The sequence below is a fragment of the Neorhizobium sp. USDA 3394 genome, from assembly GCF_056280385.1.
Genome location: NZ_JBWCDU010000001.1, coordinates 345838 through 401928, shown reverse-complemented (window position 1 = coordinate 401928; position 56091 = coordinate 345838). Strand labels below are relative to the sequence as shown.

The 56091-nt window shown below is 62.6% G+C and carries 54 protein-coding genes (2 of these 54 cut by a window edge); 10 read left to right on the top strand and 44 right to left on the bottom strand.

Annotated features, from left to right (window positions below; translation table 11 throughout):
• Positions 1-513 carry the 3' portion of an ABC transporter permease gene (locus tag ACZ9EJ_RS01675; RefSeq protein WP_046628988.1) on the top strand. Its footprint begins 414 nt before the window's first position, so only the last 513 of its 927 coding nucleotides appear in the window; its start codon lies beyond the left edge, outside the window; it ends in the stop codon at positions 511-513.
• Positions 514-886: 373 nt separating this feature from the next.
• Here the strand turns inward: ACZ9EJ_RS01675 and ACZ9EJ_RS01670 are convergent, their stop codons facing one another.
• From ACZ9EJ_RS01670 to ACZ9EJ_RS01660, 3 genes are all read right to left on the bottom strand, one after another.
• A complete protein-coding gene (locus tag ACZ9EJ_RS01670) occupies positions 887-1828 on the bottom strand; it encodes a sensor histidine kinase (RefSeq protein WP_251089662.1) in 942 nt (313 codons plus the stop codon).
• A 163-nt stretch (positions 1829-1991) separates the two neighbouring features.
• Positions 1992-2156 carry a DUF1328 domain-containing protein gene (locus ACZ9EJ_RS01665; protein ID WP_046639481.1) on the bottom strand — a complete coding sequence of 55 codons (165 nt, stop codon included), beginning with the start codon at positions 2154-2156 and terminating at the stop codon, positions 1992-1994.
• A gap of 81 nt (positions 2157-2237) precedes the next feature.
• Positions 2238-3032, bottom strand: a complete 795-nt coding sequence (locus tag ACZ9EJ_RS01660) for a response regulator (RefSeq protein WP_046628982.1) — start codon at positions 3030-3032, stop codon at positions 2238-2240.
• Positions 3033-3200: 168 nt separating this feature from the next.
• Here ACZ9EJ_RS01660 and ACZ9EJ_RS01655 point away from each other — a divergent pair, with 168 nt between their 5' ends.
• A complete protein-coding gene (locus tag ACZ9EJ_RS01655) occupies positions 3201-3383 on the top strand; it encodes a NepR family anti-sigma factor (protein WP_046628980.1) in 183 nt (60 codons plus the stop codon).
• Entirely contained in the window at positions 3380-3946 is a 567-nt protein-coding gene (locus ACZ9EJ_RS01650) for an RNA polymerase sigma factor (RefSeq protein ID WP_037077490.1), read from the top strand. Before ACZ9EJ_RS01655 ends, ACZ9EJ_RS01650 begins: the two co-directional genes overlap by 4 nt.
• Positions 3947-3972: 26 nt before the next feature.
• Here the strand turns inward: ACZ9EJ_RS01650 and ACZ9EJ_RS01645 are convergent, their stop codons facing one another.
• The 22 genes from ACZ9EJ_RS01645 to ACZ9EJ_RS01540 all read right to left on the bottom strand — a co-directional run bounded on the left by ACZ9EJ_RS01645 (position 3973) and on the right by ACZ9EJ_RS01540 (position 26532).
• Entirely contained in the window at positions 3973-4317 is a 345-nt protein-coding gene (locus ACZ9EJ_RS01645) for a hypothetical protein (protein ID WP_251089661.1), read from the bottom strand.
• A 213-nt stretch (positions 4318-4530) separates the two neighbouring features.
• Positions 4531-4986 (bottom strand): hypothetical protein, encoded by a 456-nt coding sequence (locus ACZ9EJ_RS01640; protein WP_251089660.1) that lies wholly within the window; start codon positions 4984-4986, stop codon positions 4531-4533.
• A complete protein-coding gene (locus ACZ9EJ_RS01635) occupies positions 4986-5333 on the bottom strand; it encodes an ElaB/YgaM/YqjD family protein (protein WP_046639479.1) in 348 nt (115 codons plus the stop codon). The genes ACZ9EJ_RS01640 and ACZ9EJ_RS01635 overlap by 1 nt, the downstream gene beginning before the upstream one ends.
• A 220-nt stretch (positions 5334-5553) precedes the next feature.
• Positions 5554-6948, bottom strand: coding sequence for an amidase (locus ACZ9EJ_RS01630; RefSeq protein ID WP_046639478.1), 1395 nt, complete (start codon positions 6946-6948; stop codon positions 5554-5556).
• Between the two features lie 22 nt (positions 6949-6970).
• A complete protein-coding gene (locus ACZ9EJ_RS01625; protein WP_046628971.1) occupies positions 6971-7789 on the bottom strand; it encodes an ABC transporter permease in 819 nt (272 codons plus the stop codon).
• Positions 7786-8736 (bottom strand): ABC transporter permease, encoded by a 951-nt coding sequence (locus tag ACZ9EJ_RS01620; protein WP_046639477.1) that lies wholly within the window; start codon positions 8734-8736, stop codon positions 7786-7788. The genes ACZ9EJ_RS01625 and ACZ9EJ_RS01620 overlap by 4 nt, the downstream gene beginning before the upstream one ends.
• A 411-nt stretch (positions 8737-9147) precedes the next feature.
• On the bottom strand, positions 9148-10677 hold the full coding sequence (locus ACZ9EJ_RS01615) for an ABC transporter substrate-binding protein (RefSeq protein WP_476098587.1): 1530 nt from the start codon (positions 10675-10677) through the stop codon (positions 9148-9150).
• Positions 10678-10821: 144 nt separating this feature from the next.
• The gene (locus ACZ9EJ_RS01610) at positions 10822-11751 is read right to left on the bottom strand and encodes a LysR family transcriptional regulator (RefSeq protein WP_046628965.1); all 930 of its coding nucleotides are present in this window, start codon (positions 11749-11751) and stop codon (positions 10822-10824) included.
• An 80-nt stretch (positions 11752-11831) separates the two neighbouring features.
• Positions 11832-12581 (bottom strand): ABC transporter ATP-binding protein, encoded by a 750-nt coding sequence (locus tag ACZ9EJ_RS01605; RefSeq protein ID WP_046628963.1) that lies wholly within the window; start codon positions 12579-12581, stop codon positions 11832-11834.
• Entirely contained in the window at positions 12578-13411 is an 834-nt protein-coding gene (locus tag ACZ9EJ_RS01600; protein WP_046639475.1) for an ABC transporter ATP-binding protein, read from the bottom strand. The genes ACZ9EJ_RS01605 and ACZ9EJ_RS01600 overlap by 4 nt, the downstream gene beginning before the upstream one ends.
• A complete protein-coding gene (locus tag ACZ9EJ_RS01595) occupies positions 13408-14340 on the bottom strand; it encodes an ABC transporter permease (protein ID WP_046639474.1) in 933 nt (310 codons plus the stop codon). Before ACZ9EJ_RS01595 ends, ACZ9EJ_RS01600 begins: the two co-directional genes overlap by 4 nt.
• On the bottom strand, positions 14337-15383 hold the full coding sequence (locus ACZ9EJ_RS01590) for an ABC transporter permease (RefSeq protein WP_370649704.1): 1047 nt from the start codon (positions 15381-15383) through the stop codon (positions 14337-14339). The genes ACZ9EJ_RS01595 and ACZ9EJ_RS01590 overlap by 4 nt, the downstream gene beginning before the upstream one ends.
• A gap of 60 nt (positions 15384-15443) precedes the next feature.
• Positions 15444-17051: an ABC transporter substrate-binding protein gene (locus ACZ9EJ_RS01585; RefSeq protein WP_046628955.1), complete on the bottom strand. Its 1608-nt coding sequence runs from the start codon at positions 17049-17051 to the stop codon at positions 15444-15446.
• 47 nt (positions 17052-17098) lie between these two features.
• Positions 17099-18148, bottom strand: a complete 1050-nt coding sequence (locus tag ACZ9EJ_RS01580) for a dipeptidase (RefSeq protein WP_046639473.1) — start codon at positions 18146-18148, stop codon at positions 17099-17101.
• 92 nt (positions 18149-18240) lie between these two features.
• Entirely contained in the window at positions 18241-18918 is a 678-nt protein-coding gene (locus ACZ9EJ_RS01575) for a phosphoribosyltransferase (protein WP_046639472.1), read from the bottom strand.
• A 9-nt stretch (positions 18919-18927) separates the two neighbouring features.
• Positions 18928-20715 (bottom strand): adenine deaminase, encoded by a 1788-nt coding sequence (locus ACZ9EJ_RS01570; protein WP_046639471.1) that lies wholly within the window; start codon positions 20713-20715, stop codon positions 18928-18930.
• Positions 20712-21653, bottom strand: coding sequence for a nucleoside hydrolase (locus tag ACZ9EJ_RS01565; protein ID WP_046639470.1), 942 nt, complete (start codon positions 21651-21653; stop codon positions 20712-20714). Before ACZ9EJ_RS01565 ends, ACZ9EJ_RS01570 begins: the two co-directional genes overlap by 4 nt.
• 11 nt (positions 21654-21664) lie before the next feature.
• Entirely contained in the window at positions 21665-22690 is a 1026-nt protein-coding gene (locus ACZ9EJ_RS01560; RefSeq protein WP_046628945.1) for an ABC transporter ATP-binding protein, read from the bottom strand.
• The gene (locus tag ACZ9EJ_RS01555; protein ID WP_037077537.1) at positions 22683-23465 is read right to left on the bottom strand and encodes an ABC transporter permease; all 783 of its coding nucleotides are present in this window, start codon (positions 23463-23465) and stop codon (positions 22683-22685) included. The genes ACZ9EJ_RS01560 and ACZ9EJ_RS01555 overlap by 8 nt, the downstream gene beginning before the upstream one ends.
• Complete coding sequence (locus ACZ9EJ_RS01550) at positions 23462-24304, bottom strand: ABC transporter permease (protein WP_046639469.1); 843 nt, start codon at positions 24302-24304, stop codon at positions 23462-23464. The genes ACZ9EJ_RS01555 and ACZ9EJ_RS01550 overlap by 4 nt, the downstream gene beginning before the upstream one ends.
• Positions 24305-24403: 99 nt before the next feature.
• Complete coding sequence (locus ACZ9EJ_RS01545; protein WP_046639468.1) at positions 24404-25438, bottom strand: ABC transporter substrate-binding protein; 1035 nt, start codon at positions 25436-25438, stop codon at positions 24404-24406.
• Positions 25435-26532, bottom strand: coding sequence for a LacI family DNA-binding transcriptional regulator (locus tag ACZ9EJ_RS01540; RefSeq protein ID WP_046639467.1), 1098 nt, complete (start codon positions 26530-26532; stop codon positions 25435-25437). The genes ACZ9EJ_RS01545 and ACZ9EJ_RS01540 overlap by 4 nt, the downstream gene beginning before the upstream one ends.
• Before the next feature lie 152 nt (positions 26533-26684).
• Between ACZ9EJ_RS01540 and ACZ9EJ_RS01535 the strand changes: the two genes are divergently transcribed.
• A complete protein-coding gene (locus tag ACZ9EJ_RS01535) occupies positions 26685-28112 on the top strand; it encodes an amidase (RefSeq protein ID WP_046639466.1) in 1428 nt (475 codons plus the stop codon).
• A 130-nt stretch (positions 28113-28242) separates the two neighbouring features.
• On the opposite strand, the gene ACZ9EJ_RS01530 is transcribed toward ACZ9EJ_RS01535, so the two are convergent.
• Positions 28243-29160 carry a LysR family transcriptional regulator gene (locus tag ACZ9EJ_RS01530; RefSeq protein ID WP_046639465.1) on the bottom strand — a complete coding sequence of 306 codons (918 nt, stop codon included), beginning with the start codon at positions 29158-29160 and terminating at the stop codon, positions 28243-28245.
• A gap of 114 nt (positions 29161-29274) precedes the next feature.
• Between ACZ9EJ_RS01530 and ACZ9EJ_RS01525 the strand changes: the two genes are divergently transcribed.
• Positions 29275-30450, top strand: a complete 1176-nt coding sequence (locus tag ACZ9EJ_RS01525) for an acyl-CoA dehydrogenase (protein WP_046639464.1) — start codon at positions 29275-29277, stop codon at positions 30448-30450.
• Positions 30451-30544: 94 nt separating this feature from the next.
• Here the strand turns inward: ACZ9EJ_RS01525 and ACZ9EJ_RS01520 are convergent, their stop codons facing one another.
• Together ACZ9EJ_RS01520 and ACZ9EJ_RS01515 are read right to left on the bottom strand one after the other, a co-directional pair.
• A complete protein-coding gene (locus ACZ9EJ_RS01520; RefSeq protein WP_046639463.1) occupies positions 30545-31039 on the bottom strand; it encodes an SRPBCC family protein in 495 nt (164 codons plus the stop codon).
• Between the two features lie 11 nt (positions 31040-31050).
• Positions 31051-31524: a VOC family protein gene (locus ACZ9EJ_RS01515; RefSeq protein ID WP_046628929.1), complete on the bottom strand. Its 474-nt coding sequence runs from the start codon at positions 31522-31524 to the stop codon at positions 31051-31053.
• A 218-nt stretch (positions 31525-31742) separates the two neighbouring features.
• Here ACZ9EJ_RS01515 and ACZ9EJ_RS01510 point away from each other — a divergent pair, with 218 nt between their 5' ends.
• The 3 genes from ACZ9EJ_RS01510 (at position 31743) to ACZ9EJ_RS01500 (ending at position 35148) form a co-directional block, all read left to right on the top strand.
• Positions 31743-32324, top strand: coding sequence for a cupin domain-containing protein (locus ACZ9EJ_RS01510; RefSeq protein ID WP_046639462.1), 582 nt, complete (start codon positions 31743-31745; stop codon positions 32322-32324).
• A 159-nt stretch (positions 32325-32483) separates the two neighbouring features.
• Complete coding sequence (locus ACZ9EJ_RS01505) at positions 32484-33920, top strand: NAD-dependent succinate-semialdehyde dehydrogenase (protein ID WP_046639461.1); 1437 nt, start codon at positions 32484-32486, stop codon at positions 33918-33920.
• 127 nt (positions 33921-34047) lie between these two features.
• A complete protein-coding gene (locus ACZ9EJ_RS01500) occupies positions 34048-35148 on the top strand; it encodes a DNA alkylation repair protein (RefSeq protein WP_046639460.1) in 1101 nt (366 codons plus the stop codon).
• Positions 35149-35397: 249 nt separating this feature from the next.
• Here ACZ9EJ_RS01500 and ACZ9EJ_RS01495 read toward each other — a convergent pair whose 3' ends face one another.
• The 13 genes from ACZ9EJ_RS01495 to ACZ9EJ_RS01435 form a co-directional block, all read right to left on the bottom strand.
• Positions 35398-36420, bottom strand: coding sequence for a sulfate/molybdate ABC transporter ATP-binding protein (locus tag ACZ9EJ_RS01495; protein WP_046639459.1), 1023 nt, complete (start codon positions 36418-36420; stop codon positions 35398-35400).
• Complete coding sequence (gene cysW, locus ACZ9EJ_RS01490) at positions 36417-37304, bottom strand: sulfate ABC transporter permease subunit CysW (protein WP_046639458.1); 888 nt, start codon at positions 37302-37304, stop codon at positions 36417-36419. The genes ACZ9EJ_RS01495 and cysW overlap by 4 nt, the downstream gene beginning before the upstream one ends.
• 2 nt (positions 37305-37306) lie before the next feature.
• A complete protein-coding gene (cysT, locus tag ACZ9EJ_RS01485; RefSeq protein ID WP_046639457.1) occupies positions 37307-38128 on the bottom strand; it encodes a sulfate ABC transporter permease subunit CysT in 822 nt (273 codons plus the stop codon).
• Between the two features lie 80 nt (positions 38129-38208).
• On the bottom strand, positions 38209-39207 hold the full coding sequence (locus ACZ9EJ_RS01480; protein WP_046628910.1) for a sulfate ABC transporter substrate-binding protein: 999 nt from the start codon (positions 39205-39207) through the stop codon (positions 38209-38211).
• Positions 39208-39417: 210 nt separating this feature from the next.
• On the bottom strand, positions 39418-39621 hold the full coding sequence (locus tag ACZ9EJ_RS01475) for a DUF1059 domain-containing protein (protein WP_037077586.1): 204 nt from the start codon (positions 39619-39621) through the stop codon (positions 39418-39420).
• A gap of 98 nt (positions 39622-39719) precedes the next feature.
• On the bottom strand, positions 39720-40613 hold the full coding sequence (gene mmsB / locus ACZ9EJ_RS01470) for a 3-hydroxyisobutyrate dehydrogenase (protein ID WP_046639456.1): 894 nt from the start codon (positions 40611-40613) through the stop codon (positions 39720-39722).
• Positions 40614-40639: 26 nt separating this feature from the next.
• On the bottom strand, positions 40640-41719 hold the full coding sequence (locus tag ACZ9EJ_RS01465; protein WP_046639455.1) for an enoyl-CoA hydratase/isomerase family protein: 1080 nt from the start codon (positions 41717-41719) through the stop codon (positions 40640-40642).
• Positions 41720-41732: 13 nt separating this feature from the next.
• Complete coding sequence (locus tag ACZ9EJ_RS01460) at positions 41733-43328, bottom strand: GMC family oxidoreductase (RefSeq protein ID WP_046639587.1); 1596 nt, start codon at positions 43326-43328, stop codon at positions 41733-41735.
• A gap of 70 nt (positions 43329-43398) precedes the next feature.
• Positions 43399-44397 carry a branched-chain amino acid ABC transporter permease gene (locus ACZ9EJ_RS01455; protein ID WP_046639454.1) on the bottom strand — a complete coding sequence of 333 codons (999 nt, stop codon included), beginning with the start codon at positions 44395-44397 and terminating at the stop codon, positions 43399-43401.
• A gap of 1 nt (position 44398) precedes the next feature.
• Positions 44399-45286: a branched-chain amino acid ABC transporter permease gene (locus tag ACZ9EJ_RS01450; RefSeq protein WP_046628901.1), complete on the bottom strand. Its 888-nt coding sequence runs from the start codon at positions 45284-45286 to the stop codon at positions 44399-44401.
• A gap of 247 nt (positions 45287-45533) precedes the next feature.
• Positions 45534-46235 (bottom strand): ABC transporter ATP-binding protein, encoded by a 702-nt coding sequence (locus tag ACZ9EJ_RS01445; protein ID WP_046628899.1) that lies wholly within the window; start codon positions 46233-46235, stop codon positions 45534-45536.
• Entirely contained in the window at positions 46235-47017 is a 783-nt protein-coding gene (locus ACZ9EJ_RS01440; RefSeq protein ID WP_046628897.1) for an ABC transporter ATP-binding protein, read from the bottom strand. The genes ACZ9EJ_RS01445 and ACZ9EJ_RS01440 overlap by 1 nt, the downstream gene beginning before the upstream one ends.
• Entirely contained in the window at positions 47017-48216 is a 1200-nt protein-coding gene (locus tag ACZ9EJ_RS01435; RefSeq protein ID WP_370649703.1) for an ABC transporter substrate-binding protein, read from the bottom strand. Before ACZ9EJ_RS01435 ends, ACZ9EJ_RS01440 begins: the two co-directional genes overlap by 1 nt.
• A 196-nt stretch (positions 48217-48412) precedes the next feature.
• On the opposite strand from ACZ9EJ_RS01435, the gene ACZ9EJ_RS01430 reads away from it, so the two are divergent.
• Positions 48413-49399 carry a LysR family transcriptional regulator gene (locus ACZ9EJ_RS01430; protein ID WP_046639452.1) on the top strand — a complete coding sequence of 329 codons (987 nt, stop codon included), beginning with the start codon at positions 48413-48415 and terminating at the stop codon, positions 49397-49399.
• Here ACZ9EJ_RS01430 and ACZ9EJ_RS01425 read toward each other — a convergent pair.
• The 3 genes from ACZ9EJ_RS01425 to ACZ9EJ_RS01415 all read right to left on the bottom strand — a co-directional run bounded on the left by ACZ9EJ_RS01425 (position 49348) and on the right by ACZ9EJ_RS01415 (position 54361).
• A complete protein-coding gene (locus tag ACZ9EJ_RS01425; RefSeq protein WP_046628891.1) occupies positions 49348-52503 on the bottom strand; it encodes an efflux RND transporter permease subunit in 3156 nt (1051 codons plus the stop codon). The genes ACZ9EJ_RS01430 and ACZ9EJ_RS01425 overlap by 52 nt on opposite strands.
• Positions 52504-52530: 27 nt before the next feature.
• Positions 52531-53688: an efflux RND transporter periplasmic adaptor subunit gene (locus tag ACZ9EJ_RS01420; protein WP_046639451.1), complete on the bottom strand. Its 1158-nt coding sequence runs from the start codon at positions 53686-53688 to the stop codon at positions 52531-52533.
• 70 nt (positions 53689-53758) lie between these two features.
• Positions 53759-54361 (bottom strand): TetR/AcrR family transcriptional regulator, encoded by a 603-nt coding sequence (locus ACZ9EJ_RS01415; protein WP_046629293.1) that lies wholly within the window; start codon positions 54359-54361, stop codon positions 53759-53761.
• A 273-nt stretch (positions 54362-54634) separates the two neighbouring features.
• On the opposite strand from ACZ9EJ_RS01415, the gene ACZ9EJ_RS01410 reads away from it, so the two are divergent.
• Positions 54635-56091, top strand: the 5' portion of a protein-coding gene (locus ACZ9EJ_RS01410; protein WP_046639450.1) for a hybrid sensor histidine kinase/response regulator. Its footprint extends 487 nt past the window's final position; the window shows 1457 of its 1944 coding nt (coding positions 1-1457); it begins with the start codon at positions 54635-54637; the stop codon falls past the right edge of the window.

Sequence of the window (56091 nt, the reverse complement as noted above, 5' to 3'; positions counted from 1 at the left end):
GCCTTGCCGCTGCTGCCGTTGCTGCTCGTCATCCTGATGCTGTTCCGCGATACCCTGCGGGCTGCATTCGGACCCGAAACCGGCATCTTCATCCTGATCGTCTTCGTGATCGGGATCACCAGCTGGATGCACACCGCCCGCATCGTGCGCGGCGACGTGCTGGCGGTCAAAAGTCAGGAATTCATCCTGGCGGCCAAATCGAGCGGCATGCGGGAATATCGCATCATCCTCAAGCACATCCTCCCGAACGTGCTGAGCTCGATCATGGTTTCCGCGACATTGGGCATCGCCTCGGCGATCATCACTGAATCGGCGCTGAGCTTCCTCGGCCTCGGCTTTCCCTCGGATTTCCCGACCTGGGGAAGGCTTTTGTTCGACGGGGCCAACTTCCTGCAGCTCACGCCTTCGCGCGTTTTGTGGCCGGGACTGGCAATCTCCGCCACGGTGCTCAGCGTCAACTACATGGGGGACGCTATCCGCGACGCGCTCGATCCGAGGGCACTCAAGCATTGATCTTGCAACACGAATCGGAACCGAATGGCGGCTGCAAAGCCGCCATTTTTCATTCGGCCCAGCTCAAAAAACGCCCCTAAAGAAACTTTAAAAAAAGTTTCGAACCGCCGGAACCTATTTCCAGGGCGCTCGTTATATCAGTGTTCGAAGGCGACCCCCCGTCCCCCGCCCTACAAAGCCTTCGGACCTACTCTTCAATCCCCCTCGAAGAGACGAACTGGCTCGGCTCCGTCAACCGGAACCGAGCCAGCTCAGTTTTGTGGGATAGTGAGTAGTGCTGCGACGAGCGTTTCCGCTTTTGGCAGATGTTTTCGCCACGAGGCGTCGTGACTGGCTCGAACAAATCGCTGACGACTACACTACCGACCGTCTTTCAGTCTCCGCCGCTCTCAAGCGGAAACACCAGCCGATAGCTGATGCGGTCGTTGGAGATGACGTATTGCGCCTTGCCGTTGACGGAGGCCGGCACGACGCGTTCGAGCACCGTGCTGCCGAAATGCGCCTTCAGCGACTCCTCGTTATCTTCGGGGCTCCGGCTGGCGTCCAGCACCTCGTCCCAGATCATCTCGAGCGAGTCATGGCCGTTGAGATGCATGCGGGTGCAGGTGACGTTGATCACCCTGCCGCTGCGCAGGAGCGAGCCGTGGCTGACCGCATTGACGATCAGCTCATGCAGCGCCAGCCCGATATGCAGCGAAGCGTTCGGCGTCAGAAGAATATTGTCGCCGTGGACGCGCACCAGGTGCTTGTTCTCCGGCAGGTATTTTTCCGTCTGCTGCTGCACCAGTTCGAAGAAATAGGCGCCGCGCCAGCTGGAATCGGTGATCAGGTCCTGGCTCTGCGAAAGGGAATAGAGCCGCCCCCGGAACTTGTGCAGAAACAGTTCCAGCGAGCCCGAATAGCGGGCCGTCTGCAGCGCGATGCTCTGGATGATGGCGAGCAGGTTCTTGGAACGGTGGCTGACTTCCCGCAGCAGCGCGCGCAGCAGCCGCTCGCGGTGACGCTCCTCGGAACGGTCGATGATCGTGGTGACGAAATGCAGGCCGCCATTGGAGAATTCCACCGTCTGGACCCGGAACTCGTAGATCTGCTCGGTCCCGATGGTGATCTCGATGTGGCCCTTGCGGCCGGCTTCCGTCATGCCGTCCTTGAGGATCGCGAGCTTTGCTCCGACCTCCTCGCCGAACAGGATGACATCCGTGGGTGTCCTGACATGCTCGACAGCCCAGATCTCCGGAAGATGCGTGACGAAGAGGTAATTCCGGCCGGCGTCCTGGATCATGATACTGGCGCCGAGATCCACCAGCGCGGGCATGAAAAATTCACGTAACTTGTCATCACTCTGACCAGCCTGCTGCCATGTCAGGGGATGCATCAAATTCCTCACTCCGTCCGCGGGCTGGCTGGAAAAACCGGGCGCCTGCTGAACGCATAGATACCCGCATTTATGAGCATGATTATCCGCCTTTTATAGGACGTCAAACGCGCCGGAACAACCCGACGACCAGCGATATCAGCAGCAATGCGAGAAACAGGAAAAACAGGAGCTGGGCCAGACCGGTCGCCGTTCCCGCAATGCCGCTGAAGCCGAGCGCCCCGGTGAGAATCGCCACGAGCAGGCAGACAAGAGCATAATACAACATGGGTTTCCCTCTTCGGATGCGCCAGAACGCCCACCTGTCGTATATTGTTCCGGCCTGCCAGCCCGACTGCCGCCGATGGGATCAAGCGGCCGCCTTGACGGCTTCGTTGAAGAACAGCGCCTGGCTGATCAAGGCCTTCACCATGTCCGGATTGAACGGCTTGGTAACCAGGAAGGCCGGTTCCGGGCGTTCGCCGGTCAGAAGCCGTTCCGGAAAGGCGGTGATGAAGATCACCGGCACGCTCGAAGACTTCAGGATCTCGTTGACCGCGTCGATGCCGGAGCTGCCGTCGGCAAGCTGGATGTCGGCCAGCACCATTTTCGGGTGCGAGGACTGAAACAGCGATACCGCTTCCTTGTGGGTGCGGGCGATGCCGGTGACGCGGTGGCCGAGATCCTGCACCATCTGCTCGATGTCGAGCGCGATCAGCGGCTCGTCCTCGATGATCATGATGTCGGTCGCCACCTGCCGCGAGATCTCGCGGGTCGCGTCGTCGAGCAGGCGGTTCACCTCGGCGGTGCTGACTTCCAAGACTTCGGCGGCTTCCTCGATGCTGAAACCTTCGACCGAAACCAGCAGAAATGCATGCCGCGACTGGGACGGAAGCATCGACAGATTGGCGGCCGCACGTTGCTCCCAGGCAAACGGCGATTCGATGGGGCGAATCTCAATGTTCGTGGAACCAAAGATTGTAACAAAGAGTTTATAAAGCGAGACACGGTCCTTGGACGTTTCGGGGAATATCGAAACGTCTGCAATCAACGCTTCCAGGACCGCGGCGACATAAGCGTCTCCCGAGGTCTGTGATCCGGTGACGGCGCGAGCATACCGACGCAGATATGGAAGGTGAGACGCAACGCGTGTGGTGAGTGACATACAAAATCTCCCTCGGTGCCCAGCGGGCAATTGACCTGTTATGAACGTGGGCCTGGAAAAAAAGTTCCGCAAGAGTGGAACTTTTTTTGCCGCCAGGAATTCCTTTGCCCGACGATATCGCAACAGGCTGCCCGCGTGATGAGTGACGACAAGAGAAAAAAAGAAGAGATGACAGCAATCCAATCCAGTGAAGTCCGACCCGGAGCGGTGCCGCCGAATGCATCAATATCCCGCAAGTTACGGGACTTCTACGACGCCGTACAGGAGGAAGGGATTCCGGATCGTTTTCTCGATCTTCTTGAGCGTCTCGAGCAGGCGGAAAAGAATGCCAAGCCGGTGAATGCAAAATGAGCAAGGAAGACGAGATCGACGATCGCGGCTTCAAGCGCGACCTACTCGCGTCGCTGCCCAACCTGCGCGCATTCGCCGTATCCCTGACGGGCCGTCACGACAAGGCGGACGACCTTGTGCAGGATACGATCATGAAAGCCTGGGCCAACCAGACAAGCTTCACCGCCGGCACCAACATGCGGGCCTGGCTGTTCACCATCCTGCGCAACGAATTCTATAGCCAGATGCGCAAGCGCGGACGCGAGGTGCAGGATAGCGACGGCCTGTTCAGTGAACGGTTTTCGGTCCATCCGGAACAGTACGGCCGGCTTGATCTTCAGGATTTCCGAAAGGCACTCGACAAGCTGCCCGACGATCAGCGCGAAGCGATCATCCTCGTGGGTGCTGCCGGTTTCGCCTATGAGGAAGCGGCTGCGATCTGCGGATGCGCCGTCGGCACGATCAAGAGCCGCGTCAGCCGCGCCCGTACGCGCCTCCAGGAACTGCTTGGCGTATCCGGCGAGGGCGATTACGGCCCGGACGCAGGCGACGCGGCGATCACCTCCCGCGCATTCGGCAGCTGATCTTCCAAAACTCGAGAAAACGCCGCTCACACCCCGGCGGCGTTTTTGACGGCTTCGACCAGCTGGCGGTCGTCGAACGGTTTTTCGACGACTGTTATTCCGTCCCAACCCTCCAGACCATCCATATCCTCGACACTGAGCGTGGTAAAAACCAGTCCCGCCCCGCAGGCTCTCAACCGAAGCGCGGCATCCTCGCTCTCCGCACGGATGAGGGCGAAATCTATGACGACGACGTCGAACAGGCCCTGTTCCAGATCCATTGCATAGGTGCGCGGCGTCGCGATCTTAACCTCGCAGGCAAGCGCCTCGGTGAGAAGGGTCTCCACTTCCATGGCCACCAGGAACTCCCGATCGACAACGAGGATTCGCAACAATTAATTCCGCCTGAGATTCGACAACGAAATTCGGCTAGATCACCGAAAGAACGCCCGGTCATTTACAAATGACACAGGGAGGTCGCGGACTGCCTGCTATTTTGCTGGCCAAGTCCTTCATTCGTCGAGAGCAGGCTCCAGCGCAACGCAAAACACGGCCGCTTGCGCAAGGCAGGCGGCCGTTGATCGTTGCGGGGGCAGAAAAATCCGCTATTCGCCCGGCTCGGAATATCGGCGGTTCGAAGCGCCCATGGTTCTGGTCGCGAGGAAACCGAGACCGCCGACCACCGCAACAAGCAGCAGCGGGCGGGATTTGACGAGCAGCGGCAATGCGGTCAGAGCCGCCGTCATCATCAGCGCCTTGGAACTGTTGGAAGCGGCAGCCTCCCGTTTGCGGCGCTGTTCGGACGCGTTGGCGATCACGGCGCACAGATACACTATGAAGGCCAGCACAAGCGCGCCGCCGGCGACTGCCAGCAACGCCATTGGGGGGCCCCATATGCTGGCGAGATAGACTGCAAGCGCCGCCACCAGCAGCCCATAGGCGGTCAGCAGGAAAAGCAGCACCAGTGCGTAGAGAACAGCGTTTCTCTTGAGCCTGCGCGTGAACGCCGCGACATCCATCGCGGCGAGCGAAGCCAACAGGGGACCAAGTCCTGCCATCATCAGCGGCGCGTCAGCAGCGCGAACAGGAAGCCGACGCCGGCGGCGATGGCGACGGCCTGGATCGGGTTGGTGCGGATCTGACGCTCCAGATCCCTTTCCATCGACAGTGCCTGATCGCGCGCAGCTTCCACCATCTGCATCGAGGCATCGGCGGCGTCGCTGGCGACGCGACGAGCCTTGCCCTTGTATTCGCTGGCCTTCTCATTGCCTACGGCAGCAACGCTGCGGGTAAGCGCTGCGATATCGTCGCGGAGCTGCTGGATCTGGGCTTCGAGATCCTTGCTGGCTGGCGAATTCTGGCCTGTGCCGTTGCGGGCGAAGTCGGTCGTGGGGTTGGCTGCGGGCATATCGGATCTCCTGTTTTGCGGACCTTAAAGGATGCGCGCCGCGGAAGGCTTTGCGCGGAATCAAACGGCGTCGAAAACGTGTAACGGGATCGGTCCCCCGCGCGAGCGGCGCACGCCACTCGCTTCACACTTCCTGTCGCCGCCGTTGAACGCTGCAAAGGCGCGATTGTTCCCCGGCACTGTTGCGCAGAAGCGGAAATCGCCCGAAAGGTTGGAAAACTCAGGCGGCCGGCGGCTCGGGCCAGGTGGGAACGCCGCCAGCCCATTGTTCGAAGGCTCTGGAGAGCTTCAGCACGAGCAGGTCGTCGTAGCGCGGGCCGACGATCTGCAGGCCGATCGGCATGCCGGATTTCGAAAAACCGCAGTTGATCGACGAGGCCGGCTGTTCCGACATGTTCCACGGCACCGTGAAGCCGATATGCTCGAAAGGTTTCGAGGGATCATTGGTCGGCGAGGCCCATTCCGCCGGATAAGAGACGATCGGATTGGTCGGCGAGATCACCGCATCGACGGTCGTAAACAGCTTTCCGCAGGCCTTGCGCATCTCGATCGTCTGGTTGAAGCCCCGCACCGCCTCGACGCCGGAAATGTAGGTGCCGCCTTCCGCCCACTCGTAGATATAGGGGAGGATCAGCGCCCGGCGCTCTTCCGGCATTTTCTCGATATCGCCCCAGAAGCGCGAGCGCCAGAAACTGTCGAGCCCGTCGAGCATGATACGGCTCATGACCGGTTCGACCGGAATGATGATCGCCCCCGCCTCCTCGAAGCGTCTGGCGGCGGCCACGACCGCATCGCGAACCTCGTCCTCGACGGCAAGGCCGATGCCGGCGTCGAGCATCAGGCCGATCTTCAAACCCCTGACGTCGACGTCGAAATCCAGCCAGTCGAAATCGTTGGGCGGCAGCGAGGTACCGTCGCGCCAGTCGGGACGCGACAGCGTCGCCATGGAGAAGGCGGCATCTTCGACCGTGCGGGTCATTGGCCCCGCGCAGCGGCCGACATAATAGGGATCCAGCGGAATACGGCCCTGGCTCGGCTTGAAGCCGAACAGCCCTGTCCAGCCGGCCGGCAGGCGCACCGAGCCGCCGATATCCGTGCCGATATGCAACGGCCCGAAACCGGCCGCACCGGCGGCCGACGCGCCGGCGCTCGATCCGCCCGGGTTCTGGGTGAGGTCCCAAGGGTTGCGGCTGAGGTGATGGAAGCTCGACAGGCCGGAGGACAGCATTCCGTAATCCGGGCAGGTGGTCTTGGCAAAGATCACCGCGCCGTCCTCTCTCATGCGCGCGGCGATGGGCGCGTCTTCCGCGGCCGGCACCAGTTCGACTGCGGCGGTCCCGAGCGGCACCGGCTGGCCCCTAGTGGCGATCAGTTCCTTCAGCGTTACCGGAATGCCGTCCAGCACGCCGAGCGTCGCGCCCTTCATCCAGCGATCGGTCGAGGCTGCGGCCTGCGCCCGCGCGCTCTCCGGATCGTAGAGGTAGAGCGCCTGCACATGCGGTTCGAAGGCGGCGACACGATCCTCGACCGCCAGCCAGTATTCCGAGGGCGACAGCTTCTTGGTCGAATAGAGATCGAGCAATTCTCGGATCGTCAATTTCAGGAGGTCATTCATGGCAATATCTTCGTTTCGAAAATCAGGAATTGTCGCGGGGATCGAGGAGGTCGCGCAGGCCGTCGCCGAGCATGTTGAGGCCGAGCACGGCGAGAGCGATGGCAAGCCCCGGCATCAGCGCCAGCCACGGCGCCTGGCCGAGGAAAGTCTGCGCGTCGGCCAGCATCCGCCCCCAGGTGGGCGTGGGCGGCGGCATGCCGAGACCGAGGAAGGAGAGGCCGGCTTCCGTCAGGATCGCGAGGCCGAGCTGGATCGTCACCTGCACGATGATCTGGTTGGAAATGTTCGGCAACACATGCACGAGGGTGATCTTCAACCTTGGCCGGCCCATGCTGACGGCAGCGGTGACATAGTCCCGCGTCCAGATCTGCAGGGCCGCGCCGAGCGCGAGCCGCGCGAAGACCGGCACCATGAACACGCCGATGGCAATGATCGCCGTGAACCGGCCCGACCCGATGAAGGCGCCGAGCATCATCGCCGAGAGAATTGGCGGAACGGCGAAGACGATGTCGCAGCCACGCATGACGACGAGTTCCAGCCAGCCCCGCCGCATGGCGACGACGACGCCGATGGCCGTGCCGACGCTTGCGCCGAGAAGCACCGCGAGAATGGAGGTGGACAGCGAATTCCAGGCGCCGACCATCAGCATCGAGGCTACGTCGCGGCCGAACTGGTCGGTGCCGAGGAGGCCGAAATCGAGTGGAGCCTTGAGTTTGTGGACGATGTTCATTTTCGTCGGCGGGAACGGGGTCCAGACGAGCGACAGCAGCGCCACGGCAAACAGCGCCAGCGTGATGACGAGCCCGATGAGGAAGACAGGGCGGCGAAGGAGTTTCCTCATTGCGCACCAGCCCTGAGGCGCGGATCGACCACCAGATAGGCGAGATCGACCAGAAAGTTCATCAGGATCACCAGGGCCGAGAAGAACAGCACGACATCCTGCATGACGATGATATCGCGCTGGGAGAGCGCCTGGTAGGCGAGCCGGCCGAGGCCCGGCAGATTGAAGACGTTCTCGACCAGCACCGCGCCGGCGATCAGGAAGGTGAATTGCAGGCCGAGCATGGTGAACACTGGCACCAACGCATTCGGCACCGCGTGCCGCCACAGAGCGACGCTCTCGCTCAGGCCCTTGGCACGGGCGGTGCGGACGAAATCCTCGTTCATCACCTCCAGCACTGCGGCGCGGGCCACGCGGGTCAACACGCCGGCCTGCGGCAAGGCGAGCGCCACGGCGGGCAGGAGGAGCGCCTTGAAGCCCGCGACCAACCCGGCATCCCATCCTGGAAACCCGCCGGCCGGCATCCAGCCGAGCATGGTGGAGAACAGGATGATCAGCAGAAGCCCGACCCAGAAAGCCGGCACCGCGATGCTGATATAGGAGAACAGGCCGGCGACGAAATCAAAAGGCCCGTTGTGCTTGCGAGCGGCCTGAACGCCAAGTGGAATGGCGATCGCCACCGAGAGCAGGATGGCGATCAGCGCCAGCGGCAGGGTGACGGCAAGCCGCTCGCCAATCAACCCCGCGACCGGCACGCCATAGGTATAGGACTGCCCGAGATCGCCCCGCAAGACCCCGGCGAGCCAGGCGAGGTAACGCACGGGGAGCGGCTGGTCGAGACCCAACTGTTTCTGCAGTGCCGCGAGCGTTTCCGGGCTCGCCGAGGTGCCGAGCATGATCGCGGCCGGATCGCCGGGCAAAAGGTCCATGACGGTGAAGATCAGCAACGAGACGACGAGCAGCGTGACGGCGAGGCTGAGCATACGGCGGATGAGAAGGGCGATCATGGGCGAGTCACCATACCTGTACCGCAGGCTCCCTCTAATCTCCTCCCTTGTAGGCAGGACAATCGCATATGAGCATGCGAGGCGGTGCGTGGAGCCCCTCCCCCTTGTGGGGAGGGGTTGGGGAGGGGTCTTCGCTCCGAATAAAACCCCTCCCGCCTGCCGGCTACCCTCCCCACAAGGGGGAGGGTTAGGGGTACCGCAACGCCTCGCGTCCCATGTGCGATTGCCCCGCTTTGAGAGAGAGGCGTCACCAAAGGGTCCAAAGGAAAAAGGCGGCAGCAACGGCACGGCAAACGCAATGGCTCAGGAACATGCTGAGAGGTTACCCCCCTCTGCCCTGCCGGGCATCTCCCCCTCAAGGGGGGAGATTGGCATACCGCACCCACTTCACTCCAACTCATCGCGTGAACTTCACTCTACCCACTGTACATCCGTGAGCACGTTCGAAGGGATAGGTTCGTTTTCCCACAGGCCCTTCACCTTGCCGTCCCATACGCCGAGCTTCGGCATGACGAACAGGAAGAGCGCCGGCACGTCGTTGGCGAGAATGGTCTGCGCCTCGCCGTAGAGCTTTTCCTGTCCGGCGGCATCGGAGGTCATCTCGACCTTTTTCAGCACGTCGTTGAAGGCCGGGTTCTTGTAGTTGAAGTAGTAGGGATCGCGGGAATAGATATCGATGTCCATCGGCTCGGCATGGGCGACGATGGTCATGTCGTAATCCGCGGCCTTCAGCACGTCGGCCACCCATTTCGCCGGGAATTCGGTCGTCTCGATGTTCATCGTCACGCCGATTTCCGCAAACATCGCCTGCAGCACCTGCGAGGTGCGCTGCGCATAGGCCATCTGCGGAGCCTTGATGGTGAAGGTGAAGCCGTTCGGGAAGCCGGCCTCGGTAAGCAGCGCCTTCGCCTTGGCGGCATCATAGGGATAGACGCCAGTGAGGTCCTTGTAGCCGCGGTCGTTCGGCGTGTAGTGGCTGCCGATCGGTGTGCCGAAACCGGACCAGGCGCCTTCGACGACGGTGGCACGGTCGACGGCCATCATCAGGGCCTGACGAACCTTTTTGTCGCTGAACGGCTTGCGGGTGTTGTTCATGCCGGCGACGACCTTGAGCTCGGCATTGCCGATAACGGTCGTCAGCCGCTTGTCGCCCTCGAAGGACTTGATCAGTTCAGGCGCCCCGAATTCGGGGAACGCGTCGACGTCGCCGGCCTTCAGCGCTGCGGCCTGGGCCTGAGGATCGCTGATGAAACGGAATGCCGCGGTATCGAGCTTCAGGGAGACGGCCTTGTTCCAGTAGTCGGCATTCTTCGCGAGATCCACCTTGGAGCCCTTCGACCAGCTGACGAACTTGAACGGGCCGGTGCCGATCGGGGTCGTCTTGTTGTCGGCGGCCGATTTCGGTTCGACGATGGTCGAGGACGGCCAGCCCAGCCAGTAAAGCAGGCTGCCGGCCGGCTGCTTGAGTTTCAGCACCAGCGTCGCCGCATCCGGTGTTTCGACCGTGTCGATCGAGGCGAAATAACGCTTCTGCGGATTGACCGAATCCGCGCCGCGGGCGCGGTCGATCGAGAACTTGGCAACCGCACTGTCGAAGGCGACGCCGTTGTGGAACTTGACGCCCTGGCGGAGCTTGAACGTGTAGGTCAGGCCGTCCGGCGAGATCTGCCAACTTTCGGCAAGCTGCGGCTTGATCTTGCCGTCCTTGTCGATGGTGGTCAGGCCTTCAAAAATGTTCTGCCAGGTCACCTGGCCGATCGCGACCGGTGCGGCGACGGTCGGATCGAGCCCGGCCGGCTCGATTGCCATGCCGACCGTGATCGCGGTCTTCGCCGCCGCCTCGGCGCCCGTCTGGCCCGAAAGAAGGCCTGCGCTCATCGCAAGGCCAAAAGCTGCACTCTTCAATATGGTCGCAGAGCTCAAAAGCGTCATCCTGCCCATCCGTTATCCCCTTTTTTGGAACGAGACCCGCCTGATCGGCACCTGCGGGATCGTCGATTGCCAAAAGTGTGTCATTTCGCAGGTGCACACACAATGCAGAATTTTGTGTTCTCTGTGTAGCCGAAAACGCTACACGGAATGGAATTAGGCGCTTGCCCTTTTAGGCGCCGATTTGCGCGCATCGGCTCCGCGCATGAAGCGCTCGATAAAATCGACGAGCTTGCCCGCCGCGAATGATAACTGGCGATCCGGCGCGACACAGAGATCGATCGGCGTGCGCACCGCCTTGCCGGCGGCGATCGGTACCGCGGCAAGCTGGCCGGCATCGATTTCGCGCTGCACGGCGAGCGCCGGCAGTAGCGTCACCGCCGCACGGCGCAACACCAGTTCCTTCAGCATTTCCAGGGAACCGGTGACAAAGACCGGATCGAGCTCCAGCCCGTCCTTGGCGAACAGGTCCTCGAAGGCCTGCCGTGCGCCGAAACTCTTGTCCGGAAGAGCAAGCGGCATCCGGACGAGATCGCGCAATGTCAGTTCCCTGGCACCGGCGGACGGATGGTCGGCGGCCATGATGACGTCATAGGTGATTTCGGAGCGCAGCCGCACCTTCACGCCGGATATCTTTGGCGCAAACAACGTCACGACCAGGTCCGCCTCGGCGGCGGCGAGCGCCTCGACCGCCTCGCGGGCACTGGTGATCGCCACCTCGAACCGCAGCTTCGGATAACGCAGGCTGAATTCCGCAAGCACCGGGGCGATCAGGTTGGCGACCGTCGCGCCGTTGGCATAGATCACCACCTTGCCGCGCTGCAGGCCCTGCAGGTCGTCGATCAGCTGGTGGACATGTTCGAGTTCGCGCAGCGTCCGCCCTGCCCGCGCCGCCAGCAGTTCGCCGGCGGCGGTCAGCTTGATGCCGCGATTGCTGCGCTCGACGAGCGGCGTGCCGAAATAATGTTCGAGGTTCTCGATCTGTCGCGAGACGGCGGTGGCTGCAACATTGAGATTCTCCGCCGCCGCCCGCATCGAATTGGTGCGGACCAGTTCGTCGAAATACATAAGCGCCCGAAGCTGCATGCGATCCTGCCGGCTGAAACATGTCGCCCGAAAGCGGGGACCGGTTTCGGGAGGTGACATTGATAAAATCGAGACGCTCGTCAGCCGCGGCGGAAACCTTCGCTGGCGACGAGCAGCTGGCGGGTATACTCGGCTGAAAACTCGCGGTTTTCCAGCGCTTTCCGCGGCACCGTCTCGACCACCTTGCCGGTTTTCATCACCGCAAGCCGTTCGCACATGTGGCTGATGACGCCGAGATCGTGGCTGACCATCACGAATGTGAGGTTGCGGTCGCGGCGCGCCTGTTCGAGCAGGTTGAGGATTTCCGCCTGGATCGAGGCGTCGAGCGCCGAGGTCGGCTCGTCGAGCAGCAGGATCTTCGGCTCCAGGATCAGCGCCCGCGCGATCGCGATACGCTGCCGCTGGCCGCCGGAAAGCTGGTGCGAGTAACGGAAGCGGAAGCCCGACCCGAGACCGACCTCGTCCAGCGCACGGTTGATGCGGGTCTCGATATCGGTGAAGCCGTGGATGACGAGCGGTTCCAGCAGCAGCCGATCGACCGTCTGGCGCGGATGCAGCGAGCCATACGGATCCTGGAACACCATCTGGACCGTGCGGTAGAATTCCTTGTCGCGCTTGCGCCCGGAATAGGAGCGCCCGTTGACGCTGAGCGTGCCCTGGTCGAACGACGCGAGACCCGAGACGGCACGCAAAAGGGTCGATTTGCCGGAGCCGGATTCCCCGACGATGCCGAAGGATTCGCCGGTGCCGATATCGAAGTTCACATGATCGAGTGCCGCAAACTCATCGTATGTGACGACCATGTCGCGGATGGAGAGAGCCGATGTCATAGTGCCCACTCCGGCTTGCGGTCGAGGACGGGCAGCGGATGCCGGTCGGAACCGATGGTCGGCAGGCAGTTCAAGAGCCCGCGCGTATAAGGGTGCTGCGCATCGGCGAGATTGGCAGCCGGCAGTTCCTCGACGATCTGGCCCGCATACATGACGATGACCCGGTCGCAGAAGGAAGAGACGAGCCGGAGATCGTGGGAGATGAAGATCAGCCCCATGCCGCGGTCGGCCACCAACTTGTCGAGGATGTCCAGCACTTCGAGCTGCACGGTTACGTCGAGCGCCGATGTCGGCTCGTCGGCGATCAGCAGTTCCGGACCGCAGACCAGCATCATGGCAATCATCGCCCGCTGCCCCATGCCGCCGGAAACCTCATGCGGATAAAGCGAGAAGACCCGCTTCGGATCGCTGATCTGCACCGCCTCCAGCATGGCGAGCGCCCGCGCCCTGGCCGCCGAAGTCGAGATCTTCTCGTGCGTCTTCAGCGTCTCGACGATCTGCCGGCCGATGGTCATCACCGGGTTCAACGAATATTTCGGATCCTGCAGGATCATCGCCACCTGCTTGCCGCGCAGATCCCGCCGCTCGCGGGCCGGCATGGTGAGCAGGTTCCGATCACCGAAAGCGAGCTTTCGCGCGCTGATCTTCGCATGGGAGGGCGTCAGGCCCATGATCGCCCGGCCGGTCTGCGACTTTCCGGAGCCGGATTCGCCGACGATGCCGAGCCGTTCGCGACCGAGCGCGAAGGAGACGCCGCGCACCGCCTGCACGTCGCCGGTACGGGTCGGGAAGGTGACGCGCAGATCCTCGACCGTCAGAAGCGGTTTCATTGGCCGGCCTCCTTCGGATCAAGCGCATCGCGCAGGCCGTCGCCGAGCAGGTTGAAGCCGAGGCTGACGATCAGGATCGCAAAACCCGGCATGGCGGCGACCCACCACTGGTCGAGGATGAAGCGGCGGCCGGAGGCAATCATCGCGCCCCATTCGGGAAGCGGCGGCTGGGCGCCGAGGCCGAGGAAACCGAGGCCCGCGGCGGTCAGGATGATGCCGGCCATGTCGAGCGTGACGCGCACGATCAGCGACGAGATGCAGAGCGGCATGACGTGGCGCAGCACGATACGGAAGGGCGAAGCGCCCATCAGCTTGACCGCCGAAATGAATTCCGAATTGCGGAAGGTCATCGTTTCGGCACGGGCGATACGTGCATAGGGCGGCCAGGAGGTGACGGCGATCGCAAGAATGGCATTCTCGATGCCGGGCCCGAGGGCTGCGACCAGCGCCAGCGCCAGGACAAGCTTCGGGAAGGCGAGGAAAATGTCGGTGATCCGCATCAGCACCGCATCGAGCCAGCCGCCGGCATAACCGGAAACGGTGCCGACCAGGAGGCCGATCGGGGCTGCGATGATCGCCACCAGTACGACGACGAGCAGCGTCAGCCGCGAGCCGTAGATGAGGCGCGAGAGAATGTCGCGGCCCTGGTCGTCGGTGCCGAGCAGGTATCCCGGCGAGCCGAGTGGCAGCAGGCGGGAATTGCGCAGGTCCCCCTGCACTGGATTATGGGGAGCCAGAACATCCGCGAAGGCCGCAACGAAGAGCAGCAGGACGAGGATGGCAAGACCGATCAGCGCCAGCCGGTTTTCGGCGAACCGGCGCCAGACGATATAGGCCCGTCCGAAACGTGCTTGGCGGCGCGAGGTCGGGCGGTCGGAGAGCAGCCATTCGCGGCTATAGGGCTTGAGCGTGGTTTCCGCGATACTCATCGGCTGCGCGTCCTCGGATCGAGTGTCCGGTAGAGAAGATCGGAAAAGATGTTGATGGCGACGAAGACGGCCCCGATCACCAGCGTGCCGCCGAGCACCGCATTCATGTCGGCATTCTGCAGCGAATTGGTGATGTAGAGACCGAGCCCCGGCCAGGAGAAGATGGTCTCGGTCAGCACCGAGCCTTCGAGCAGGTTCGCATAGGAAAGCGCGATCACCGTCACCAGCGGCACGGCGGCGTTGCGCAGCGCGTGGAACCAGATGATCCGGGTCTCGGAAAGCCCCTTGGCCCGCGCCGCCACCACATATTCCTGGGAGAGCTCGTTCAGCATGAAGGAGCGGGTCATGCGGCTGATATAGGCAAGCGAGAAATAACCGAGCAGCCCGCCCGGCAGCGCGATGTGGCGGAACAGATCCCACATCACCTCCCACTGGCCCTGCATGGCGGCATCCAGAAGATAGAAGCCGGTCTGCGGCGTGAAACTGTATTCGTAGACGATGTCGACGCGGCCCGGGAAGGCGACCCACCGGAGCTGCGCGTAAAACAGCACCAGCGACAGCAGCCCGAGCCAGAAGATCGGCACCGAATAACCGATCAGGCCGATGACGCGGACGACCTGGTCCGCAATGCTGCCGCGCCGGACGGCCGCGAGAACGCCGAGCGGGACACCGACGATCGAGCCGATCAATGTACCGATCGTGGCAAGCTCCATGGTTGCCGGAAAGACGCGGCGGATATCCTCCAGAACGGGATTGCTGGTCAGCACCGACGTGCCGAAATCCCCGGAAAGCGCCTGCTTGGCATAGATAAAGAACTGCTGGTAGAGCGGCAGGTTCAGGCCGAGCTCGATCCGGGTTCGCTCATAGAGGTGCGCCGGCGCTCGGTCGCCGACGATCGCCAGCACCGGGTCGATGGGGATGACCCGGCCGATGAAGAAGGTGACGACCAGCAGGCCGAAGATGGTCGTGACCACCGTCACCGCAAAACGCAGGACGGAGGTCGCGAAGGACGATGCACGGCGCCGATTGCGCCGTGTCGCCACGGAGGTTTCAGGTAAGGTCAAGAAATTCGCCTTTCGGGCTCAGGGCCTGCAACCGGACCCCTATTCCTTGGAGACGTTGAACACGTAGTTCGTATCGAAGGTCGGGCCGAGCTTGTAGCTCTTCACGCCCTTGCCTACGCCTGCGACTTCCGTCTGCTGGAAGACCAGCACGAACGGTCCGCTCTGCAGCACCTTTTTCTGCAAACTTTCGTAGATTGCTGCGCGTTTGGCCGAATCCCGTTCCAGGAAACCGGTCTTGGTTTCCTTTGTCAGCTCCGGAACATCCCAGGCATTGCGCCAGGCGAGCGTCTTCGTGGTGCCGTCGTCGGCATTGTTCGGGTTCGACGTGAAGGTTTCCGCGTTGGAGTTCGGATCCCAGTAGTCGACGCCCCAGTAGCCGATATAGATGTCGTGGGTGCGGGCGCGGTATTTGGTCAGCGTCTGCTTGCCGTCGCCGGGGATGATTTCCATCTTGATGCCGGCCTGCGCGAAGGTCTGCTGGATCGACTGCGCGATGCCGGTGGTCGGCTCGTTGTTGCGCACGTCCATGGTCACCGAGAAGCCGTCCTTGAGGCCGGCCTTGGCAAGCAGTTCCTTGGCCTTGGCGACGTCGAGCTTGTAGGGCTTGTCATCGAGCGAACCGAGAATGCCCTTCGGCAGGAAGGTCTGGTGGATCTGGCCGACGCCCTTGATCAGGGTCGAGCCGATCGCGTCATAATCGACGAGGTATTTCATCGCCTCGACGACTTCCGGCTTCTTCAGGTTGGGGTTCTTCTGGTTCAGGCTGAAATAGAAGACCGAACCCTTCGGCGTGCTGGTGACCGCCGTGCCCTTCTTGGAAACCGCGTCGATATCGTTCGGCTCGAGGTTGCGGGCAACGTCGATGTCGTTGTTCTCCAGCGCCAGGCGCTGTGCCGCGCTTTCCTTCATATGGCGGTAAATGACGCGGTTGAGCGGCGGCTTCTCGCCCCAGTAATTGTCGTTGCGCTCCAGCACGACCACTTCGTTGGCGCGCCATTCGCGGATCTTGTACGGGCCGGAGCCGGCGAAATTGGTCTTCAGCCAGGCATTGCCGTAGTCGCCATTGGTGACGTGCTGCGAAACGACCTTCTTATCGACGACGGCAGCGACCGTGGCGGTCAGGCAGTTCAACACGAAGGACGGGGCGTAGGACTGGTCGACGGTCAGCACGAAGGTATTGGCGTCCTTGGCGACGGCCTTGCTCGTGATATTGTCCTTCTTCAGGCCGAACTGGTTGAGGATGAAGGCCGGCGGGCCGTCGATCTTGACCGAGCGCTCGAACGAATAGGCGACGTCTTCCGCCGTAATCGGATTGCCGGAGGCGAACTTCAGGCCCTGCTTGATCTTGAACGTGTAGGTCAGGCCGTCATCGGAGACAGTCCAGCTTTCTGCAAGGTCCGGCTTGACCTTGGACGTGTCGGCGATGTCCAGGCGCACCAGGCGGTCATAGCTGTTGCCATTGACTTCGCCGGCGGAGAATTCGAATGCCTGGCCAGGATCGAGCGTGATGATGTCGTCGAAGGCAAGCCCGATGACAAGAGTGTCCTTCGGCGTCACCGCGAAAGCCTGCGGTGCGGCAAGCAGCATGAGCGACAGCGCCGCGCTCGCGGACAGTAGACGGACTCGTCCCTGAAGTGCATGGATCATGGTCGTTTTTCCCCTTTTGGTTATTGGACCTCTGGGGAAAACCAGCCCTATTCGTGCCAGGCCTTCCCCAAAACTCTGAGCCAGTTTTCCCGGCATAGCTTTTTCAGCTCTGCGTCAGCGTAGCCCGCTCCCTTGAGCGCCGCAACCAGATTTTGATTTCCCGCAGCATCATGTATTTCTTCGGGAATCGAGGCGCCGTCGAAGTCCGAACCGAGCGCCACGTGATCGATGCCCATGCGTTGCACCAGGTGGTCGACATGGCGCACCATATCCGAAAGCGGCGTGGCGACATTGTCGCGCCCGTCGGGGCGCAGCATGGTTACGGCATAGTTGAGACCGACGAGGCCGCCGCTTTCCTTGATCGCATCGAGCTGTTTGTCGGTGAGGTTGCGGGCGACCGGCGTCAGCGCATGCGCGTTCGAATGGCTGGCGATCAGCGGCTGGTCGGAAGTCTTGGCGACATCCCAGAAACCTTTTTCGGTGATGTGGGCGAGATCGATCAGGATGCCGAGCGTGTTGCAGGCCCTGACCAGTTCGAACCCGTGGCCGGTGAGGCCGGGGCCGGTGTCGGGCGACATCGGATAGGCGAAGGGCACGCCGTGACCGAAGATGTTGTGTCGGCTCCAGACGGGCCCGAGCGAACGCAGGCCGGCGGCGTGGAAGACTTCGAGATTGTCGAGATCCGGATCGATCGCCTCGCAGCCCTCCATGTGCATGACGGCGGCAAAGATACCGTCTTCCATCGCCTTGCGGATGTCGGCGGTCGAACGGCAAAGCCGCCAGGCGCCGGCGCGGTCGAGGCGGAGCGCAATCGACGCCATTTCGAGCGCGGTCGTCAGCGACGGAAGATGATCGAGCGGGACGGACAGCGGCGTGACGTAATGGCCGTTCTGATCGGGTTCCTTGAGCACCAGTTCGCCGGATGGGATGTAGATGGCGCAGAGACCGCCTGCGAGCCCGCCGGCCTTGGCACGCGGCCCGTCGATATGGCCGTTCGGCGTGCCGTTTACAAATTCGGCAATCGGGTCGCCGCCTGCCTTCATGTTCCGCCAGAGCCGCAGGAGCACGTCGTTATGGCCGTCGAACACCAGTTCCATGAAGTTTATTCCCGATTTTCTTGTGAAAGTTCCAAGGTGAGCAATGCGGCGATCCTAGCCAGCCGCTCCTCTTTCGCAAGCCGGAAAACGCGTCAGGCCATCCAGCTCCCCTCGCCCGCCTTCTTCAGCATCGGGGTCCTGAAAACGCTTGTCACGCGCGGCCGCCATTCGGGGCCGAACGCATCGAGCTTGTCGTGCCAGCGCTCCGATTGCAGCATGGCCGCACCGATGACCACCGGCTCGATGCCGAGCGAGGCCATCAGCGTCAGCCCGGAGACGATCGAGGTGCCGCTGGAAATCACGTCGTCGACGAGCGCGACACGCTTGCCCTTTATCAGCGGCAGCATGCGCGGATCGACATAGAGGCGCTTCTGCTGTTCGGGCGTGGTGATCGAGGAAAGTGGTACGGAAAGGCTCTCGTCGTACCAGAATTTTCGCGAGGTCCCGAGCGGTACATAGCGCGTGTAGCCCAACGCGCGGGCGACGGCGGCGGCAAGCGTCAGGCCCAGCGTCGGCAGGCCGACGATGACTTCCGGGCGAAAGGCCGCGATCTTCGGCGCCAGGTCGGCGGCAAGCGCGTCCTGTACGTCGAAACTCGCCTGGTTGATGATCAGGGAGGCGAGCGCATGCTCTCCGTCGGCGAGCGGCCGGATCGGCAGCCTGATCTGGCTGCCGTCATCGAGCGTTGCCGGGAAGTAGCCGGAAAACGGCCCCGCCCGATCGAACGACCCTGCCGGATGGACGTCCTGCCAGAAATCATGCGGCTGCATTCGCTTTTCCTATTCGAGAATTTCGAGGATCGGCGATTCCAATAGCGTGCCGGTGGCGACGTCGGCAATGCCGCGATCCGTCTGGTGTGGGCCGGGATTGCAGGCAAGCGTCGCGCCGAAACAGGCCTTGAACACGAGATAGGGCGGCTGCCAATCGACGAGACCATCCATGGCAGCGCGGATTTGTCTGAAACCTTCGGCCACCTCTGCCATCGGCGCCTCCGAGACGAGGCCCGAAAGCGGCAGCGGCAACAGCACTTCGACCTTGCCGCCGGTTGCCACCGCCATACCGCCGCCGGCCTCGATCACCGCATTCGCGGCAGCCGCCATGTCGGCCGGGTCGGACCCGAAGACGGTGAGGTTGTGGCTGTCATGGGCAAGCGTGGTGGCGAAGGCGCCTCTCCACGTGCCCCAGCCGGTCAGGAACCCAAGACGGGTGCGGCTGTCGGCCCGGCCGTGGCGGTGGGTCACGGCGATCAGTGTCGTGCCTTCCGGGGGTACCACGTAACCATCGACGACATCCGCATCCGTCTGCCCCCAGTTCGTGAAGCGCGGACGATCGATCGTCGCCAGCCTGACTTTGCGGCCCTTTGCGGGCAGTTTGAAATCGTCCGCCTGAAGCGGCTTGAGCTTGACCGAATCTTGCAGAAGGCAGGGGTCGGTCCCATGGAGATCGACCGTCATGACGCCGTCGCGCGCGATCAGCGTGCCGCTGGCAAAGACATGGCGGGCGCGGAAATCCGCGAGATCCTCGAAGAGAACGATATCGGCCCGGCGACCTGCAGCAATCAGGCCGAGGTCGGGACGACCGAGGCGCGCCGAAGCGTTGAGTGTGGCCGCCTGCAGCGCCCATTCCGGTTTCATTCCATAACGCACCAGCCGGCGCACCACGTCATCGAGGCCTCCGCCCTCAACGAGATCGTCCGGAAAGACGTCGTCAGTGCAGAGCGTCACCGTCTGCGGCAGACGCCCGAGCGCGTTGAGCGCCTCGACGAATTCCGGCAGCAGGTGATCATGGGATCCACGCATCTCGATCGTCAGGCCCGCACGCAGCTTGGCCATCAGGTCGGCGCCGGAGACGAGTTCGTGGTCCGAAGTAATGCCGGACGCCATGAAGGCGGCAAGGTCCGGCCCGACGAGACTGCGGGCATGGCCGCAGACCAGCTTTTCCGACACTAGCGCCGCCTGGACGATGGCGCTCATGCGCGGATCGCGGTCTATGACGCCGCGCATGTTCATGACCTCGGCAAGCCCGCCGATCTTCGGCCAGAACAGCATTTCCTCGATCGTCGCGGCGTCGAAATCGGCGCCGGCCATTTCGAGGCCGGGCGCCGACGGTACGCAGGAGGGCGCCAGAACGACGGCACGCAGCGGCAGCGGCTTCACCGCCTCCAGTGCCCAGGCCACGCCTTCGGTCCCGTGCACATTGCCGAATTCATGCGGGTCCCAGACGACGGTCGTCACGCCGCGCGGCAGCACGGCGCCGGCATAGGTCGCCGGCGTCACCATCGAGCTTTCGATATGCATATGCGTGTCGATGAGACCGGGCGAGATGAACGCGCCCGTCGCGTCGACGATCTCCGCGGCATCGGAGCGGGAGCCGGTCTCGTGGACGCTGGCGATCACCGGTCCGACGAGGCCGATATCGGCCGGGCGCAGCTCGCCCGTCACCATGTCGACCAGCGTGCCACCCGATATCAGGATGTCGAACGGTGCATCGCCGCGCGCGGCGGTGACGGCGCGGTCCCGTAAGGCCGGTTCGGTAAATTCCTGTACGCTCGAGATGATACTCTTCACCAGCTTGCCTCTGCCCGCAGTGTTTCAAGAATGACGGCTTTCGCCTTCCCGACGTCGATATCGACACCATAGGCCGCATTGAATTCGCCCCGGCCGGTGCGCGTCTCGATGACGGTGCGGCCGCGTGTCAGCGTGCCGGAAAGCTCGACATCGATGCGCGCCTCGCGCCAGGTGACGTGTTCCGGGAAGGCGAAGGCGACGGCCGCGACCGCATCGTAGAGCGCCATGGCCGGTCGGCCGCGGCTGGTGGCGATCTCCACGAACCCGGCCAGCAGGTCGGCAACCAGTTCGGCATTACGCCCGCCGGCAGCCCGGATCGGCGCAACATCGTCCGGCGCACAGAGCACCTTGCGGCAAAGATCGAGATCGACCATCCGCAACGGGATCTTGTGGGCAATCACGATCGCCAGTGCTTCCGGATCGGCAAAGGCATTGAACTCCGCGGACGCGGTATGATTGCCGGCGGTAACGCCGCCGCCCATCCAGGTGAGATCTGTGATTCTGGCCGCGAGATCCGGCCGGGCGAGCGCCACTGCCGCGATATTGGTGAGCGGTCCAAGCGCCATGATGCGGCGTTCGCCCCCCTCTTCACCATCACCTTTGCCCTTTTCGAGCCAGGAACAGAGCGCCTCGAAGGCATCGGTATGAAACGCATCCGGCGCTTCGGGCAAGGCCCGGCCCGTGGTCGGGATACCGGTCTGGCCTAGTATGCCTGTCGCAGTCTCCATTTTAGCCAGCACGGGTGCAGCGCGTCCGGCATGGACCGCGAAGGGCCAGACGAAAGCGGAGGCCGCGCCGGCTGCATTGCGGCGGACATGTTCGATAGGCGCGTTACCGAAGACAAGTGAGACGCCGTCGACGCCAAGCCCCGCATGCGCTGCGACCATGATCGCAGCGATGTCGTCGAAACCCATGTCCGTGTCGATCCAGATACCCATGTCGGCGGATCCTACACGAATCGCGAGAGCGGCGCGGCCTTTTCGGCCGGAAGGTCGAAGGCAAGAGCATCGCCCAGCGCATGCGCCGGCTGGCTTGCCTCCACCTCGGCCTTGATCGGACCGAAGGAGCTGTCGAGCAGGTATTCGCGGCTGTCGCCGGCAAAGGATGTACCGCGCACGGTGCCCTGGAAAGGACCTGTTCCCAGGGTCACCATACGCGGCCGCCAGGCAAGACCCGCCGCTGAAGGGGGCTTGCCCGAGAGATCGATGAGACCTGCGCTGGTCTTCATCTTTCCGTTTTCGAGCGGGAAAATGTTTTCGAACCCGACGAAGTCCGCCACGAAGGACGATGTCGGACGGTTGTAGATGTCTTCCGGCGAACCGATCTGCTCTATCTTACCGCTCTTCATGACCACAATACGGTCGGCGAGCGCCAAAGCTTCGGCCTGGTCGTGGGTGACGAAGATCATCGTCACGCCGGTTTCCTTCTGCACCCGCTGCAGCTCGGTGCGCATTTCCAGGCGAAGGCGGGCGTCGAGATTGGACAGCGGCTCGTCGAGCAGCAGAACCTTCGGCTCCATCACCATCGAACGGGCGAGCGCGACGCGCTGCTGCTGGCCGCCGGAAAGCTCGGCCGGCTTGCGGTTGGCGAACGTCGAAAGGCCGACGGATTTCAGGCCGGACTCGACCTTGGTCTCGAGCTCCGGCCCACGCATTCCCTTCAGCTTCAGCCCGAATGCGACGTTTTCGTAGACCGAGAGATGCGGAAAGAGCGCATAGGACTGGAACATCAGGCCGACGGCGCGTTTGTTGGCGGGCACGCGGGTGATGTCGGCGCCGTCGAGGCGCACATGGCCGCTTTTCACCGCCAGCAGGCCGGCGATCGCCCGCATCGTCGTCGTCTTGCCGCAGCCCGACGGGCCGAGCAGTGCGATCAGCTCGCCCTTGCGGATGTTGAGATCGAGGTTGGCGACGGCGACGGAATCGCCATAGGCGAGCGTCAGCTTTTCGAGCGAGAGATAGGACGCGTCAGACATAGCGGGAGAACCCCAGGAAACGTTCGGCAATGAAGACGATGCCGATGGAGAGGAAGGCGAGCAGCGAGGAGAGCGCTGCGACGGAGGGATCGAAGACGATTTCCATATAGGCGATCATATCGACCGGCAGGGTGCGCACGCCGGGTCCCGAGAGGAACAGCGAGACCGGCACCTGGTTGAAGCTGGTGACGAAGCCGAGAATGAACGCCGACATGATGCCGCCGCGGATATTCGGCATCACCACCCGGAAGAAGGCCCCGAGCCGCGAGGAGCCGAGCAGCACGGCTGCTTCCTCGATATCGGAGCGCAGGTTGTCGAGGCTCGCCGAGACGACGCGCACCGCGTAGGGCAGCACCAGCGCCGTATGGGCGAGGAACAATGCCAGCGTGATGCCGACCTGGAAGGGCACGACGATGTAGCGCAAGAGCGCCAGGCCGACGATGATGCCCGGCACGATGATCGGCGCCGAAACGATGGTGCGCACGATCTCGGCACCCGGCAGCTTGTAGCGCGACAGGGCGTAGGAGGCCGGAATGCCGAGGACAAGCGCCGCCGCCGTGCCGCCGATCGCCAAAAACAGCGACATGCCGAACGAGGCGCGGAAACTTTCGACCGTGAAGACCTTTGCGATCCAGCGCAGCGAAAAGCCCTGCGGCGGGAAGGCAAGCGTCTCGCCGGCCGAGAAGGAGGCCGCGACGATGATCAGGAACGGCCCGATCAGGAAGGCGATCACCAGCAGGAGCGTGATCGGAATGAAGAGGCTGCGCGCGGTCATGCCTGGCTCCTCTGCTTGTTGCGTGCAGTCGCGACGCGCTTGAGGAGGATGTTCGCAGCAAAGCTCATGACGATCAGGATGAAGGCAATGACGCTCGCCGCGACGAAATTGTTGGAGACCGCAACCTGCTGGTAGAGCAGCGTTTCGAGCATCAGCACCTTGGAACCGCCGAGGATGGCGGGGGTGATGTATGCGGTCAGCGAGCCGGTGAAGACCAGCGTGCCGCCGATCACGAGGCCTTCCTTGGTGAGCGGCAGCACCACCTTCCAGAACACCTGGAACCAGTTGGCGCCGAGCACGCGGGCCGCCGGAATGGCGTCCTTCGGCATGTTCTCAAGCGCCGAGATCAGCGAGATGATCATCAGCGGCAGGAAGAGCTGCAGCAGGCCGATGAAAATAGCCGTCTCGGAGAAGAGGATGCGTAGCGGCGCCTCGGTGATGCCGAGCGCTAGGAAAGCCTGATTGACGATGCCGGTGCGACCGAGGATGACGATCCAGGCATAGGTGCGGGCGACCGGCGAGATCATCAGCGGCAGCACCACGAGACCCGTGACCTTGCCCTTGGCGCCGGGCTCCAGGCTGACGATCGCGAACGCCGCTGCATAACCGATCACCGCAGAGGCGACGGTAACGAGGGCCCCGAGCCTGAGCGTGCGCAGGAAGACCGTCTGGTTCAGCGAGTTTGAGAAGAAATCCGTATAGGCGGAAATCGTCCAGCCCCCGGCGGGACTGCGAAAGCCATCCGATAGCAGGATCACGACAGGCACGAGAAACACCGCCGCCGCGAAGATCGCGGCCGGCAGCGCAAGTGCCAGCGCTTCAGCCCTGTTCTGGAACATGGTGTTCGATCCTGTTCAATAAGTCGGGATGCGGTCAGGCATTCGCGCGCTGCCCGCATCCCTCAGCCTTGGGAGGCTATTCCGTGATTGCGTTGACCCTTACTGGCCGACCTTCTCGTTCCAGGTCTTGATCCAGCCGGCACGGTTGTCGAGTGCGACGGCGGACGGGATCAGCTTCAGGCTCTTTGCCGTTTCCTCGCCATAGGTGAGGTTGTTGGCGATCGCCTCCGAAAGCTTGACATCCTTGTTGGACGGGCTGTCGATCAGCTTTTCGGCGAGCTTGGTCTGGACTTCGGTCGAGAGCCAGAAATCCATGAACTGCAGCGCGAGGTCGCGGTTCTTGGAGCCCTTGGTGACGGTCATGACGTTCATGCCGCCCGTCTGGCCTTCCTTCGGCATGGCCCAGGCGATCGGGAAGCCGAGCTTGGTGAAGGGAGCCCAGGTGAAGCGGCCGATCGGCGCTGCCCAGATTTCTTCCTGCTGCATCAGCTGCACCAGCTGCGACGACTTTTCGTAGAAGGTGACGATCTCGCCCTTCTTGGCTCCAACCGCTTCGATCGGAGCCTTCAGGTCCGGGGTGTCCTTGGCAAGCGCCAGGCCCAGCATGTAGAGCGCCGGCGGGCCCTGGTTGGTGGTGACGTTCGGCCATGCGACATGGCTTGCATATTCCGGCTTCAGAAGATCGGCCCAGCTGTCGATCTTCATCTTGTCGGAGCGATAGGCGATCGAGGTGGCATAGAACGTGTAGCCGACGCTCATGCCGTCGCCGTTCGGATCCTTGGCAATGTCATAGAGCTTGCCGAAATTCGAAAGCTTCGAGGTGTCGACCTTGTCGATCAGGCCGGCGCGCGAGGCAGCGAGCGCATCCGCCATCGAGATGACGGCCATGTCGACGACCGGGTTGGCCTTGTTGGCTTCCATCTTGGCGAGGCGCTCGACGCTGTTGCCGGTCTCGACGACCAGCTTGCAGCCGCAGATCTTCTGGAAGGGATCGTAGACGATCTGCTTGTATTCGTCCTGGGCGAGCGCATAGACGGAAATCGTCAGCGTCTTTTCCTGGGCCTGGGCCGGGGTTTGCGCGGCACCCATGGCGAGCATCAGGGCGGTGCCCGACGCAAGAATGACCTTGTTCATGATGTGATTTCTCCTGCTGTCGGCTTGTTGGGGGTTGGGGCATGCAAATTCGGAATGCGACCGGCGTGCGGGGCGGCCGTCGACTGGCGCACGATGAGCTGCATCGGGACGCGGTCCGTCTCGGAGATAACGTTGCCGGTCGAAACCTCCTCGGCTCCGTTCTCGGCCTCTCCCTCCGGCTCGATCGCACGGATCAGCGCGGCAATCGCCAGATCGGCGATCGTGGCCATGTCCATGCGTACCGTGGTGAGCGCCGGCGTGACGACCGCCGACCAGATGAGGTCGTCGAAACCGGTGACGCTGACCGTTTCCGGCACGCCGATCCCGGCGCGCTGCAGCTCGGTCAACGCCCTAAGGGCCGAAAGATCGGAGACGGCCGCAAAGGCCGTAAAACCCGCCCGGGCCTTGTCCGCCAGACCGAGCGGGCAACCTTCGCCCGACACCGCCTCGACTTTCTCGATCCACATCGTATCGCATTCGACCTGCGCACCAAGGCCGGCCTTCAGCCCTCCGATACGGTCGTTCTGCACGTTCGAGGAGGCACTGGTGCCGATCAGCAGCACCTTGCGGTGGCCAAGCTCGGCAAGATGGCGGCCCATCTGGCTGCCGCCGTCCCAATGGTCGGCCGAAACGGTATTGCCGGGCGTGGAAGGCGTATCGATGACGGCAACGGGACAGCCGACATCGGCGATCCGCGTGCCGCGCCGGGGAACGATGACCATGCCGTCGACGCCGCGTTCCAGAAGTCGGCCGATCGCCTCGGTCTGTGCCGCGATATCGCCGCGGGAGTCGGCGATGAGCACGCCATAGCCGGCATTCGAGGCGGCGTTCTCGATCGCCTGGGCAATCTGCGGGAAGAGCGGGTTGGCGATATCCGGCAGGACGAGCCCGAGCACGCCGGTGCGGCCGGTGCGCAGCGCCCGGGCGGTCAGGCTCGGCACGTAACCGAGCTCGCTTGCCTTGGCCCTCACCTTCTCGATAAGCTCCGGCGACACGCGTCCCTTGCCGGAAAGCGCATTCGACACGGTCGCCGCCGACACGCCGAGGGCGGCAGCGATGGCGCTCATGTTCGGTCCGGGACGAGGTAAAGCCATAGGATGCTCTGATTAAACGTTTAAGCAAGAATACTTTGCTCGAAAGGCTTTGTCGAGTCGTTTGTAATTGTGGGCCGACGCTATCCCACATCCTGTCTTGACTCCTCGACCTCCACCAGTGGAAATCCTCGGAGATTCATGAGGGAAGAGTGATGCAGGACGACGAGATAACCGGCCTTTCCGCGACGGCACTTTCGGAAGCCATCCACGACGGTCGCGCCTCCTGCGCCGACGTGATGACGGCCTATCTCGAACGGATCGACAGGCTCAATCCGGCGATCAACGCGATCGTCAGCCTGCGCGGCCGGGACGAGCTTCTGGCCGAGGCGACGGAACGCGACGCAGAACTTGCTTCAGGCAAATCGCGCGGCTGGATGCATGGCATGCCGATCGCCATCAAGGATCTCTGCGAAGTGAAGGGCATCCGCTGCACCTATGGCTCGCCGATCTTTGCCGATTTCGTGCCCGAGAAGGACGAGGTGATGGTCGAGCGCATTCGCGCGGCCGGCGCGATCATCATCGGCAAGACCAACACCCCGGAACAGGGGCTCGGCTCGCAGAGCTACAATCCGGTGCACGGCGTCACGAGAAACCCCTATGACCTGGCCAAGACGGTCGGTGGCTCGAGCGGCGGCGCGGCGGCCGCCCTTTCGGCACATCTCCTGCCGGTCGCGGATGGCGGCGACATGATGGGCTCGCTGCGCAACCCCGCAGCCTTCAACAACGTCGTCGGCTTCCGCCCGAGTTTCGGTCGCGTCCCCACCTCGCTGAAGCTGGAGAACTTCATGGGCCAGCTCTCCGTTCTGGGTCCCATGGGCCGCACGGTGCGCGATGTCGCCGCCCTGCTTTCGACCCAGGCCGGTTACGATCCGCGCGATCCGCTATCCCTGCCGACCGAGGACCTGACGCCGCAGGAGGGCCGCGATTTCTCAGGCGCCCGCATCGCCTGGCTCGGCGATCTCGGCGGTTACCTGCCTTTCGAACCCGGCGTGCTGGAACTCTGCCGGTCGACGCTTCCGGTCTTCGAGCGGATCGGCTGCGCGGTGGACGAGTTCGCTCCGGACTTCGACATGGACGACCTCTGGCGCTCCTGGACGACGCTGCGCAGCTGGCTGACCGCCAGCAGCATGCGCGACAATTACGACGATCCGGAAAAGCGCGCCAAGATGAAGCCCGAGATCATTTGGGAAATCGAGCGCGGGCTCGACATGACGGCGCGCGAGGTGCATTTCGCCTCGAAACGCCGCAGTGCCTGGTATCAATACCTGCTGACCGTGTTCGACCGCTACGACTACCTGATCCTGCCGTCCGCCCAGGTCCTCCCTTTCGATGCGGAAACCCATTGGCCAAAGGAGATCGGCGGCCGGGTGATGGACACCTATCACCGCTGGATGGAGGTGGTGGTCCCCGCCTCGATGGCCGGTCTGCCGGTCGCCGCCATGCCCGCCGGCTTTGGTGCAAACGGCCTGCCCGCCGGCATCCAGATCATCGGCCGGCCGCGCGCCGACAAGGCGGTGCTGGAGATTGCGTTGGCTTACGAAGCTGCGACCGAATGGCTGGAGAAGCGGCCAAGGCTTTAACAGAGGCCGCGCGACAAACTTAACCCTCCCCCTTGTGGGGAGGGTGGCCGGCAGGCGGGAGGGGTCTAAATGCGGAGCGAAGGCCCCTCCCCAACCCCTCCCCACAAGGGGGCGGGGCTCCACGCACAGCCTACCACCCAACCACCTCTTCCCGATATCGCCCGACCTCCTCGATCAGCCACGCCCGAAACGCGACGACCGGCCGGAAATCCGCCTTGCTGAGCGGCGCCACCGCATAATAGGCGCTGGTGCTGCGCACCTGATGCGGAAAAACCTCGACGAGCTGCCCGGCTGCAAGCTCCGAGTCGATCAGGAAGAGCGGCATCAACGCCACGCCGAGCCCCGCGATACAGGCCTGGGCCACGCTGCCGAACTGTTCGAAGCGCATGCCCTGCGATGATGTGCCGGCAATCCCGAGGCTCTCGAACCAGTGGTTCCATGCGCCTGGCCGAGAGGCCATGTGCAGCAGCGGCAGGCGCAACAGGTCCTCGCCCTTGCGGATCGGATGCGAGGCGAGGAATGCCGGCGATGAGACCGGCGCCACCATTTCCTCCATCAGGAAGGTGCATTCCGCCCCCGGCCAGTCCGGCTGGCCGATATGGATCGCCATGTCGATGCCGTCGCGATCGAAATCGAAGACGCCGATGCGGGTGGCGAAATTGAGCGTGATCTCCGGGTGCCTCGCGACGAATTGCGGGATGCGCGGCATCAGCCAGCGGGTACCGAAAGTCGGCAGGATCGCGAGGTTCAGCTGATCGCTATGCCGTTTGGTCATGACCTGCAATGAAGCGGATCGGATCTGCGACAGTGCGTTCGCCACGACCTTGGCGTATTCCGCGCCCGCCGAGGTGAGGCTGACGCCGCGGCTGCTGCGGTCGAAAAGCTGGATCCCCAGCTGTTCCTCGAGGCCGGAAACCTGCCGACTGATCGCCCCTTGCGTCAATGACAGCTCTTCCGCCGCAGCCGAAAAGCTGCCGAGCCGCGCGACGGAATCGAAGGCGGCGAGCGCCGAGGTGGAGGGAAGCAGTTTTCGCGAGAGGCTGACCATGGCCTATTACTATAGATCATGACCGGATGAGTAAACGGTGCTTGCTCTCGAGCGCCAGCTGGCGATAATTCTTCAAACTTCAAATTGCCCGATTTCAAACCGGAGGCGAGACCCGTGGCTTTTTCCTGGAACGATCCCTTTCTTCTCGAAGACCAGCTGACCGAAGAGGAGCGGATGATCCGCGATGCGGCGGCCGCCTTCGCCAAGTCCGAACTGATGCCGCGCGTCAATGAGGCCTATCTCGACGAGACGACGGACAAGGGCCTGTTCAAGCTGATGGGCCAGACCGGCCTGCTCGGCGTGACGCTGCCGGAGGAATACGGCGCCGCAAACGCTTCCTACGTCGCCTACGGCCTCGTCGCCCGCGAGATCGAACGTATCGACAGCGGTTACCGCTCGATGATGAGCGTGCAGTCCTCGCTGGTCATCTACCCGATCTTCGCCTACGGCTCCGACGAGCAGAAGAAGAAGTACCTGCCGGGCCTCGTCTCCGGCGAGCTGATCGGCTGTTTCGGCCTGACCGAGCCGGATGCCGGCTCCGATCCGGGCGGCATGAAGACCCGCGCCGAAAAGATCGAGGGCGGTTACCGCCTGCGCGGCTCGAAGATGTGGATTTCCAACGCGCCGATCGCCGACGTTTTCGTCGTCTGGGCGAAGTCGGAAGCCCATAACAACGAGATCCGCGGCTTCGTGCTCGAAAAGGGCATGAAGGGCCTTTCCGCCCCGAAGATCGGCGGAAAACTGTCGCTCCGCGCCTCGATCACCGGCGAGATCGTCATGGACAGCGTCGAAGTCGGCGAGGATGCGATCCTGCCGAACGTTTCGGGCCTCAAGGGTCCCTTCGGCTGCCTCAACCGCGCCCGCTACGGTATTTCCTGGGGCGTCATGGGGGCGGCGGAAGACTGCTGGTTCCGCGCCCGCCAGTACGGCCTCGACCGCAAGCAGTTCGGCAAGCCGCTCGCCGGCATGCAGCTCTACCAGAAGAAGCTCGCCGACATGCAGACGGAAATCACCCTCGGCCTGCAGGCTTCGCTGCGCGTCGGCCAGTTGATGGACCAGCACAAGATGGCGCCGGAAATGATCTCGATCGTCAAGCGCAACAATTGCGGCAAGGCGCTCGATATCGCCCGCCAGGCCCGCGACATGCACGGCGGCAACGGCATCCAGATCGAGTATCACGTCATGCGCCATTCGCAGAACCTCGAAACGGTCAACACCTACGAGGGCACGCACGACGTCCACGCGCTGATCCTGGGCCGCGCGCAGACGGGTATTCAGGCGTTTTTCTAAGAGAGCGTTTCGCCTTTTCGGCAAACCGGCCCGGCCGCCTTCCAGCGCGCCGGGCCTTCTTATTCCCCGTTTCGGCCAAACAGCGATCGTGGGGTTAGGCGCTTGCACCCAGGGTGATGAGAAATTCATCCAGCTGCCCTAACTGTTCGGGCATCGCGCCTTCCATGCCGGCACAAGATTCGTCGGCCGCTTCCTTGGAAGGATAAAGTTCATGCAGGACCAGCAGCGTCTTACCGCCTTCCTCCTCCTCGAAGGTGACCGTCGTGACGGAACCGTCTTCGCTTTCGTCATTCGTCCAGACGAGGCGCGAAGGCGGCGACACTTCGAGATATTTGCCGAAGAAGGTCATCGAGCTGGAGGCGTCATGTCCGAACGTGACGCTATAGCCGCCTCCGGTGCGCGCATCCATCTCGCAGGCAAGAAGCGGAACGCCGCTGGATTTCGGTGCCCACCACTGCTTGAACAATTCCGGCTTGGTCCACGCATCGAACACGAGGCGAACCGGGGCGTTGAAGGTGCGCGTCACGACGAGTTCGCGCTCGGATCTCCGTTCGACCGCCGTGCGGCCGTCACTCGCTTTCTTGTCCATCGATTTTCTCCCTAACCCCGCCGGGCAGCCTCGATCGCCGCGACGTCGATCTTCTGCATCTTCATCATCGCATCAAAGGCGCGCTTCGCCTCGGCGCCGCCGACAGCAAGGGCCTCCGTGAGCACGCGCGGCGTGATCTGCCAGGAAATACCCCATCTATCCTTGCACCAACCGCATTCGCTTTCCTGCCCGCCGTTGCCGACGATGGCGTTCCAATACCGATCGGTCTCTTCCTGGTCTTCAGTCGAGATCTGGAAGGAAAAGGCTTCGTTGTGCTTGAAGATCGGGCCGCCGTTCAGGCCGATGCATGCCACGCCGGCAACGGTAAATTCCACCACGAGCACATCTCCCTGCTTGCCGTCCGGGTAATCCGCGGGCGCGCGCATTGCGGCGCCGACCTTGCTGTCCGGAAAAGTCTCGGCATAGAAGCGGGCAGCCTCCTCGGCATCCTTGTCGAACCATAGGCAGATCGTGTTCTTCGCCATTGCATTTCTCCCTTTTTATCCTGGTTGCCCGGTCGTCGGCGACGACCATATCTTAAAGACGCACGTACTTTCGGTAATCCGACATCCAGCCGAAAAAACTCAGGTCCCTTCACCAACCGCGCCGTTTTTCGTCATTGGAGAAATTCCCGCCTTCGGTGTATCAGTGATGCGCCGCCGCGATCGGGCGGCGAGAAAATGAGCAAAGGTCGTTTTGAAGAATGCACGCCATGGAAAATGCGGCGGAAGGGGCCGATGGCGGTTTCAATGTCGGCGAACGTCTTTGTCTGGTGCGCAAGCAGCACGGCCTGTCGCAGCGGGCGCTGGCGGTCAAGGCGGGCGTCACCCATTCCCTCGTCTCATTGATCGAGAAGAACAAGGTGAGCCCTTCGGTCGCCTCGCTGAAGAAGATCCTCGAAGCAATCAACTATCCGCTGACCGACTTCTTCGCGCTGACGCTGCCCCCGGTCGACCAGGTGTTCTACCGCGCCGATGAACTGACGCCGCTTTCGACCGGCGCATTGACGCTGCTGCAGGTCGGCGACGCCAAATCCCACAGCGTCCAGATTTTCCACGAATTCTACGAGCCAGGCGCCGATACCGGCGAGACCATGCTGCAGCACGAAGCGGAAGAAGGCGGAGTGGTCATCGCCGGAGAACTGGAACTGACCGTCGGCAGCCAGACCCGCATCCTTAAAAAGGGCGATGCCTTCCTCTTCGACAGCCGTCAGCCGCACCGATATCGTAACGTCGGAACCGAGCGCTGCGAGGTGGTAAGTGCCTGCACGCCACCCTATCTTTAGGAAGACCGAAGCCCGGATTTCACTCAGCACCTTTTGGACATTGCCAATGAACGTTGATTGTTGCTGTCAATTATTTTAGGTCAGAACCCAATATTCCCGCACCCTCTCCCAACGCCCCCCAAAAACGGCGTATCCAGCCTTGAAATGAAAGTGGACACCATGCACAGCTATCCCGACGTCAAGCTTTTCATCAACGGCGAATGGCGCGATGCCATCGGCGGCGAAACCATCGATGTTTCCGATCCCGCGACGGAAGAAGTGATCGGGAAGATCGCCCATGCCCGCAAGGCGGACCTGGATCTGGCGCTGGAAGCCGCCGAAAAGGGTTTCAGGATCTGGCGCGACACCTCGCCCTTCGACCGCTCGAAGCTGATGCGCAAGGCCGCCGACCTGCTGCGCCAGCGCGTAGATCAGATCGCCTATTACATGACCCGCGAACAGGGCAAGCCGCTCGCCCAGTCGAAGATGGAAGTCATGGGCGCCGCCGACACGATCGACTGGTTCGCCGAAGAAGCCCGCCGCACCTATGGCCAGATCATTCCGGCCCGCATGAGCGGCGTCTCGCAGATGGCGATCAAGCTGCCGGTCGGCCCGGTCGCCGCCTTCACGCCCTGGAATTTCCCGCTCAACCAGGTGGTCCGCAAGCTCTCCGCAGCCGTTGCGACCGGTTGCTCGATCATCGTCAAGGCGCCTGAAGAAACGCCCGCTTCGCCGGCCGAACTGATCCGCGCCTTCATCGATGCCGGCGTGCCGGCAGGCGTTATCAACCTCGTCTACGGCATTCCGGCCGAGATTTCCGAATACCTGATCCCGCATCCGGTCATCCGCAAGATCTCGTTCACCGGCTCCACCCCGGTCGGCAAGCATCTGGCGGCCCTCGCCGGCAAGCACATGAAGCGCGCCACGATGGAACTCGGCGGCCATGCGCCGGTGATGATCTTCGACGACGCCGATCTCGAAAAGGCGATCGAAGTGACCGCCATGTCGAAGTTCCGCAATGCAGGCCAGGTCTGCGTCGCGCCCACCCGCTTCCTCGTGCAGGACGGCATCGCCGACAGGTTCACCGCCGGCTTCGTCAAGGCGGCACAGGCGATCAAGGTCGGCAACGGCCTGGAAGAGGGTGTCGGCATGGGACCGCTCGCCAACGAGCGCCGCATCCCGGCCATGGAAGCGCTTATCCAGGACGCCATCACCCATGGCGGCGAGCTGAAGACCGGCGGCCACCGCATCGGTAACAAGGGCCACTTCTTCGAGCCGACCGTTCTTGCCGAGGTCCCGACATCGGCCAAGATCATGAACGACGAGCCCTTCGGCCCGGTCGCTATCATCAACCGCTTCTCGCACTATGACGACGCGATTGCCGAAGCCAACCGCCTGCCCTTCGGCCTCGCCTCCTACGCCTTCACCGGCTCGGTCAAGACCGCCCATGCGCTCAGCCGCCAGGTGGAAGCCGGCATGCTGACCATCAACCACAACGGTCTGGCCCTGCCGGAAGTGCCGTTCGGCGGCATCAAGGACTCTGGCTACGGCACGGAAGGCGGCTCGGAAGCCACCGAAGCCTATCTCGAAACCCGCTTCGTCAGCCAGATGAGCTGATACAAGGGCTTTCTGATGTGTTTCGACGCCGGTCGGTGCCTCTGCACCGGCCGGCGTTTTCTTTTGCCCTTGCCCGCATCGTTCGAGTCAAATACCAAAACAAACAGTGAACATCGGATGAAGCGCCATGGCCGAGACTGAAGCAACCCCGCTCCTGAAAGAAATCTTCAACCGTGATCGCCTTCGGAATTTCGCCGTCGAGACCAAGGCCATCTATCCCGGCTTCGACGGGGAGCGCTTTCTAACGCTCACGTCTGCAGGTCTCGACGATCTGAGCATCATGCAGCGCCTGCGTCAGATCGCAGTCGCCTACCACGCGGTCCTGCCCGGCGGGTTCGAAAAGAATATCGACATCCTGCGGGCACTCGCGCCGCGCATCAACCACGGCTTCGCCTCCATTGTTCTCCCGGAATATGTGGCGCTCCACGGCCATGACCATTTCGACCTGTCGATGGATGCGCTCGCCTTCTTTACCCGCTTCGGGTCATCGGAATTTGCCGTGCGTCATTTCCTCCTGAAGGACCTCGCCCGGACGCTGAAGGTGATGGAGCGCTGGTCGCGGGACGACAACGATCATGTGCGCCGGCTTTCGAGCGAAGGCTGCCGGCCGCGCCTGCCTTGGTCGTTCCAGCTCAAAGACCTGATTGCCGACCCCTCGCCCGTTGCGCCGATCCTCGAAAACCTCAAGAGCGACACGAGCCTTTATGTGCGCAAATCCGTCGCCAACCATCTGAACGACATTACCAAGGACCACCCGGCCTGGGTTTTCGACAGGATCGCCGAATGGCCGAAGGACGACCCTCGTACCGCCTGGATCGTGAAACAGGCGCTGCGCACGCTGATCAAGAAGGGTGATACCCGGGCCCTCCATTTCTTCGGCGCGGGCCACAAGGCGGAGGTGAAGATCGAGAGTTTTACGGTGACGCCGTCATCCCTGAAACTCGGGGGCGCGGTGAAAATATCGGCCAAGCTCGCGTCGATCGCGTCGGCGCCGCAGAAGCTGGTCATCGACTACGCGGTCCACTACGTGAAGAAGGCCGGCGGCACGTCCAAGAAGGTCTTCAAGTGGAAGGAGGTCACGCTCGGTGCGGGCGAAAGCTGCGAACTCTCGATCAGCCGCGCCATCCGCGACTTCACCACCCGCGTGCATTATGCCGGCCGGCATCCGGTCGAACTAATCGTCAACGGCGAGGTGTTGGCGGAGGGTGCGTTCGAGCTTCTGGCTTGAGCTTTTTCGGCCAAGTTTACGGGCGGCGCCCCCTCACCCCGCCTCCGCTTCGCTCGGCGGACCTCTCCCCGAGGGGAGAGGATAAACGGGGCGCCGGCGCCTTTTCCCTCTTCGGTAGAGAAGGAGCGGAGACAGTGCCTCATAACCCTCTTCTCCCCAGCGGGGAGAAGGTGGCCCGAAGGGTCGGATGAGGGGGCGTGCCGGCGCAGACGTATGCCGCCAAAATCTACTGCTTGTCAAAAACCCCCATCACCCCAGCGCAAACACCTTCGCCCTGCGCAGGGTCACGAAACCACCTTCGCCGGCCTTCAGTGCGCGTTCCGGCTCGACGTCGAATTCCAGCTGTTCGCCGGTCTCGGCAGTCGCCAGCACCCGTCGGCCGTCCGGGCGATCGAGGACGCGGGTGATGCTGGCCGGGATGCCCGGCCCCTGCGCGGACCAGTCGAGATCGGCGGGGCGGGCATAGAGTTCCGCCTTGCCGTCCGCCATGCCGGAAACGTCGATCGCCGCACCGCTTGCATAGGCCTTGCCGTCGCGCACTTCCGCGGCGAGCACGTTGGCGTCGCCGAGGAACTTCATCACGAAGGCGGATTGCGGATTGCGGCAGACTTCTTCCGCCGTGCCTTGCTGGATGATGTGGCCGTCCTTGAGGATGACGACGCGGTCGGCGAGATCCAGCGCCTCTTCCTGATCGTGGGTGACGAAGATGGTGGTGATACCGAGCTCTCGGTGGATCTCGCGCAGCCAGCGGCGCAGGTCGTGGCGTACATTGGCATCGAGCGCGCCGAAGGGTTCGTCGAGCAGCAGCACCTTGGGATCGACCGACAGCGCCCGGGCCAGCGCCACGCGCTGCCGCTGGCCGCCCGAAATCTGTGCCGGGAACCGGTCGCCCAGGCCTTCGAGGCGCACCAATCTCAAGAGTTCTACGACGCGCGCCTCGATCGCCACCTTCTCGCGCTTCACTTTCGAGACCTTCATGCCGAAGGCGATGTTTTCCGCCACCGTCATATGCGGAAACAGGGCGTAATGCTGGAAGACGAAACCGACGCCGCGGTCGCGTACCGGAATGTCGGTGGCATCCTGGTCGCCAAAATAGATATGGCCGCCATCGGCATATTCGAGGCCGGCGACCATCCGCAGGATGGTCGTCTTGCCCGAACCCGAAGGGCCAAGCAGCGCGACGAGTTCGCCGCTTTCGATCGTGAGCGAGACATCCCGCACGGCGCGAAAGGTTTCGAAGGTCTTGACGACGTTTTCGAGGCGGATTTTCATTGGGTTTTCTCCGCGGGATTGGCGACGAGAGCCGGGCGACGGACGCGGCCGGCTCCCTGGCGCTCCAGCGCCACCTTGGCGATGATGGTGAAGACGGCGATGAGCGCGAGGATCGAGGCGGCGGCAAAGGCGCCGGCCGCCTGGTAGTCGTGATAGAGCAGCTCGATATGCAGCGGCAGCGTATTGGTCTGGCCGCGGATATTGCCCGAGACGACCGAGACCGCGCCGAACTCGCCCATGACGCGGGCGTTGCAGAGAACGACGCCGTAAAGCAGCGCCCATTTGATGTTCGGCAGCGTCACCGAGAAGAAGGTCCGCCAGCCGGACGCGCCGAGCGAGGTGGCAGCTTCCTCAAGATCCCGGCCCTGCGCCTGCATCAGCGGGATCAGTTCGCGCGCCACGAACGGCGCGGTCACGAACATAGAGGCGAGGATGATGCCGGGGATCGCAAACAGGATCTTGATGCCGTACTCGTCCAGCGTCGGACCGAAGACGCCCTGCAGGCCGTAGACGAAGAGATAGGCGACACCCGCGACGATCGGCGAGACCGAGAACGGGATCTCGATGACGACCAGCAGAAAACGCCTGCCCCAGAAATCGAACTTGGTGATCGACCACGCGGCAGCGATACCGAAAGCGGTGTTGACCGGCACGGCGATGATCGCCGCAAACACCGTGAGCCCGATCGCATGCAGGGTGTCGGGATGGGTGATCGTGTCGCGGTAGACAGCCCACCCCTTCGAAAAGGCCTGGACGCCGATGACGACCAGCGGCGCTACGATCAGCAAGGCGACGATCACCAGGACGACGCCGATCAGCATCCGACGGAAGAGCGGCTGGTCGCCGACGCGGGGCGGCTTTCTGCCTGTACGGGTCGCGCTCATGGTCACCCTTTCACCGTGTAACGAAGCGCCCGCGACTGCATCCAGTTGGTGAGCGCAAGCATGACGAAGGCCGCGATCAGCAGCACCGAGGCGATGGCGGCGGCGGCCTGATAGTCGTATTCCTCCAGCCGGATGAAGACGAGAAGTGCGGTGATCTCCGTCGACATCGGCTGGTTGCCGGCGATGAAGATGATCGCACCGAACTCACCCAGCGAACGGGCGAAGGACAGGGACACGCCGGCGAGCAGCGCCGGGGTCAGAAGCGGCAGGATGACCTTGCGGAAAATCTGCCAGTCCGAGCCGCCAAGCGACTGCGCCGCCTCTTCCAGCGCCGGATCCAGATCCTCCAGCACCGGCTGCACGGTGCGCACGATGAACGGCAACGAGGTAAAGCACATCGCGATCATGATGCCGAGCGGCGTGTAGGCGACCTTGATGCCGAGGTCGGCGAGGATGGAACCGAACCAGCCGTTGGTGGTGAAAAGCGCCGTCAGGGCAATGCCCGCCACCGCCGTCGGCAACGCGAAGGGCAGATCGACCATGGCATCGACGATCCGCCAGCCCGGGAACCGATAGCGTGTCAGCACCCAGGCAAGCGCCAGGCCGAAGAACAGGTTGAAGACAGTGGCGCCGAGCGCCGAAAGCACGGTGACGCGGTAGCTCGCGAGCGCCCGGGAAGAGGAGATGATCCGCCAATAGTCCTCCGGGCCAAGGCTCGCGGCCTTGAAGACCAGAGCTGCCAGAGGCAGGACCACGATCAGCCCGACATAAAACAGCGTCACCCCCAGCGACAGGCGTAACCCGGGCAGGACATTGCGTCTCAAGCGATCGTTTCCTCTTTGCACGGCAAAGCCCGGCGAACTTTCGTTCGCCGGGCGAGGCTTGGTTGAAGTCCGATCTGCGCTTAGCGGCTGCCGTAGAGCTTGTCGAGAGTGCCGCCGGAGGCGAAGTGGTCCTTCTGGATCTTGTCCCAGCCGCCGAAGACGTCATCGACCTTGACGAGGCGGATCGCCGGGAACTGGTCCTTGAACTCGCCGGCGACCTTTTCGTTCTGGACGCGATGGCCGAACTGGGCAGCGATCCGCTGGCCCTCTTCCGTGTAGAGGAAGTCGAGATAGGACTTTGCGAGGGCTTCGGTGCCATGCTTCTTGGCAACCTTGTCGACCACAGCGACCGGGAATTCCGCGAGCAGGCTGACCGACGGGATGACGCTCTCGACCTTGGAAGCGCCATACTGCTTGGCGATGCCGCGGGTTTCGGCCTCGAAGGTGATCAGCACGTCACCGGTCTCGCGCTCGACGAAAGTGGTGGTGGAGGCGCGGCCGCCCGTATCGAAGACCGGGACGTTGTCGAAGATTTTGGTGATATAGGCTTCGATCTTCTCCGCGTCGCCCTTATAGGCTTCCTTGGCCCAGGCGTATGCCGCGAGATAGGTGTAACGCGCATTGCCCGAAGTCTTCGGGTTCGGGAAGACGGCATGCACGTCGGCGCGGGCAAGATCGCCCCAGTCCTTGATGTTCTTCGGATTGCCGGCGCGCACCAGGAAGGACGGGAAGGAATAGAAGGGCGAGGCATTGTTCGGGAATGCCTTGGTCCAGTCCTTGGCCACGAAGCCTTGTTTGGCAAGGAAATCGATGTCCGTCGACTGGTTGAAGGTCACGACATCGGCTTCGAGGCCTTCGGCGATCGAACGGGCCTGCTTCGAGGTACCGGCATGTGACTGGTCGATGGTAACGCCCGGATGGCTCTTGATGAAGGCCTCGTTCTCGGCGACGAACAGTTCGCGCGAAACGTCGTAGGAGGCGTTGAGCAGCTTCGTCGGAGACTGGGCCAGCGCGGGGCTAACAAAAAGCGCGGCCAGGGGAGCAACAAGTGCGGTGCCGAGGATCAGGAGGCGGTTCATGCAAGTCTCCGGTGTTGGATTGTGCCGGTGAAACTACCGGTACGCCCAGCAAACGGCGAGGAACCGCGGACTTTCCTTCGTTACGACGTTAGAATTTTTGTCCATTATCCGCCATAAACGGCGGAGCTTTTCGCGCGTCATCCAGACCGGTGCCGCTTCATGGAAAGAGGCAGCACCGGGGAGCGTCGGTAAAGCCCTGTCGCGGCATCGTCAGGCGACGGCGCGCGGGACATCCATCTCGTGGATGGCCTTCCTGATCTCCGTGCGGAATTCAGGAGTGTCCTGGTGACCATGCACTGAAATGGCATGCTGCACGGCTGCGTTGACGAGTTCATCCACATTGTCCGCCGCGATCGCAACGGTGCATTTCATCTCGCTCGGAAATTCGCGGCAATCGATGTATTGGCGTCCCATGTCTGCCTCCATCACAAGCCCTGAACCGACTGGCCAGAGGAAGGGAATTTACTCCCTTTGCGCAAAGGAAACAAACGTCGCCGGCCTGATCAATCGGCCTAGCTCGTCCCGCCCGCCTTTTCGCGCAGCATCTGGATGATGGCGGAGAAATCGTCCGCGCCGTGCCCCGCCCTTTCAAACTCGGCATAGAGCTCTGCCGCGTGGGCACCAAGCGGCGTGGCCGCGCCAGACTGTCTTGCGGCCTCCTGCGACAGCGTCAGGTCCTTCAGCATTAGCGCCGCGGCAAAGCCCGGCCTGTAGTCGTTATTCGCCGGCGAGGTCGGCACCGGACCCGGTACAGGGCAATAGGTAGTGAGCGACCAGCACTGGCCTGACGAGGTGGAGGCGACGTCGAACAGCGCCTGATGCGAAAGGCCGAGCTTCTCCGCCAGGCCGAACGCCTCGCAGACGCCGATCATCGAGATGCCCAATATCATGTTGTTGCAAATCTTCGCCGCCTGGCCGGCGCCGGCATTGCCGCAATAGACGATCTTCCTTCCCATCGCCTCGAGGATCGGCTTGCCCAAGGCGAACGCCTTTTCCGAGCCGCCGACCATGAAGGTGAGCGTGCCGGCCGCCGCTCCGCCGGTCCCCCCTGAGACGGGTGCATCGAGCGAAATGCAGTTCATGACATCAGCCAGTTCATGTGCCTTGCGGGCACTTTCCACGTCGATGGTCGAGCAGTCGATGACCAGGGTACCCTCGGGGATGAGGGTTGTGAGATCCGCCCACACCGCCGTGACGTGCGGCCCCTTCGGCAGCATGGTGATGACGCATTCCGCATCGCTCACCGCCTCCGCCAGGGTGCCGGCAGCCTTCACGCCCGTCTCGGCGGCGGCCTTCACCGACGCTTCCGACAGGTCGAAACCGCGCACCTCATGACCAGCTTTCACAAGATTGGCGGCCATCGGCCCGCCCATATTGCCAAGGCCAACGAAAGCGATCTTGCTCATGTCTTCCTCCCGTCGTCGTTGTTGTTTTAAAGCCTGTGATCCGGAAACAGCACCGGATGCCGCACAGCGAAATAGCGGTCGAGATCCGTGTCACTGACCTCCTCCAGCGTTGCCGGAGACCATTTCGGACTGCGGTCCTTGTCGATGATCGCCGCGCGCACGCCCTCGTAGAAATCGTGGTTGCGCAGGATTTCGGCCCCCGCGGTGAATTCCCGCTCCAGGCATTCGACAAGGCTCGAACTTTCGCGGCCGCGCCTGATAAGCCGAAGCGCGAGCTTGAGGCTGGTCGGCGAGCGCCTGGCGATGATGTCACGCGTCCTGATGGAGAATTCATCATCCTCTCTATTCAGGGCTTCCACAATCTCCTCGACGGTATCGACGCGGAAAACCCGGTCGACCAGGTCACGATGGGCTTCGAGCTGGCTTTCTCCCGGCGCAACGGCGAAACGATCGACCACCGCCCTCACCTGCTCGTCTGACGCGCCGCCTTTGAGTTCCCCCAGCGCCTCGACAAGCGGGCCGAGCCGCTCCGAAGGCACGTTCACATCGGCAAGATCGGCGTAGATGGCATCCGCCGCGCCGATGACCTCGCCCGTCAACCCGATCCAGGTGCCGGTTTCGCCGGGCGCGCGGGGAAGCAGCCAGGTGGCGCCGACATCCGGGACATAGCCGATGCCGGTCTCGGGCATGGCAAGACGGGTGCGTTCCGTGACGATCCGGTGTTTTCCGTGCGAGGCGACGCCGACGCCGCCACCCATGACGATACCGTCCATCAGCGCCACATAAGGCTTTTCGTAGCGGGAGATCATGTAGTTGACGGGAAACTCCTCGCGCCAGAATCGGGTAACGTCGGGATCGTCCGACTTGCCGCTCTCGTAGATGACCCGGATATCTCCTCCGGCGCAAAGCCCGCGCTCTCCCTCGCCTTTCAGGATGACACAGGAGATTTCCGGATCGTGTGCAAACTGCTCCAGCGCCTGCTTCATCGCCCGCACCATGGCGAAGTTCAGGCTGTTCAGCGCCCTCGGCCGGTTAAGCCGGATGACGGCGGCCGAACCGATGCGGTCGATGAGGACTTCGTCGCTCTGGGCAAGTGTGTCGGACATGCGTTTCTCCGGTCTAGCGATTGTCCGCCAGGATCATCTCGGCCGCCTTTTCGGCGATCATGATCGTCGGCGAGTTGGTGTTGCCGGAGACTATATTGGGCATGATCGAGGCATCGGCGATACGCAGCCTTCCGACTGCGCGCATTTTCAGGCGGGGATCGACGACGCTGTCCGGATCGGACCCCATCCTCGCGGTGCCGACCGGATGGAAGATCGTCGTACCGATATCGCCGGCCGCCCTTTCGAGATCGGCGTCGGTCTCGTACGAGGGGCCGGGCCTGTATTCTTCAGGATGATAGCGCGCAAATGCCGGTTTTTTGACGATCTCGCGGGTAATGCGGATCGACTTGACGGCAACGTCACGGTCGCCGGCGGTCGACAGGTAATTCGGATGGATGCCCGGCGCCGCGGCGAAATCCGGGCTTTTCAGATGCACGGACCCGCGGCTCTCGGGACGAAGATTGCACACGCTCGCAGTCATTGCCGGGAACGAGTGGACCGGTTCGCCAAACTTGTCGAGCGACACCGGCTGGACGTGATATTCGAGGTCCGGCGTCTCCTTGTCGGGACCGGATCTGGTAAATATACCGAGCTGGCTCGGCGCCATCGACATCGGCCCCGAGCGCCGGAAGGCGTATTCCAGCCCGATCGAGGCCTTGCCGATCAGGCTCGACGCCTTTTCATTGAGGGTCGGAACGCCGGTCACCTTGTAGACGAGGCGGAGCTGCAGATGGTCTTGCAGGTTCTCGCCGACAGCCTTGACCTCCTTGACCACCTCGACACCGGCATTGGCGAGCACGTCGCCGCGACCGATGCCGGAGAGTTCGAGGATATGCGGCGTGCCGATCGCGCCGGCGCTGAGCACGGTTTCGCGTTTCGCATAGGCCTTCTTCGCCACCCCATCATGCTGGAACTCTACGCCCTTCACCTCGCCGTTCTCGACGATCAGCTTTCGAACATGGGCCTTGGTCAGCACGGTCAGGTTCGGCCGCTTCATCGCCGGGCGCAGGAAGGCCTTGGACGTGTTCCAGCGGATGCCGGAGCGCTGGTTGACGTCGAAATAACTCGAACCCTCGTTGCTGCCGCGATTGAAGTCGTCGACGATCGGTATGCCGGCCTCTTCCGCCGCCTTCTGGAAACTGTCGAGCACCGCCCAGCGAAGACGCTGCTTTTCGATGCGCCATTCGCCGCCGGCGCCGTGCATCTCGTCGGCGCCCTTGTAGAAATCCTGGCTTTTCTTGAAGATCGGCAGCACGTCATCCCAGCCCCAGCCGATGCAACCCATCTGCCGCCACATGTCATAATCGTAAGCCTGGCCGCGCATGTAGATCATGCCGTTGATCGACGAGCAGCCGCCGAGGATCTTTCCACGCGGATAGGAGAGCGAACGGCCGTTCAGCCCGTCTTCCTTCTCGGTGGTAAAACACCAGTCGGTGCGCGGATTGTTGATGCAGTAGAGGTAACCGACGGGAATATGCACCCAATGATAATTGTCATTGCCGCCCGCTTCGAGGATCAGCACCCGGTTGCCCGGGTCCTTCGACAGCCGATTGGCCAATACGCAGCCGGCGCTGCCCGCCCCGATGACGATGTAGTCGTAATTTTCCATGCTCATGCCCCAGGGACAAGCGCCCCGCGAACCAAGCCCGCAAGCCGCATCCCTGCGCCCTCCCTCTATCTTATCGTCTATGCTCGAAACCGAGCTTCCGGCCGAGCCGCGAGGCGTAGAATTCCCCTATAATGCCCCGTCGGAAAATGAGGACGCAGACCATGAAGATCACGCCGGTGACGATCGTCACCGGGAATTGAGAGGTCGCCAGATAGTTCTGCAGCGTGACCACCAGGCCCGCCCCGAAGATCGGCCCGATCAGCGTGCCGATGCCGCCGAGCAGCGTCATCAGGATCACTTCGCCGGACATCTGCCAGGCGACATCTGTTAGCGTCGCGAACTGGAAGACCAGCGCCTTCAGCCCGCCCGCAAGGCCTGCTAAGGCCGCCGACATCACGAAGGCGCCGAGCTTGTAGCGGGCGACGGAGTAACCGAGCGAGATGGCCCGTGGCTCGTTCTCCCGGATCGACCGGAGGATCATGCCGAAGGGCGAGTTGATGAACCGCCAGATGATCACCATGCCGATCAGGAACACGGCCAGCACGAAATAGTACATGTTGGTCGAGATGTTGAGGTCGATGAAACCGAACAGATGGCCGCGCGGCACCGACTGGATGCCGTCCTCGCCCTGGGTGAACTCCGCCTGCAGGCAGAAGAAGAAGAACATCTGCGACAAGGCGAGCGTGATCATCGCGAAATAGATGCCCTGCCGGCGGATCGCGAAGAACCCCATGACCAGGCCGAGCAATGCTGCGCCGACGACGCCGGTCAGGATGCCGAGTTCCGGCGGAAAGCCCCATTCCTTCACCACATGGGCGGTGAAATAGGCCGCACCGCCGAAGAAGGTCGCGTGACCGAAGGACAGGAGGCCCGTATAACCGAGCAGCAGGTTGAAGGCGCATGCAAACAGCGCGAAGCACAAGAGCTTCATCAGGAAGATCGGGTAGAAGAACATCGGCGCCAGGATCAGAACCGCGAGGCCTATGATCACGAAGATCGTGTAGGTCCTGGACGCGGTGGCCGAGCGCTCGATATGTGGCTTGGCAGCGGTTTGGGTCATCTCGCTCATCTCACGCATCCCGTCCGAAAAGGCCGGCTGGCCGGAGTAGAAGCACGATTGCCATGATTACGAAGATCACGATGTTGGACGCTTCCGGATAGAACACCTTGGTGAGGCCCTCTGCAATACCGAGCATGTAGCCGGTGACGATGGCACCCATGATCGAGCCCATGCCGCCGACCACGACCACCGCGAAAACGACGATGATGATGTTCGAGCCCATCAGCGGCGAGACCTGGTAGATCGGCGCCGCCAGCACGCCGGCAAAGGCGGCGAGCGCCGCACCGAGCCCGTAGGTGAGCGTCAGGAGCACCGGCACGTTGACGCCGAAAGCCTGCACGAGCACCGGATTTTCGGTCGCGGCACGAAGATAGGCGCCGAGTTTGGTCTTCTCGATCAGCAGCCATGTGCCGATGCAGGCGACCAGCGACACTACAACCACCCAGCCGCGATAGATCGGCAGGAACATGAAACCGAGATTGGTGCCCCCGGCAAGCTGCGCCGGCACCGAATAGGGTTGGCCAGCCGCGCCGTAGAGATAGCGGAACGTGCCCTCGATGGTCAGCGCCAGGCCGAACGTGAAGAGCAGGCCGTAGAGCGGATCGAGATCGTAGAGCCGCGACAGCATGGTCCGTTCGATGACGGCTCCGAACAGGCCGACGACGATCGGCCCGAGGACGAGCGCGACCCAGTAGTTGATGCCGAAATACTCCAGCATCAGCATCGCCGCAAAGGCGCCGAGCATGTACTGCGCGCCATGGGCAAAGTTGATGACACGCAGAAGGCCGAAGATGACCGCAAGGCCGAGGCTCAGGAGTGCGTAGAAGGACCCGTTGATCAGGCCGATCAGGAGCTGCCCGAGAAAAGCCTGAAGCGGTATGCCGAAGATCATCGTCATCGTGCTGGGCTCCTGAGGGCACGGCAAGCGCCGCCTGATCTCCCCCCTTGAGGGGGAGATGTCACCAGAGGTGACAGAGGGGGGTGGCGCCGCGAATTCAATTGTCGAAGAGTATGCCGCAGCACCCCCCTCTGCCCTGCCGGGCATCTCCCCCTCAAGGGGGGAGAACGGTATGCCGCCCCGGCTTCATCCACATCCAGCAGCGTTAATTTCCCGACAGAAGCGCAATTTCCAACCTTCATCGGACTTACACCCCCAACACTTTGTGCAGCATGTCCATCTTGCCCGGCAGCTCGGCCACCGGGAAATCCGCGACCATCCTCCCGTGATCCATCAGGTAGAACCGGTCGGCGACGCGGCTCGCGAAGCGGAAATTCTGCTCCACCAGAAGCACCGTCATCCCTCGTTCCTTCAGCGTCTTCAGCACCTCGCCGATCCGCTGCACGATGACCGGCGCCAGGCCTTCGGTCGGCTCGTCCAATATCAAAAGCTTGACACCGGTGCGCAGGATGCGGGCGATCGCCAGCATCTGCTGCTCGCCCCCGGAAAGCTTGGTGCCGGGGCTGGAGCGGCGCTCCTGAAGGTTGGGGAAGAGTTCGTAGATCTCCTCGAGCGACATGCCGCCCTCGGCCACGACCGGCGGCAGCATCAGGTTTTCCTCGACCGTTAGCGTCGAGAAGATGCCGCGCTCTTCCGGCACGAAGCCGATCCCGTTATGCGCCGTGCGATGCAGCGGCACGCCGAGCATGTCCTTGCCCGCGAAACGGATTTCACCTTTCCGTTCGCGGATGATGCCAACGATGGTTCTAAGCGTCGTTGTCTTGCCGACGCCGTTGCGACCGAGAATGGTGATCGTCTCGCCCTCGCCGACCGTCATGTCGACGCCGTGCAGGACATGGCTTTCGCCGTACCAGGCATTGAGATTGGAAACTTGCAAGAGCGGTGCCATCAAGCCTCCTCCGTGCCCATATAGGCGGTGCGGACGCGCGGGTCCTGGCTGACGGTGGCATAATCGCCCTCGGCGAGGATTTCGCCGCGCTGGAGCACCGTCACATGGTGGCAGATGTCGGCGACGACGGAGAGATTGTGCTCGACCATCAGCACTGCGCGGGTCTTTGCGACCTCGCGAATGATGTTGGAAACGGTGCCGATATCCTCCTGGCCCATGCCGGCCATCGGCTCGTCGAGCAGCAGTACCTTGGGATCGAGCGCCAGTGTCGTGGCGATCTCCAGCACGCGCTTGCGGCCATAGGAAAGGTCGGCGGCGAGCGCATTGCGCTCGCGCTTCAGGCCGACCGACTCGATCAGTTCGTCGGCCCGCGCATTCAGCCGATCGAGCGAAGAGACCGGCAGCCAGAACTGCGTCGAAAGCCCGTTCGTCCGCTGCAGTGCGACGCGCACGTTGTCGAGCACCGTCAGATGCGGAAAGACCGCCGAAATCTGGAAGGAGCGGACCAGCCCCATGCGGGCGATCCTGTCCGGCGGAGTTTTGGTGATATCCGTACCCAGAAGCGTGATCGAACCCGCCGTCGGCTGCAGGAACTTGGTGAGCAGGTTGAAGACGGTCGTCTTGCCCGCGCCGTTCGGGCCGATCAGCGCATGGACGCGCGCGTGGTGGACGTCGAGATCGACCTGCTTCACCGCCATGAAGGCACCGAAGCTTTTCGAGAGGCCGCGGGCGGACAAAACCACCCGCGGCTCTTCTTGTTTTGCTGTGGCAGTGACCGCCATTACTTCACCAGATCGCAGCCGCTCTTGGCGGGATCCATATAGGCGTCCTTGCCCGGAATGGTGGCGAGTACGGTGAAATAATCCCAGGGCTCCTTGCTTTCGCCCGGCTTCTTGACCTGCAGCAGATACATGTCGTGGATCATCCGGCCGTTCTTGGCGACCGTGCCGCCGCGGGCGAAGAAATCGTCGACCGGCATTTCGTGCAGCGCCTTGGAGACGGCATCCGCATCGTCGGTGCCGGCCTTCTGGATCGCCTTCAGATACTGGGTGACCGCCGAATAGGTACCGCTATGGACCATGTTCGGCATCTTCTTGGTGCGGGCGAAGAACTTTTTCGCAAATTCGCGGCTCTTGTCGTCGAGGTTCCAGTAGTAACCCTCGGTCAGGGTCAGGCCCTGGGCCGCCTGCAGGCCAAGGCCGTGCACTTCGGCGAGCGTGAAGAGCAGTGCCGCGAGCCGCTGGCCGCCGGCGGTGATGCCGAATTCCGCCGCCTGCTTGATGGCGTTGGACGTGTCGAGGCCGGCATTGGCAAGGCCGATGACCTTGGCGCCGGAGGACTGGGCCTGCAGCAGGAAGGACGAGAAATCGGTGGTGGCGAGCGGATGGCGGACCGCGCCGACGATCTTGCCGCCGGAAGACTTCACGAAATCGCCGGTCTGCTGCTCGAGCGAATAACCGAAGGCGTAGTCGGCGGTGAGGAAGAACCAGCTGTCGCCGCCCTGTTTGACGAGCGCGCCGCCGGTGCCGACCGCGAGCGCATGGGTGTCATAGGCCCAGTGGAAGCCGTAGGGGCTGCAGGCCTTGCCGGTCAGATCGGTGGTCGCCGCGCCCGTGACGATGTCGATCTTCTTCTTTTCCTTGCCGATCGCCTGCACGGCGAGCGCCACGGACGAGGTCGTCAGCTCCATGATCGCGTCGACCTGCTGGGTATCGTACCACTGGCGGGCGATGTTGGAGGCGATGTCCGCCTTGTTCTGGTGGTCGGCATCGACGATCTCGATGGAGGCCCCAAGAACCTTGCCGCCGAAATCCTCGACCGCCATCTTGGCCGCCTCGACCGACGACTTGCCGCCGAACTCGGAATAGACGCCCGACTGGTCGTTCAGGATGCCGATCTTGACCTTGTTGTCGGACGCACTCTGCGCGAATGCCGCGCTGCTTGCGAGAACGACGGCCAGGGACGTCACTAGTGACGTCATAATTGTCTTGCGCATAATTTCTCCTCCCAGAGAATAGGCCCAGAAAATTTGAAGGGTCTGTTCAAAATTGGTGAGCCGTTCTCCTCAAATCGGCTGCTCCAGATTGCATGGTTCAGGAAAACGGCCGTTGACGCAAGCAGGCCGCTGTAATTAATTGCAAACAGCATCTGTGCATTTTTGAACAGACAGGACCGCATTGACCAACAATCAGAACTTCACCTGGGACGATCTGCAATATTTCCTGGCCGTGGCCCGCAGTGGACAGCTGTCCACCGCGGCACGTCAATTGCGCACGAGCCACGCGACCGTGTCCCGGCGCATCGACCGGCTGGAATTCGCCCTCAAGGTCAAACTGTTCGAACGCAACCCGCGTGGGTATGTCCTGACCGGCATGGGCCAGCGCTTCGTCGAGACGGCGGAGCGGATCGAGACCGAGGCCGACCGGCTGCAGGCGGATGTCGCCGCCGGCACCACGGCCCAGCGCGGCGTGGTTCGCTTAAGTACGCCGGAAGGGTTTGCGAATTTCTTCTTCGCCGACAAGATCCGCAGCTTCTGCGACAGCCATCCGAACATCTCGCTGGAACTGGTGACGATCCAGCAGATCATGTCGCTGTCGCGCAAGGAGGCGGATATCGCCGTCTCGCTCGATCCGCCGAAGGAAGGGCCTTATCTGACGGAAAAGCTCACCGACTACAGTCTCAACGTCTACGGATCGAAATCCTACCTGGCCAAGGCCGGTCCGATCCGCAGCCGGGAGGATCTGCTGTCACACCCCTTCATCGGTTATATCGAGGACATGATCTTCGCGCCCGGACTCGACTATCTTGGCGACGTCCACCCGGGCATCAAGGCGCGTTTCCAGAGCTCGAGCATCTTTGCGCAGCTGACCGCGACGCTGAACGGTCTCGGACTTTGCGTGCTGCCGAATTTCATCACCCGCACGCGGCAGGATCTCGAAATCGTGCTGCCGGACGAGGTGGAACTGAGACGCGGCTACTGGCTGATGTGCCATCGTGACCTGAGCCAGATCCCCCGGGTGCGGATGGTCAGGGACTATATCTTCCAGTCCGTCAAGGCCAACCAGGACGCCTTCCTCAGGAATTACCAGGCTCCCGAGGAAGGCGCTCGCCGTTACTCCGCTGCCATAGGCAGGTCGTCACGGCTGTCGAAAAGGTCGCCCTGATTGGCGGGCGACCGGTCGGCCTTGTTCTTCTTGGGCTCGCGGCCGAAGAAGAGGGCGTAGGCGGCCGGCAGGACGAGGATCGTCAGCACCGTTGCGACCAGGATGCCGCCCATCATTGCGTAGGCGAGCGGCCCCCAGAACACGCCGCGCGAGATCGGGTACAGCGCCAGCACGGCTGTCAGCGCCGTCAGCATGATCGGCCGGAAACGGCGTACGGCCGCGCCGACGATCGCCTCCATCCGCTCCATGCCCGCCGCGATGTCCTGGTCGATCTGGTCGACCAGGATGATCGAGTTGCGGATGATGATGCCGAGCAGCGCGATGACGCCGAGGATCGCCACGAAGCCGAACGGCGCGCCGGTCATGAGCAGCGCCATGGCAGCGCCGATGATACCGAGCGGGCCGGTCGCCAGCACCAGCATCGCCTTGCCGAAATGCTGCAGCTGGATCATCAGCAGCACGAGGATGACCAGCAGCATGATCGGCGCCTTGGCGGCGATCGAGTTCTGGCTTTCGGCTGCATCTTCCGCACCGCCCTGGATCTCGACCTTGTAACCGGCCGGCAGGTTGGCGCGCAGGTCGGCCATGCTGCTGTAGAGGTTCATCGATACCTGGGTCGGTTCGACACCATCCGGGAGCGTTGCCTTGACGGTGATCGTCGGCAGGCGATCACGGCGCCATTCGATGCCCTGTTCGAGAACCGGCACGACCTTGGCAATCTGCGAGACCGGGACGAAGCCGCCGAAATCCGTCGGCACATAGACCGACTGGACGGCCGAGAGCAGGTTGCGGGTGGCATCCGGCTCGCGAACGACGATCGAGACGGTTTCTTCGCCATCGCGGAAGTCGCTGATCGGCGCACCGGCGGTAGCGGCCTGCAGCATCTGGCGGACACGCTGCGAGGTGACGCCCAGCGCCCGGGCACGGTCCTGGTCGATGACCAGTTTCATGGCCGTCACCGGTTCCATCCAGTCGTCATGGATCGCGCCGAACAGCGGCTGCTGCTGGTAACGTTCCTTGACCTGGTCGGCGATGCGACGGACTTCCGACGGGTCCGGACCGGTGATGCGCATCTGGACCGGCCAGCCGACCGGCGGGCCGAGGAACAGGCGGTCAACCTTGCCGCGCACAGTCGGAAAGTCCTTGGCGAGGATATCCCTGAGCTTGACGATCAGACGCTCGCGGGCGTCGACGTCCTTCGACATGATCAGGAGCTGCGCGTAGTTCGGGTTGCGGAGCTGCTGGTCGAGCGGCAGGAAGAAGCGCGGCGCGCCCTCGCCGATATAGGTGGCGACGAAGGTCTTGTCGGTGTCCGGCAGGATCTTGTCTTCGAGAGACTTCGCCTGGCGTTCGACCTCCTCGATCGCCGTACCTTCCGGCAGCCACAGATCGACCAGGATTTCCGGCCTCGATGACTGCGGGAAGAAGCTCTGCGGGATGAACTGGAACGACCACAGGCTGCCGGCGAAGGCGCCGAGAGTGAGAAGCAGCACGATCGCCTTGTGACGCACGGACCAGCCGACCGCATGCCGGACGCCCCGGTACATGCGCGTGTCATAGGCATCGTGATGATTGCCAACGTGCGCTCGCTGCTTGAGGATCATGTAGCCGAGCCACGGGGTAAAATAGACGGCTACGAACCACGACGCGACGAGCGCGATGCCCACCACGTAAAACAGCGAGCGCACGTATTCGCCGGCGGTGGAATCGGCGAACCCGACCGGGATGAAGCCGGCAGTGGTGATCAATGTGCCGGTCAGCATCGGGAAGGCGGTGGATGAATAGGCGAAGGTGGCGGCATCGAGGCGAGCAAGCCCCTCCTCCAGCTTCCGTTCCATCATCTCGACGACGATCATCGCATCGTCGACGAGCAGGCCGAGCGCGATGATCAGAGCACCGAGAGAGATGCGCTGCAGCTCGATGCCCAGGTAGAACATGATCGCGAACGTGGCTGACAGAACCAGCGGAATGGTGATGGCGATGACGATGCCCGAACGCCAGCCGATCGAGATCAGCGAGACGATGAGAACGATGACGAGAGCTTCCAGCAGGGCCTGGGTGAACTCGCCGACCGCTTCGGTGACGACTTCCGGCTGGTTGGAGACCTGCTCGACGGACACGCCGACCGGCAGCGTCTGTTCGAAGCGCTCATAGGTCGCTTCGACCTCATGGCCGACATCGGTGACCTTGAACCCGGGCGCCATGACGACGCCGACCTGAACGCTGTCGTGACCATTGAAGCGGAACTTGCGCTGATAGGGGGTTTCGAGGCCGTCGGTGACGGTGGCGACATCGCCGAGCCGGATCACCTGGTCGCCGGCGCGAAGGCGCAGCTCGCGGATATCCTCGGGCGTCGTGACGCCGCCTTCGACCGCGATCCGTACCGAGCGCTCGGCGGTCTGAACGCTGCCGGCGGGATCGATATTGTTCTGGCCGGAAAGCGCATCGCGGATGTTGAGGACGGTGAGGCCGCGCTCGGCAAGCGCCTTGGACGACACGTCGATGAAGATCTTCTGCGGCTGGTCGCCGAGAATGACAGCCTTTTCGACGCCGGGCGTAGCGAGCAGCATGTCGCGGGCCTGGATCGCGAACTCTTTCAGTTCAGGATAGCTGTAGCCTTCGCCGCTGATCGAATTGAGGGTGATGTATGTATCGCCGAACTCGTCGTTGAAATAAGGACCGAGCAGACCGGCCGGCAGATCCTGGGTGATGTCCCCGATCTTCTTGCGGACCTGGTAGAACGCGTCGTTGACCTCGGCGGTATTGGTGTCGCCCTTGATCTGTACCGTGGTGATCGCCACGCCGGCACGGGTATAGGACTTGACCCAGTCGAGATGCGGGGTTTCCTGCAGCTTGCGCTCGATCTTGTTGACCACCTGGTCCTGCATCTCCTGGATGGAGGCGCCGGGCCAGACGGTCTGCACCACCATGACGCGGAAGGTGAAGTCCGGGTCTTCCTTCTGGCCCATGTTCATGACGCCAAGCGCGCCCATGACGATGATGAGACCGAAGAGGAAGCGAGCGATGCTCGGATGGGCGATCGCCCAGCGGGAAAGGTTGAACCGGGCCTTTTCCGGGGGATTGGCCTGATGAGAGGAACTCATGGTCTTAGGTCCTTTAAGCCGGGGCGATCAGGGCGCGAGCGATGCGGTGGTAAGGCCGCTGACGCTGCCGAAGCGCGAGGCGACGGTTTCCGGCAGCTTGACCTTCATGTCTTCTTTCATGAACTGGGTGCCAGCCGAGACGACGAGGTCGCCTTTGGCGAGGCCCTCGGCAACGCGAACGCCGTCATCCGAGAAGTCCGCGACCTTGACGGCGCGCGAGTTGACGGTGCCCTTGCCGCGGTCGACGATCCAGACGACGGACTGGCCGTCCTTCTTGGAAAGCGCCGCAAGCGGAATGGCATAGGTGGCGACGGCATTGTCTTCGTCCGCCTCGATCGTCGCGGTCATGCCGAGCAGGACCCGCGGGTCGTTTGGCAGGCTGACGCGAACCGCAAAAGTGCGCGATTGCGCATCGGCGCTGCCGGCCACTTCGCGGACCTTGCCGTCAAGTACCAGATCGGCGGCCGACCAGAACCGGGCCTTCACCGTCTTGCCCGGCTTGAAGTGAGCGACGTCCATTTCCGGAACGGCGATCTGCACTTCCTTGCTGCCCTCGACGGCGACGGAGAGGACCGGCGTGCCGGACGCAACCACCTGGCCGATATCGGCGCTGACCGTGGTGACGATGCCGTTCTGGTCCGACTTCAATTCCGTATATGCGACCTGGTTGCGGGCCTGGTCGAGCGCCGACTGGGCCGATTCCCTTTGCGAAACGGCCTGGTCGTTGGCGAGCTGCGCCTGTTCGAGCTGCGATTGCGAGGAAATGCTCTTCTCGACAAGCGTCTCGGCCCGGCGACGGGCGAGGCCGGAGATTTCCACCTGCTTCTGTGCGGAGGCGAGATCTGCCTCGGCGCGGCGTACCGCCAACCGGTAATCGACGGCGTCGAGCTTTGCGAGAACATCGCCGGGCCGAACGCGCTCGCCGACGTCGACGAGCCGTTCGGTGATCTTGCCGGCGACGCGGAACCCGAGGTTCATCTCGGTGCGCGCCTTGACGGAGCCGGAATATTGAAGCCTGCGGCCATTATCGGCGGCGGCAACCTCGGTCACCTTGACGGGGCGGACAACTTCCGGGGCTTCGGCTTTTTTCTCTTCCGAGCAGGCCGTCAGCGCGCCGAACGCGGCTGCCACGACAAGGCCTTTGAAAAGAAATGAAACATTGCGTCTGGTCTTTAAGAAAGACATGGGTCCGCACTCCTGATGGCGGGTTTTCGATCAAGACGCCCTTTGGCGCCCTGGAACTATTTCAAGCGAATTATCTGAGGGCCCTGAGGCCGAATTCCACTAGGTCCTCGGGCTTGCCGATCCTGGTTTCCAGGAGACAATCCGCAACCAGTTGCGGATGGCAGAGGATGACCATGGACGACATGAAGCATTCGGCTGCGAGATGAGGATCCTGCTCACGGAATTCCCCGGCTTCGATGCCTTCCTTGATAAGGTCTGCAATCACGAGGCGGATGCGTTCGAGGTGCAGCTCGATAACCGGCCACTGCTGCTCGATGGCGATCACCACCATCTCATGCACCTTCTTCTCGTCGAGCATGGTTTCGAGCGTGATCCGGTGCTGCTGCAATATGTGATGACGCAGCCGTTCGGTGGCGCTCACCGGCCGCTTCGCATTGGCGAGTGCGGCGTGGTAGCTGCCGTCGAGCATGCGCTGAGCCAGGGCCTGCTGGATGTCGGCCTTGGACGAGAAGAAACGGTAGATATTGGCGGGCGACATGCCGAGATCGCGCGCGATATCCGCCACGTTGGTCTTGGTGTAGCCGTAGTGCTTGAACAGCCGCTCCGCCGCATCGAGTATGCGGCCGACATTTTCCTGCCGCGAGGTATCCAGGGTATTTTCGTTGGTATCCATACCGCTGAAGTCTTTCATTTTACGTGTGACGATTTTCATATTTCGTCAGTCGTAAAGGAAAACTTGTCATCCGTCAACCCGGTCGGCTCGCACTCGCTTGGAGTCCAAGTTAAAAAGTTTCGGAAACGGGGAACTAAAATGATACTTGGACATTATCTCGCGTTAGACCACGAGCTTCGTGGGTCGGGGAAGAGTAATGATCCTGTTGCATGGCCACAACTTTTCGTTGTTACAGAGCATTAGACAACAAACTTCGTGGGCTGGGGACGATTGATGAGTGCGCCGCAAAGTTACGTCGTTTCGTTGCTTGACGAGGAACGTTATCGTCTTCTCGTAGACGCCATCACCGACTATGCAATCTACATGATTGACCCGGAGGGCAAGATCGTCAGCTGGAATCCCGGCGCCCAGCGCTTCAAGGGATACGAGGCATGGGAGATCCTCGGCGAGCACTTTTCCCGCTTCTATACGCCCGAAGACCGTTTGGCGCGGGCGCCCGAGCACGCTTTGCGGACCGCTGCGACCGAAGGCCGCTTCGAAAAGGAAGGCTGGCGGGTCCGCAAGGATGGCAGCCGCTTCTGGGCTCATGTCATCATCGACCCGATCTGGCGCCGCTCCGGCGAGCTTATCGGCTTCGCCAAAGTAACCCGCGATCTGACCGAACGGAAAAAAGCCGAGACGGAACTCCGGTTGAGCGAGGAGAAATTCCAGCTCCTCGTCCAGGGGGTCACCGACTATGCTCTCTACATGCTTGACCCGGACGGTTACGTCAGCAACTGGAACTCCGGTGCCGCGCGCATCAAGGGCTATACGGCGGACGAAATCGTCGGCCGGCATTTTTCCCAGTTCTATACGCCGGAAGATCGCGAACGCGGCGAACCCAGCCGCAGCCTGGAGACCGCCCGGCGCGATGGGCGCTTCGAGAAGGAAGGCTGGCGGCAGCGCAAGGATGGCTCGCGCTTCTGGGCACATGTGATCATCGACGCGATCCGCAACGAGGAAGGCACGCTCCTCGGTTTCGCCAAGATCACGCGTGATATCACTGAAAAAGTCGAGGCGCAGAAGGCTCTCACCCAGGCGCGCGAGGAACTTTTCCAATCCCAGAAGATGGAGGCGATCGGCCAGCTGACCGGTGGTGTCGCCCACGACTTCAACAATCTGCTGATGGCCGTGCTGGGCAGCCTGGAAATTCTGAAGAAACGCCTGCCCGACGATCCGGCGCTGATGCCGCTGCTGGACAATGCCATTCAGGGTGCCGAACGGGGTGCAGCGCTCACCCAGCGCATGCTGGCGTTCTCCCGCCGGCAGGAACTGAACATGCAGGCGATCGACGTGCCGGCACTCGTGGGCGGCATGATGGATTTCGTTCAGCGTTCGCTCAGCGCCTCCGCCTCCGTGGAAACCCGGTTTGCCAAAAACCTGCCGCACGTCGCGAGCGACCCGGTTCAGCTCGAGACAGCACTACTGAACCTTGTCGTCAACGCCAGAGACGCGATGGCCGGCGGCGGCACGATCGTCATCAGCGCCGAGCAATATTCGGCCGACGAGAATACCGAAAGGCTGAAGCCTGGCCGATATGTTCGGCTTTCGGTCGCCGACAGCGGCGAAGGCATGGACGAGGAGACGCTGATCCGCGCGACGACACCTTTTTTTACGACCAAGGGGGTCGGCAAGGGGACAGGGCTCGGTCTATCCATGGTTCAGGGCCTTACCGAACAATCGGGCGGCAA

Excerpts from the sequence above, each read along its gene's own strand:
- ACZ9EJ_RS01600 (WP_046639475.1), bottom strand. The coding sequence starts at position 13,411 with ATGAAACCGCTTCTGACGGTCGAGGATCTGCGCGTCACCTTCCCGACC.
- ACZ9EJ_RS01425 (WP_046628891.1), bottom strand. The coding sequence starts at position 52,503 with ATGAGTTCCTCTCATCAGGCCAATCCCCCGGAAAAGGCCCGGTTCAAC.
- ACZ9EJ_RS01595 (WP_046639474.1), bottom strand. The coding sequence starts at position 14,340 with ATGAGTATCGCGGAAACCACGCTCAAGCCCTATAGCCGCGAATGGCTG.
- ACZ9EJ_RS01615 (WP_476098587.1), bottom strand. The coding sequence starts at position 10,677 with ATGGGCAGGATGACGCTTTTGAGCTCTGCGACCATATTGAAGAGTGCA.
- ACZ9EJ_RS01465 (WP_046639455.1), bottom strand. The coding sequence starts at position 41,719 with ATGTCCGACACACTTGCCCAGAGCGACGAAGTCCTCATCGACCGCATC.
- ACZ9EJ_RS01585 (WP_046628955.1), bottom strand. The coding sequence starts at position 17,051 with ATGATCCATGCACTTCAGGGACGAGTCCGTCTACTGTCCGCGAGCGCG.
- ACZ9EJ_RS01550 (WP_046639469.1), bottom strand. The coding sequence starts at position 24,304 with ATGTTCCAGAACAGGGCTGAAGCGCTGGCACTTGCGCTGCCGGCCGCG.
- ACZ9EJ_RS01455 (WP_046639454.1), bottom strand. The coding sequence starts at position 44,397 with ATGAGCGAGATGACCCAAACCGCTGCCAAGCCACATATCGAGCGCTCG.
- ACZ9EJ_RS01670 (WP_251089662.1), bottom strand. The coding sequence starts at position 1,828 with ATGCCCGCGCTGGTGGATCTCGGCGCCAGTATCATGATCCAGGACGCC.
- ACZ9EJ_RS01540 (WP_046639467.1), bottom strand. The coding sequence starts at position 26,532 with ATGGCTTTACCTCGTCCCGGACCGAACATGAGCGCCATCGCTGCCGCC.
- mmsB (WP_046639456.1), bottom strand. The coding sequence starts at position 40,613 with ATGAGCAAGATCGCTTTCGTTGGCCTTGGCAATATGGGCGGGCCGATG.
- ACZ9EJ_RS01565 (WP_046639470.1), bottom strand. The coding sequence starts at position 21,653 with ATGGGTATCTGGATCGACACGGACATGGGTTTCGACGACATCGCTGCG.
- cysW (WP_046639458.1), bottom strand. The coding sequence starts at position 37,304 with ATGAGCGCGACCCGTACAGGCAGAAAGCCGCCCCGCGTCGGCGACCAG.
- ACZ9EJ_RS01625 (WP_046628971.1), bottom strand. The coding sequence starts at position 7,789 with ATGAGGAAACTCCTTCGCCGCCCTGTCTTCCTCATCGGGCTCGTCATC.
- ACZ9EJ_RS01630 (WP_046639478.1), bottom strand. The coding sequence starts at position 6,948 with ATGAATGACCTCCTGAAATTGACGATCCGAGAATTGCTCGATCTCTAT.
- ACZ9EJ_RS01445 (WP_046628899.1), bottom strand. The coding sequence starts at position 46,235 with ATGGCACCGCTCTTGCAAGTTTCCAATCTCAATGCCTGGTACGGCGAA.
- ACZ9EJ_RS01435 (WP_370649703.1), bottom strand. The coding sequence starts at position 48,216 with ATGACGTCACTAGTGACGTCCCTGGCCGTCGTTCTCGCAAGCAGCGCG.
- ACZ9EJ_RS01650 (WP_037077490.1), top strand. The coding sequence starts at position 3,380 with ATGAGCAAGGAAGACGAGATCGACGATCGCGGCTTCAAGCGCGACCTA.
- ACZ9EJ_RS01515 (WP_046628929.1), bottom strand. The coding sequence starts at position 31,524 with ATGGCGAAGAACACGATCTGCCTATGGTTCGACAAGGATGCCGAGGAG.
- ACZ9EJ_RS01620 (WP_046639477.1), bottom strand. The coding sequence starts at position 8,736 with ATGATCGCCCTTCTCATCCGCCGTATGCTCAGCCTCGCCGTCACGCTG.
- ACZ9EJ_RS01665 (WP_046639481.1), bottom strand. The coding sequence starts at position 2,156 with ATGTTGTATTATGCTCTTGTCTGCCTGCTCGTGGCGATTCTCACCGGG.
- ACZ9EJ_RS01545 (WP_046639468.1), bottom strand. The coding sequence starts at position 25,438 with ATGAACAAGGTCATTCTTGCGTCGGGCACCGCCCTGATGCTCGCCATG.
- ACZ9EJ_RS01580 (WP_046639473.1), bottom strand. The coding sequence starts at position 18,148 with ATGGAACTGGTGTTCGACGGCCATAACGACGTGCTCCTGCGGCTCTGG.
- ACZ9EJ_RS01530 (WP_046639465.1), bottom strand. The coding sequence starts at position 29,160 with ATGGTCAGCCTCTCGCGAAAACTGCTTCCCTCCACCTCGGCGCTCGCC.
- ACZ9EJ_RS01440 (WP_046628897.1), bottom strand. The coding sequence starts at position 47,017 with ATGGCGGTCACTGCCACAGCAAAACAAGAAGAGCCGCGGGTGGTTTTG.
- ACZ9EJ_RS01415 (WP_046629293.1), bottom strand. The coding sequence starts at position 54,361 with ATGGATACCAACGAAAATACCCTGGATACCTCGCGGCAGGAAAATGTC.
- ACZ9EJ_RS01460 (WP_046639587.1), bottom strand. The coding sequence starts at position 43,328 with ATGGAAAATTACGACTACATCGTCATCGGGGCGGGCAGCGCCGGCTGC.
- ACZ9EJ_RS01450 (WP_046628901.1), bottom strand. The coding sequence starts at position 45,286 with ATGACGATGATCTTCGGCATACCGCTTCAGGCTTTTCTCGGGCAGCTC.
- ACZ9EJ_RS01575 (WP_046639472.1), bottom strand. The coding sequence starts at position 18,918 with ATGCAGCCGCATGATTTCTGGCAGGACGTCCATCCGGCAGGGTCGTTC.
- ACZ9EJ_RS01510 (WP_046639462.1), top strand. The coding sequence starts at position 31,743 with ATGCACGCCATGGAAAATGCGGCGGAAGGGGCCGATGGCGGTTTCAAT.
- ACZ9EJ_RS01505 (WP_046639461.1), top strand. The coding sequence starts at position 32,484 with ATGCACAGCTATCCCGACGTCAAGCTTTTCATCAACGGCGAATGGCGC.
- ACZ9EJ_RS01560 (WP_046628945.1), bottom strand. The coding sequence starts at position 22,690 with ATGTCTGACGCGTCCTATCTCTCGCTCGAAAAGCTGACGCTCGCCTAT.
- ACZ9EJ_RS01520 (WP_046639463.1), bottom strand. The coding sequence starts at position 31,039 with ATGGACAAGAAAGCGAGTGACGGCCGCACGGCGGTCGAACGGAGATCC.
- ACZ9EJ_RS01610 (WP_046628965.1), bottom strand. The coding sequence starts at position 11,751 with ATGCAGCTTCGGGCGCTTATGTATTTCGACGAACTGGTCCGCACCAAT.
- ACZ9EJ_RS01475 (WP_037077586.1), bottom strand. The coding sequence starts at position 39,621 with ATGGGACGCCAATACATCGATTGCCGCGAATTTCCGAGCGAGATGAAA.
- ACZ9EJ_RS01500 (WP_046639460.1), top strand. The coding sequence starts at position 34,048 with ATGGCCGAGACTGAAGCAACCCCGCTCCTGAAAGAAATCTTCAACCGT.
- ACZ9EJ_RS01640 (WP_251089660.1), bottom strand. The coding sequence starts at position 4,986 with ATGATGGCAGGACTTGGTCCCCTGTTGGCTTCGCTCGCCGCGATGGAT.
- ACZ9EJ_RS01480 (WP_046628910.1), bottom strand. The coding sequence starts at position 39,207 with ATGAACCGCCTCCTGATCCTCGGCACCGCACTTGTTGCTCCCCTGGCC.
- ACZ9EJ_RS01420 (WP_046639451.1), bottom strand. The coding sequence starts at position 53,688 with ATGTCTTTCTTAAAGACCAGACGCAATGTTTCATTTCTTTTCAAAGGC.
- ACZ9EJ_RS01605 (WP_046628963.1), bottom strand. The coding sequence starts at position 12,581 with ATGACATCGGCTCTCTCCATCCGCGACATGGTCGTCACATACGATGAG.
- ACZ9EJ_RS01535 (WP_046639466.1), top strand. The coding sequence starts at position 26,685 with ATGCAGGACGACGAGATAACCGGCCTTTCCGCGACGGCACTTTCGGAA.
- ACZ9EJ_RS01635 (WP_046639479.1), bottom strand. The coding sequence starts at position 5,333 with ATGCCCGCAGCCAACCCCACGACCGACTTCGCCCGCAACGGCACAGGC.
- ACZ9EJ_RS01660 (WP_046628982.1), bottom strand. The coding sequence starts at position 3,032 with ATGTCACTCACCACACGCGTTGCGTCTCACCTTCCATATCTGCGTCGG.
- ACZ9EJ_RS01655 (WP_046628980.1), top strand. The coding sequence starts at position 3,201 with ATGACAGCAATCCAATCCAGTGAAGTCCGACCCGGAGCGGTGCCGCCG.
- ACZ9EJ_RS01555 (WP_037077537.1), bottom strand. The coding sequence starts at position 23,465 with ATGACCGCGCGCAGCCTCTTCATTCCGATCACGCTCCTGCTGGTGATC.
- ACZ9EJ_RS01495 (WP_046639459.1), bottom strand. The coding sequence starts at position 36,420 with ATGAAAATCCGCCTCGAAAACGTCGTCAAGACCTTCGAAACCTTTCGC.